The following is a 46,509-nucleotide window of genomic DNA, read 5'->3' as shown; positions in this document are numbered from 1 at the left end:
TGAGACGATTTGCTCGATGATTTTTTTGACAGTCTCCGAGTTGTTGTTGACGATAGTCTCAAAGTTTTGAGATACCGCTAGGGGAACATCGATGACGGTCTGCGTACCGTCTTCCGACAGGTAAGTGTATTTACCATCGGCGCTAGCTACTAAAGTAGTTACGGTTTCATTGGCTTTGACCAAACTTGATAAATCCACGCGTTGCTCCTGACCCTTAGAGTCTTTGTACACCAAGTCCGTGCCGTTGTACGTCACATTTCCCTCGGCTTCTGAGACGATTTGCTCGATGATTTTTTTGACAGTCTCCGAGTTGTTGTTGACGATAGTCTCAAAGTTTTGAGATACCGCTAGGGGAACATCGATGATGGTCTGCGTACTGTCTTCCGACAGGTAAGTGTATTTGCCATCGGCGCCAGCTACTAGAGTAGTTACGGTTTCATTGGCTTTAACTAGAGATCCTAAGTCTACTGTTTGTTCTACTCCTTTTGCGTCTTTGTATACTAGGTTTGTTCCGTTGTAAGTAACATTGCCTTCGACTTCTGAAGCAATTTGTTCTATGATTTTTTTAACGGCTTCTGAGTTGTTGTTGACAATAGTCTCAAAGTTTTGAGATACCGCTAGGGGAACATCGATGATGGTCTGCGTACCGTCTTCCGACAGGTAAGTGTATTTACCATCGGCGCCAGCTACTAAAGTGGTAATCGTTTCGTTGGCTTTAACTAGAGATCCTAACTCTACTGTTTGTTCTATTCCTTTTGCGTCTTTGTAAACTAGGTTTGTTCCGTTGTAAGTAACATTGCCTTCGACTTCTGAAGCAATTTGTTCGATGATTTTTTTGACAGTCTCCGAGTTGTTGTTGACGATAGTCTCAAAGTTTTGAGATACCGCTAGGGGAACATCGATGATGGTCTGCGTACCGTCTTCCGACAGGTAAGTGTATTTGCCATCGGCGCCAGCTACTAGAGTAGTTACGGTTTCATTGGCTTTAACTAGAGATCCTAAGTCTACTGTTTGTTCTACTCCTTTTGCGTCTTTGTATACTAGGTTTGTTCCGTTGTAAGTAACATTGCCTTCGACTTCTGAAGCAATTTGTTCTATGATTTTTTTAACGGCTTCTGAGTTGTTGTTGACAATAGTCTCAAAGTTTTGAGATACCGCTAGGGGAACATCGATGATGGTCTGCGTACCGTCTTCCGACAGGTAAGTGTATTTACCATCGGCGCCAGCTACTAAAGTTGTAACGGTTTCATTGGCTTTAACTAGAGATCCTAACTCTACTGTTTGTTCTATTCCTTTTGCGTCTTTGTAAACTAGGTTTGTTCCGTTGTAAGTAACATTGCCTTCGACTTCTGAAGCAATTTGTTCGATGATTTTTTTAACGGCTTCTGAGTTGTTGTTGACAATAGTCTCAAAGTTTTGAGATACTGCTAGGGGAACATCGATGATGGTCTGCGTACCGTCTTCCGATTGGTAAGTGTATTTACCATCGGCGCCAGCTACTAGAGTAGTTACGGTTTCATTGGCTTTGACCAAACTTGATAAATCCACGCGTTGTTCCTGACCCTTAGCGTCTTTGTACACCAAGTCCGTGCCGTTATACGTCACATTTCCCTCGGCTTCTGAAACGATTTGCTCAATGATTTTTTTGACAGTCTCCGAGTTGTTGTTGACGATAGTCTCAAAATTTTGAGATACCGCTAGAGGAACATCGATGATGGTCTCTGAACCATTTTCTGATTTGTAATTGTACTTGCCATTACCTATACTTACTAATGTAGTTATTGTTTCATAACTTTTAATTAAATCCGCAAAATTTAGTAATTGTCGCTGTCCAGATGGATTGATAAATTCAAATTTAACTCCATCATAAAAAACATTCCCACCATAACCTTCAAATAAATTTGATAAATGATTCTGGACTATTTGGTTATTAATGATTTCTTCAAAATTATTAATAACCAAAGCTGGTACATCAACATCAGCTACCACGCGTAGCCATTTACCATTACTCCAATAATAAAATCCAGGGACAATATCTCCTTGTTTTTTATTGGCATAAACCAAAAGGCTTTCTACATTTCCATTGACTATTGTAGAAGTATCCTTGGTGTCTTTTAAAGATAAATTAGGAATTAAAAATCCTTTATCTTTAGAAAACAAAGTCAGCTCAGCTGACTTACTCGGGGTCTGCGTACCAATCCCCACCTGTGCTTTAAGTGATGACACGAAGAGCAAAGCTCCAATGCATAATAATGTTCTTTTCATATCCGATAGTTTTTGTCTTACGAATATCATCACAACAAGAAAACTAGTAGTCCAAAAATGTTAACAAAAAATTCATATTAACAATTCAGAATTATAAAATAACATTAGAGCAATACAACATAACAAAATGGTATTTGGGTATAGGTAATTATTAACAAAATACGAGTTAATGGTTATTGCCATCTTATTTAATAAGATGATTCTCAATTTCCGAAAATGTGAATTTTCGGTCTATCGCAACCATTTATCTTAAGGATTATTTATTTTCACACATCGATGTGTACTAAATACATCTTTTAGAGAAGTAGCAACTTTATAAGTTTCCGCAGAGCTAAGCAAGAAAAGCGACAGAAGATTTATAAGTTTTCCTAGGCTTTCATAAATAATGAAATGTTAGGATAATAAGGCAAAAATTATTAAAATAATATTTAAAATAAATTTCAATGTTCATTCTATGCTTATTTTTATATTACAATCCATAAAAAAGACTGCTTTCATCAAAATAAAAGCAATCTAAATAGTTTATGTTGTCAATTCGTTTAGTTACTACCCCATAATTAAAAGCAAATTGTTGCCAAAACTGCTTTGACTGAATTTTATATTAATACTTAAATTAAGTAGCACATTTTTCTTTACTGTTTTAAATCTTACTATAAAACATAAAAATTTTTGAGCAAGCAAGTACTATCCTAAAGCTGTTTTGATGTTCGAATGATAAAATCAAGTTAGATAAGTCTGTAAATTAAAACCGAAGAGAAGATTATATATAAAAGATATCGCAGCATTAACTTCAAAATGAAATATTTATATTTGAACCTAATTTGTGTTACAAAATGGATAAAAAACTCAAACAATTCTTAATAAAGTCGGTTGCATTTTTAGCGTTAATTCATGTGGGATACTTTCTTTACGGTTTTTATAAATTTAAAGGTATTGACCAGGTTAATCTATTCACGGAATTTTACCGTTTTAAGTTTTATGACGATGTATCCATTTCCCACTTTTTTATCACGGGTTTATTTTTATTGATCTTTTTGATTTTACTTTTAAAAAATCATACGAAACAAAAGCAAACGTGGACTAACTTAATTAAAATCGGTAGTATACTGCTGCTTATGACCTTTTTGAGTTTTTCGTTTTTTATCAGTTACAGCTTTGGGATGTATGCCCAATTGAGATCGGAATTACCTCAAAACCAATTCCATAAAGACAAAAGACTGTTGAATGTCTTAAATCCTTTTTTATACAATACTGCCTCCTATGGATCAGAGGAATTATTTGATCCAGTAAACATCTTATATCCAAAACCCTATCCGGTTATAGAAGTAGTGGACAGTACCTTACTCATAGATTCTTATTATCAGGTTGAATATACCTATTACAGCATCGATACTTTGAAAGTGCTGACCAAAGACTTCAATCAAGCATCTACAGCAGCCAGCAAGCTTTTAGATCAAATCGGTTTTGATCCAAGTGATTTGATTGCTCGGATCATTAGAAAAGAGGTTATCAGAGACAGTACACAAATCATTTACAAGGGGCGTGAGGTCAGTCCGAGATACGACAAGGACATTTGTATATTTATCGAAAACAATACGTTGTTCAGTCCTGAAAAAGATATTCCTATCGAACAACAACAATACAAATCCGCCGTCAAGCGCTACCAATTACTGTATGACAAAAAGCCGGATTCCCTATTATCGCATTTTCAAAAGTTGGATCGCTTACTGATCCAATATGGAGTGGAATCTCATATAGTTCCTAAAGATTTAGTGGAGGATGTTTATTATTATAGAGATAGTCAGGGAATCCCAACAACCATCCGAAACCAATTTGATCGAAAAGCATTAGTCGAAAAATTCACGACTTTGGATCGGTTGTTTTACCAACCGAATTTCCTGCATCCTTCCATTACATCGTTGCTTTTTGGATTGGTACTCGGTATTTGGCTTATTGGTTTTACGATTTTTATGACAGTAAATTACACCAGAAATAAAAGGTAAAGAAGTTACTGATATATTTTCTTATTTAAAGCGGTAACAAGGCGTATTCAAAATATGATCCTATTTTAAGATAGAATAAACTGCTTGATCGATTTTACCATTTCAAAAGAATCCATTACTTCTCAATATAACAATAGAAACATTTCCTCATTTAAGATCTAGTACATATTAAGGTCACTGCTCTATAACAGGCTTTATCTGATTGTTTATGGCTAAACTATTTATGATTTCTTCAAACAGGGCTTTAATGTCGTTTAAAACGGAAAACGCAAGGTCATCTTTGTCGATGTAAGTAGCCAGCTCATAAATATTTTTACCAAGAGCGGTTCCCCAGATTCCGTCGTTGTTGTCAATGATTAATTCTACCACATTCAAGTCCAAGATTTTATTGGTAGTAACACGGTTTAATGCTGCTGGAGAAACTCCCCTATTTAAAAATACTTGGTATATACGATTAAAACGCGTATCCAATATTCTAAATCGACTGGTATTGAAAATGTTGAGCACACGATTTAAAAACGTCGCTTTGCAAATTTTGAGATACATTGGTTTACTCGATTCAAATTGACAATACACTCTCGTTACTGTAGATTCAAAACTTCGAATTCCCACACTACTGTGAAAGGTGTAATGATCGAAAATTATTCTATACCCTTTATAATCATATACAGCCTTTGACGAATGCCAATACGAGCGCTCCATATAATCGGATTGTATAAATTTACTGTAGTTTTTCCAATACATCTGTTTTTGTTTAGTCAATACGTACACCAGCCTATAAATAAAGCGAATTAATTCTACTAATATTCCTTACTTTCAAACTATACCTCAGTTACTAATATTTTATCTCTTAGCGCTTTTTAATTGAAACACGTTACCTTCCGGGTCCAATCCGTCGCACAACCAAAAATCATAATCCTCAAAAGTTTTTATATCACCCATTCGAATGTTTTTCGAAATCAACTTATTTCTCGCAATTTGAATATCCACGTCGATCTCAAACACCATTTTCGCGTTGTTTTGGGAGGACTGAACCGCGTTTGCTTTTCCCCTATATTCCAAGCCCATCGTATGCAATCCGATGCTTACCCCTCCAGCGTTTAACAACACCCAATTCAGGTCTTCTTCAATGATTTGCAATCCGAAATTTTCTGTGTAAAATTCCTTGAGGTTTTTTACATCCTGTACATATAGTATTAAAGTACTCAAACTAACATTCATTGAACTCAAAATATAAAATTAAAAAACGAACTCTTTTTAAAATATCAAATCAAACAGACCGCAAATTCCCGCTCCGAGTATAAAAGTCCAAGAAATCCAATCTTTAAATTGATTTTTCGCATGCTTTAAATACACCAGATGCGCGACGAGATGTATTAGTAGGAAAATATCAAAACCCGTTTTAAATATTTCGGGCGAATCAGAAGCTGTTAATTGCCAGATCATAAAGTAGCCTATCGGTATATGTGCCAACAAAAAGATTCGTTTTCCCCATAGATCATTAAGCTGGGAAAGCCCCGGAAAAATACGCCATTCCTTACAGCGAACGGCATCTATTTCATGTAAGACAAAAAAGGTGATTCCTAAAAAAAACAAAAACGATGCTGACATAAAATGGGAAAACTATTAAATAATGCTTTACTCAAACTCCGCATAACGGAACACAAAGATAACGAAGCATATTGTACTGCAAGAGTTCTAATACCAAATTTACAGACCGGGATTTTAATTTTTTAGCTCCCACTTACTTTAATTAATTTACAAAAAAAAAGTATAAAGAACAAACTAATTAACACAACAAACTGCAAATAAAACGTTTAAAATTATCCAAAACAGCACCTAATTTTAAATGAAAAAACACGGTATTATATGTAAATTAGTCCGCATCAATACAGCACTATGGCACATCGTATTTACATCTATAACATCGATTCGGTTTCCGGAGATTATTACCCCAATTATTTGGCAGAGTGGAAATACGATATTCCCCCATTAATACTGCCTCTATTCTCGGCAAATGGACGATCTAAACGATCTGACTTGTATTTTGACACCCAAGTTGGTATTGAATTTTTAAAGCAATTCTATCAGTTGCTTGAAGAGATTTATATGTTGCACGATCATTCCGATTATATAGAGGCAAAGACTGAAATGTTTCGATTTTTAGACAGTTTACCGTACGACCGTTTTCAAATAGACGGTAGCGATGTGTTTACGATGAACGACGAAAAACCTACTGCTCAAGCCAAGGAATGGGTCATTCAAATACAAGAACAAATAGAATTGTATCAATTGGCCGTTAAAACAAAAAGTTTAGAACCTTTAGAACCCCTATTAAAAACCTTTGGTTATCAGTCTTTTTTAGAAGTGCTCGAAAGCGATTGGATTCGTTACGGTCTCGGTTATTGGAATGAAGAAGCCTATCAGCACCCACTCAGCTCGATAACAGAGAAAAACGGACTAAAAGGCTTAAGCGATCTCAACGGCAACGCCATCACCCCTGCTGTCTACGACGAAATATATGATTTCACAGACGGCATAGCTGTTGTACAACGCAACGGTAAATTTGGTTACCTCAACAGTGCAGGAAAGGAAATCGTTCCAACGATTTACGACGCAGCACATGAGGTTTTCGACCTGCACTACGGTCCGATTGTAGAGCAGTGTTATACCGATCAGCTTATCGCCGGACTGGTGGAACAGCAAAATCGCTTCGGGTTGATCGATGTCGAAAAAAACGAGTTGCTGATTCCAACTTTATACAGTGAATTGGAGTTGCTTTTTGGCGCTTATTTCAACGCTAAAAAAGACGGCAAATACCAACTGATTCATATAGATAACCAACGTATCCTAGACTTTGACAGCCCTATACCCTTTGAATGGGAATATATCGACCTGTTCTTTTTGAGGATAAATGGCAGTTCGAAACGCCAATACTATACGGCCAATGGAATTTATTTGGGAGATTATGCTTCGGATATACTGTCGCCACTACCCAACGGTTATTATAGTGTAAAACCTCATCAGGGACAGTCCAAGAGCAGCATACTCGACCCGCAAGGACAAATACTAAACACCGAAATTGATCGGTTAATGGAACTGTCTGAGTATCGATCTTTTGCGTTTAAAAAACTGCAACAATGGTATCTTTACAGCAGTGTACAACACCGATTTCTACTGACAGATTTTAGGATTGACAAAATCGTTATCGACTATTTAGCCAATTATTTTGAGGACATCTATATATTGGAAACCGATCAAGGCAAGGGAATTTACGATGCTCAAAGCGACAGCTGGAAACTAACTCCCGATCCGAATTATATTAAAATTGAACACGCCTCCCAGCAGTTGTTACGCATAAAACTTCGAGACGGAATGCAATACTGGGATGCCGCATCCAATGCAGTCAGCCCGACTTACGACTATATCTCAGAGTCGATTTATCGCGAAGACCTGCTGCTGTTTTTATATCAAAAAGACCAACTGTTTTACCTCACTAAAAGCAAGCAAATTTGCGAAGCGACTGCCGCGGAAATCGGACAATTCCAACATAGAAAAGAAGAATTAAACCAAGCAGATCTGCGCTATTTCTCAAAATTCTATGAGCTGTGGAAAGCCAAAGTGGGAACGGATTATTACCGTCATTTTGACGACGACATACTCTACAAAATGGCTTTAGAACACTTTGAAAACGAAGAGTTCGACCTGGCCGTTGCCATTTGTGAAATCGGCGTAGATCGTCAACACCGCGAACTGATGTGTGAATTGGGGTATTTTTATGTCAATGCAGAGGATACGCAATACCAACGTCTTGACATAGCCTTGAAACTCTACCAAAAAGCGGCAGATTTAGGCGAAAAAAACGCTTGGAACAACCTCGGTTACCACTATCAAAACGGCATCGGTTGCGAACAAAATACCGAAAAAGCCATAGCCGCATATACCCACTCAGCAGCACTCGGCAACGGACTGGCTTGGTCTAATCTAGCCCATTTATACTACTACGGCGAACTCGTAACAAAAGACGACGATTTGGCTATCGAATACTATTTAAAAGCGCAAAAACTTAAACATTTTCATCATGATAAGTTAGCCGATATCTATTTTAGCAACGGCGACTATAAAAAGGTTTTACCGCTCTTAAAAAAGGATTATGAAGAAGAATTTTCGCCCATCTATTATGCCTTGATGTACGAATCGGGTTTGGGCGGACTAAAGACCAATATAAAAAAAGCGCTGGCTTATTACGAAAAAGCGTTAGACATCGCACTTTACCCTCATGCTGTAAACCGACTGCTTTACCACTACCGCGCTGCTTCTGAATTGGCCCATGCCGATCTATTTGCGCAGTGGTTGCACTATGCCGCAGAAAACAATATTGAAATAGATTATCAATTATTAGGTATTGAAGACCCAACAGAAAAACCAAAAAAGTCCTTTATAAAAAAGTTGTTTAAAAAATAAGTATTTCCCTTGCAAGTGGCGTTACTTGCAAGGGAATAGATTGACTTATGAAACTACATTTCTTAAAGTTAATGCATTCAGATACAGTCCAATTCCATAGATAGCATGAGCTTGTATGCTCCTTAACCTGGCTAAAGTGGGGTTCCCTGTTTTGGAAGCGGCAATGCCGAAACCAAAAGCAGGTTGCATAAGGAACCAGGGGGCGACGGTTGTTAAAATACCCACGCCTAAGGCTGGCAAAAAAGCTGGATGATATACCCATTCAAGGCCGCAAATTAATAAAAGTGTGAAAGCAAAAGAAAGTATGCAAACCTACTTCAGCAAAATATGGGTAGTGAAATGTAGAATGATTCATTGGAAACATTAATAACAAAACTATCCAAGTGATATCGTAACGGCAGTAGGTGAATACACTAGTCCAGCTGATCGTTGAACTTATTTCGGAAACTTTTTGGTGACATACCGCTTTGTCTTTTAAAATACCTGCAAAACAAACTCGTATCTCCGAAATGCAGTTCAAGGCTAATTTCTTTCACGGATAAATTGGAAGATCTCAACAGTGTTTTAGCGTGTATCATCGCCACATGGTCAATCCACTGCAAAATGGATTTTCCCGTTTCCTGCTTCAATACGGTTGTTAAATATTGTGGAGTTAAGTATAACTTTTCTGCATAGAATTTAACATGGCGTTGCTGGCTGGCATATTTAGAAATCAACACATAAAAATTATCGATTATTTCATGCTTACGGCTCTTGGGTAGGTTTTTTGTCTGCGCAAAACCAGCATAGGATTCTGAAAGAAACGTAATTATTGCAATAATTAGATATTGTAAGACTTCTGTCTTTCTAGTGCTTTGGATTTTAAGAAAAAACTTCTGCAATACAATAACTAATTCAAGTTGCAGTTGTTGCTCTTCCTCTTCTAACCTAATAATGGGTTGCCAGCGAATCTCATCATTAGTGATAAATTCTCGTATTATCGGAAACCTACTGAGAAAATCCATAGATAAGCCGATCGTAATCATTTTAGCATCCTGACTTGCCCTGATGGGTTCAATGATTAATTGTGGCAGAAGGATGACTACTTCATTTTTTTTTATTTCATACTCTGTAAAATGAATACGAGCATTCATGGTACCCTCTATCATAAAGCCTAGCAAAAGTCCATCAAACTGTTGCTTGTAATTTGACAAATGATCTTCTTCCAAAAAGATTTGATCTACGACTACAATACCTTCCGTTTTTAGAGAAGAATCGATTTCATAAACTTTATAAAAGTCATCCAAATTATAGAGCGAAGGCGTTGTTGGCATAATTACAAAATGAATATTAATATCAATTACAGTATTTCAAATGTACATAAATCTTACAAATTGAATGTAATGTGCGATAAAAAGAAAATATTATCACGGTGATATTCTATAATTTTGCAATCAGTATTTCTTTTAACGTTACGATTCTTTTAGAATAAAATGCTCCAGAGAGAAAGAGATGAATATACCAAAAGTTGCTGAAGACATTATTTCGATCATATCAAATTCAGCATCGGGATAAAATTTAAAATAATCGAATATGAATGTAGGATATACAAAGATAAATATAGACAGTTGGAAAAGAAAGGAGCACTTTACTGCTTATCGTGATTCGGTAAAATGTGGATTTAGTCTTACGGTTAAACTAGATATCTCAGAGGTTATAGCTTTTGTAAAAGAGCGAGGATATAAATTTTATCCGGTGATGATTTATTTGCTAACAAAAGCAGCGAACCAACATGCTGAATTCAAAATGGCAATGAAAGATGGTGAATTGATTGTTTGGGATTACATAGATCCAGTTTATACCGTCCTTCATACAGATACAGAAACTTTTTCCGCACTAACTTTATCGCATTCCGATAGCTTAATGGATTTTATAGACCGCTATAATGAGCTATTTCACAAAAATAAAAACAACAAAAGTTTCTTCCCCGATAAGGCACCCGATAATCATTTTAATATTTCGTCGCTTCCGTGGATTTATTTTGATAGCTTTAACCTGAACATTGCAGATTTCACCGACTACTTTGCCCCGAGTTTTACCATTGGAAAATATCAAATGGAAGGAAACAAAATACTGATGCCCTTGGCCATACAAGTACATCATGCAGTTTGCGACGGAATTCACGTCGCTAAATTGATCGACACTTTACAGGAGTATAGCAATACTGTTCAAATATTTTAATAAAAGTAAAAAATGCACTTACGTCAATTAACAACCCAAGATATTCCAAATTTATTAAATGCCATCAACGGTGCATTTGCCGATTACATCGAACCCTTTCAACTGAATGCAGCGCAATTGGAATTTAAGATGGCATCGGAAAACATACTACTTGAATGGTGCGTAGGGGTTTATAAAGCAGACCGACTGATTGCTTTTATTATGCACGGCGTTCGCACATCAGATGGCAAAACCGTAGTATACAATGCAGGAACAGGCGTGCTACCCGAATACCGAGGACAAGGGTTGGTAGGAAAAATGTACCATTACCTACAAACTTATTTCGAAGAAAATCAGGTACATCAACTCGTTTTGGAAGTTATTGAGAGTAACAAGTCTGCAATTCGTGCCTATGAAAAAGACGGGTTCGCTATCCGCCGCAAATTATTGTGTTTTTCCGGTAAACTACAATCAATCCCCCAATTAAGTACGGCAACGTCTATCAAACCTTTGCAAGATTTTTTATGGCAAGATTTTCAATCGTTTTGGGATATCACGCCCAGCTGGCAGAGTGCGATTCCAAGTATGGAAGTAGTAAACCCCACTGCCTTGGGAGCCTTTATTGATGGTGAAATGGTGGGCTATGTACTATTTAATGTCGAAAAGAAACGAATTTACCAATTAGCAGTAGCACCTTTATACCGACGAAAAGGCATCGCAACACAAGTTCTTGCAGAAGTACGGAAGCTATCATTCAACGAAAAAGTAGAGGTTAACAACCTGGATGAAAGCGCAGAAAACCTCAAACTATTTCTTGAAAAACAAGGCTTAAGAAACGATATCAACCAATATGAAATGGTGAAAAATTTATTATGATACGTCTAGCTAAGTTTGAAGATTACGAAGAATTAACAGCCATTTGGCTGGAAGCGTCTATTCATGCTCATGATTTTATTGACCCTACTTATTGGATCAATCAAACACATGAAATGAAAAATATTTATTTGCCTTCCAGTGAAACATGGATATTAGAAGATAAAAACCAAGTCGTCGGTTTTGTTTCTATGCTCGATGATCATATTGCAGCCTTGTTTTTAGCTACTGCATATCAGTCGAAAGGTATGGGCTCTCAACTGATACAATTTGTTAAAACAAAACATCATTTCCTAAGTTTAAATGTCTATGCTTTAAATCAACAAGCCGTTCATTTTTATAAAAAACAAGGTTTTAAAGTAGTTGAAGAAATGCTGGATAAAAATACAGCAGCAATGGACTACCGAATGGAATGGAAGCAAGAAGGTAATTGAAAACACTCTATTTACAGTCTTCCGGAATCAAAAGTCAATTAGATTATTGAAAAATCCCAATAAGTATTATTGGATTATCATTCGACCGGAGCTTTCGGAACATCGCAGATTTTTAAAAAATTTATCAGAGGGTAACAGTATCATGAAATCTTCCTAGACTATGTAGTTTTTATATCCAATCCAATTTGCGCTTGGTCAACTCGTTTTCGGTGTCGCCCGTGTTTATAGTGGTTGCAGGTTCAAAAAGTATTACCAATACTTCATTTTCAGCAACAGGTCTATGTTCTGTTCCTTTGGGGACAATTAGAAATTCGTCTTTGTTCACGGTAACCGTTTTCTCTCGAAATTCAATTTTCAAGGTACCTTCTACTACGAAGAACATTTCATCTTCATCTTCGTGTTTATGCCAGATAAATTCACCTTTGAATTTGGCTAGTTTTACATTTTGCCCATTGAGTTCACCTACTATTTTTGGAGACCAGTATTCTGAAAAAAGAGAAAACTTTTCTCCTAAATTTATTTTGTTTATCATGTTATCCTTATTAATTAAGTCATTGTACAACAGCGCTTTCGATCTAAAAAAAAAAAAACTAAAATCCCATGTGAGCAAGTGTATTGTTTTTTAGAAACTTTTTTAAAGTATTAAAAAATAACTCCTATTGATCTTAATACACTAAACTACCAACGAAAGAAGAAGACTAATCTAGAGGTTTATTTGTACTGATTGCAACTCTATTCCATGCATTAATGGTTATAATTGCCATTATAATTAGTCCTATATATTCTTCATCAAACAACCTAGCAGCATTCTCATAAGTTTTATCAGATAATCCTTTATTACTAATCAAAGTTATTTCTTCTGTCATGGCTAAAATAGTACGTTCTTCTTCTGAGTATAAATCAGTTTCTGGCCAAGCATTTAACAGGAAAATTCGCTGTGCACTTTCTCCTTGATCAATGGCATCGCGAGTATGTAAATTTAGACAATAAGCACATCCATTTATTTGGGAAGCTCTAATTTTTATAAGTTCCAGATGAGTTTTGTTTAATCCTGAATTTTGAACTGCACTATCTAATGCTATAATTCTTTTATAGGCACTTGAAGCTACACTCGCTAAATCAATACGTTTTTTCATTTTTTTTATTTTAAATTTATATAATTCATTTACCCCCTGCAAAACGCCATTTTTTAATGTACAAAACGTGTTATTTTAAATAAGCATGTAAATGCACAGCACTTAGTTCAAACCCATTCTTGAAATATAATTTTTGCGCAGTGTGATTATTAAAACCGGTATCCAGAACAACTGCGTCCATCTTTTTAGATGCTGCTATAGTTCTGACATATGATAATAATTTGCTACCAAGTCCTTTACCTCTATAACTATCTAAGGTACATAAATCATCGATATAGATAATATGACCGCTGTGTAATGTAGTCATAATGCGATATCCTACAAATGAAATAATGTTACCCTTATCATAAATTCCTCTAAGGGTATATTTTTCATTAGCTACCATTTCACGGATGGTACTAACCCAAACTTCTTTTTTCAAATGAGGTCTTAATACCAGGGCTACATTGAAGCATTTCTCAATTTCTACTTCAGATTCAATAGATTTAATTTCAAACGTGTTTTCCATGCTCTATTTTTTTTGTAAAATTAAAACACCTTTGAAAAATTAAAACACACCAGATTAGTAAAAACATACAGCCCAGAGTCAATTACCGTATCACTTTTTTTAAAATAGAAATGGCATCCGTCATTTCTTTTTCGTGCAAAGAGGCAAATCCCATTCTAATGCCATGGGTAGTAAATAATTCATTTTTATAAAACAAACCGTTGCCAATATCAAGTCCTTTTCTCGCGGCATTATCCGATAATTTTATTAAATCAATATCCGTATCAAAAACAGACCATACCGCCATTCCTCCCTCTGGAATTTTAAATTCCATTTCATCGGGAAAATTAACTTTTAGCAATTCGCAAAACATATCTCTACGTTGCTTATAAATCTTCAAAGCTTTTCTGTAATATCTATTCATCTCGCCCTGATTGAACAACGACGCAAAAGCTTCTTCCAAGATAGTGTCTCCCTGTCTGTCTATAAGTTCCCTTAAGGCAGTTGCGGCGTGAATAAAATTGGAAGGTCCAGTCATAAACCCTATTCTTAAAGCTGGAGCAAATGTTTTAGTGATTGATCCAATGTAAATCACATTTTCATGATGATCTATACTCGCTAAGGGCAAAAAAGGTTTATTAGCATAATGAAAATCAAAGTCATAGTCGTCTTCAATAATGGCAAACTTGTGCTCCTTAGCAAGCATAAGAAATTTCAATCTGCGTTCCATACTCAATGTAACTGTCGTTGGACAGTGATGATGAGGAATTAAGTAAACCGCCTTTATTTTCTTTTTTCGAAGTGCTTGTTCAAGATAGTCGACATCCATGCCATACTCATCGACAGGAACCCTTAGCAACTGCGCTCCTGTTTGTTTAAAAATCTCATCAGCAGTTGCATAGTTTGATACACCTACTGCAATATAATCGCCCTTTTCAAGCAGTAACTGAGCCGATAAATAGATTCCCATCTGACTACCTTTGGTAATAAGCATATCCTCAATCTCAACATTTAGTCCTCGAGTAGTTAAAAGGTATTTACACAATGCTTCCCGTAGATTTTCTGAACCCTTTGCATCACCGTATTTCAAAAAGTTACGACCGTAGAATTTTCTTGATATACTTCGGTATTCCCGCATCAGTTCATCTATCGGAGCAAGCCTTACATCGGGAAAACCGTCATCTATGGCTAATTGCGTTTTTTGCAAATTCTTGCTAAGAATTGCCTTACTGAACTTATTTGTCCATAAGAAGGCATCTTGTTTTTCCTTTATATTTTTTACATCAGACCTATTCTTTTGAGTGCGTATAGGCAGACTGGATAAGACATATACTCCTTTGCGTTCGATAGATTCAGTCCAACCTTGACTAATTAATTCTTCGTATGCTAATTTTATCGTATTGCGATCGACTCCAATTAATAGTGCTAGGTTACGAGTGCTAGGTAACATTTCCGACGGTTGCAAAGTACCGTTAGTAATCAATGAAATAAAGTAATTACATACCTGGATATATAGGGATACGGAAGAAGTTCTGTCAATTTGAATTAAAGATTTATAAGGTAGCATCTGGGCTGTATGTTTTATATTTTTTGGCATACAAATGTAAGTCAATTTCATACTATTTTTGTCAAAAAACAAGTATGGATTTACAAAACGAGAAACTAAAAAACGTATTAGTTATAAATTCAAGTGCAAGATATACAGGCTCTAAAAGTAGAACGTTGGCAGAAACTTTTATAAATCATTGGAGAATAAAAAATTTAAACTCCAAAATTCAACTTCGGGAATTAGGAAATAAAATCATACCTCATATAACAGAGGAATGGATAAGAGCGGCGTTCAAACCTTTAGACAATCGCACAGAAGAAGATTCAAATGCTTTAGAAGTAAGTGATGAGTATATTAAGGAATTAAAGGATGCTGATGTAATCGTCGTAGCATCGCCTATGTATAATTGGTCCATACCTAGTAGTTTAAAAGCTTATATCGATCAGGTAGTACGCGTTAACGAAACTTGGAGCTATAATCCTGAAAATTTTCAAAATCCCTATATAGGTTTATTGGAAAATAAGACAGTAGTTTTGTTACTGACAAGAGGGTCTCAAGGTTATGAAAAAGGTAGTTATAATGAAGATATTGATTTTCAAACTAATTATTTAAAAAGGGTTTTCAATGTCATTGGAATCACTGACATTCACGTAATAAATATCGATGGGGAGGCAAATAATCAAGAAGAGTACCGTTTAAATATAAGTATCGCACATCAAAAAACTATAGAACTTATTGAAACCAAACTCTCTTAAGATAACATAGCGCAAAACAAACTAGAATAGAGTAACTTTATATATCCCTATTGGAATTGAGTTTAATTTTGATCTCTCCTACTCTTTTCACCACCTTAATTGCGATTCTTTGGCTTACATTTATTGACCAGATTGCTAGTAACTGTATCCCATTCACTATCCTTCTATTAGTAAAAGCATAAAAGAGATTTAAAACCACAAACCAGTAAATTTGAGTAAAGAAAAGTATTTTTTATAATGGAAAGAAAACTTATTGTAATAACCGGTGGACCTGGTGTTGGAAAAACAACATTACTTGCTGCATTGAAAAAAGAAGGGTTAATTGTTGTTCCAGAAGAGGCTAGAAGAATCATTCAGGAGCAAATAGAAGTTGGCACTGATGCATTGCCGTGGAAGAATAAAGAACGTTATGCACAATTGATGTTTGAAGCATCAGTTGAGACTTATAAAAACGTAGTTAAGGAATTTTCTTTACAGCCCGCTTTTTTTGATAGGGGTATCTTGGATACAATCTGTTATATGAAAATGGAAAAAATACCGATATCTGTAGAAATGGATAGTCAGGCAAAATCGCTCACTTATGCTCAACAGGTTTTTATTCTTCCACCTTGGAGAGAAATATATAAAAAAGATAATGAAAGAAAGCAGACTTGGGAAGAAGCTGTTTATACCTTTGAAAAAATGAAGCAAACTTATTTAGAATATGGCTACGATGTAATTGAAGTTCCCACAGCTACAGTTGAATATCGGTGCGAATTTATCTTAAACTGCATCAAATAAGTCCGATAACACCTTTTTTAAACGCAAAATGTAGATTTCCTCTAAAAAAATCTACATTTTTTTACGAGAAATTTGAAGTATTATCCTTCAAATTCTCCACAATCGTTTTCCTTAAACAAAGGTAAAGCTTCCTTGGTCGTATAGTAATTAGAAGTTCTTTTATTTCTTAAATCAAATTTTTTACCGCTGATGCTCAACTTATAAACCGGTGCTTGATCTATTTGAGTGAGTGTAAAGATTCTGTCTGAGGTTGTGAAAATATATTTATTAGATTCTGCATCAAAAGTAAATCCGTCGATTACATAAGTGTCCTTTTCGTCGCAAACATTGGTCCATTTCATTTTATTCTCAGCAATGGATAAATTCGCTACATCGCAAGCGTAACAGTTGCCCAAAAATTCAATACCATATTTCTCGTAAACATCGGTGCTTTTACTGTTTAATACGACTATCGGAACCAATGCTGCAAAAGCTTTGGGAACGGCTGTTTTTTCACTATCTACCTGAGTTACTTCTTCCTTGGATAGACTATCTACACTAACTGTTTTAACTGGGGTTTCTACCGTTTCTTTTTTAGCAGTAGTAGTACACGAACTGAGCAATGCTATCGCGATTGCAAATGAAATCAAGGTCTTTTTCATAAGAATGGATGTATTCACTAAATTAATTTATCAACTGTAAAATTGGACAAAATCCGACGTCCATTATATCCCTGTTTCCAGCTATTTATCGGGCAAATGAAGGCGGTTTATTGGTGGTTTATCCGAATCCTGATATCTTCGTCAAAAAAAGCAAATGAAAATCGCATATCCCTTTTTTATAGCAGCTGTGGTTACCCTCTTTATAGGATGCCAGTCGCAAACTAAAAATACAGAAAGCATTCAGGAAGTAACGCAAATTACTAAAAAAAATGCAACATTTACCGATTTTAAGAAGGTGAAAGGAGTGAATAATGTACTAGAGGTACCCTTTGAATTGACAACCCAATTGGATTCGATCCGTTTTTTTACAGCGCCAAATATGGATGCCGCTCAACTGAAAATAGCCTACAACAAATTCGATAATTATTACGGCTTTGAGGAATTTGACAACTTTTATTCCATACATTACAGCATTAACAACAACATTTCAAACAGTATTGAAGCTTTTGTTTTAAAGTCCGAATTCACCGCAGCCTTTGATATGACCTTAGAAGGCGTTGATTTATACCAGATCAGAAGCAGTATGTACAAAGCGATTTCCGATGTTAAAACCAAATCGTTCGAAAAATATGGAAGCATAACCGAGGTTTCTGAAGCCGAATTTAAAGCATCATCAAAAAACCGAAGCAATGAACTCTTGGTAAAAAACCCGTTGATCCAACTAAAAGACGGCAACTGGGTGTATAGTGAAAACACAAGGGAAGTCATAGTTACCCAACATGAAAACATATCGACAGAAGACGGCTACCTATCCAATGAATATATCGGTCAATCGCCTTACTTGCACTTGGAAATTTTTAAAGAGTACAGTGCTGAAGTTACCGATACTTACTACTCTTTTTATCAAGTAAAAAACGATGCCGAATTCAAACTGTTTACCGCGGGTTATCCACAGATACTACCTGCACTTAAATGGATTTCATATATATCTTCAAACGACGATGTAGGCAGTAATTTTGAAGTGGGTAAATTCTCAGAAAAAACGTATAACCAAGAAAGTCTGCTGTATGTCAACTTTACCAACTTTAAAATTGCCAACGAGACCACAGCTTTTTGGGCGGACAACAACCGTTTTTACGCCGAAGTTTTTCCAGTAAATTCAAAAGCCTCTAAGGGTAAAAAGCAAAAGTCTGCTTTTATAAAAATACAATTGAAAACCGATTTATTCTAACCGTATAAAGTCGTCTGAGCCTCTAGCATTAAAAGCCTTAGCGCACAATTATAAAGTAGAAAAGTCCAAAAATACCTGAAATCAACTAGTAATTATCGGTACAAAACCCGCTAATTTTGAACTTCAATACTAAAGATAAAAAATGAAAAGAATCTACTTAATCTTATTGTTTTCCCTATTCCATTTGATGGTATTTGCACAATCGTTACAAGTCACTATCAAACAAGATGGAAAGCCTATTCAAGCGGTAAATGGTATTTACCAACTGAAAAAAGCTCCATTCGTATTTGAAATTAAAGCTTCCAATCTCGAGGGATTTTTAATTGGTGCTACCCCAGACGAGCAAGTCTACCGATCAGCTGTAGGCCCATTTAATCCAGAAGTTTCTTGGTTTCAAAATACCGGTCTCGCAGAAGAGGAGTACAACATAAGCAAAGAGCTTTATTTGATGGATCTCGCACCATCGTATTGGTACTACACCGACGCAAAGGATCACAGATTTGACAAAAATCCCGTTGGAGACTTGGATAACTGGACGGCTAAACGCAGTGTCAACTCCTTTTTTGATGTCATGATCAATCAAAGCATCGACATCAAAGATTTTGACGGCAGCGTTTATCTACTGATGTATGCACCCGAATACGACGAATATTACGATCTGATAGACAAGCAGAATTTATTTAATGCCACCCTTCAATTCACAGAATAAACAGCAAAACTATAATAGACAAGGGCCCGACTGTTTTCAGTCGGGCCCTTGTTTTTGGTACTAATAATTCTATTCTATAATCAAACCATATTCTATGGCCAATTTGATTGCAGAACTCAGATTGGCACTTTGGAATTTCTCGATGAGATTTTTTCGGTGACTTTCCACGGTATGCGGGCTTATAAAAAGTTTTTCCGCTATTTGATTGGTCGTTAATCCCTTTGAAGCTTCGGCCAACACCTCTTTTTCTCTGCGCGTTAATTTGGGTACCTGACTCAGCCCATCGGAAGTTTTTTTATCTAAAACTGACTGGGTTTGTGGGCACAAAAAACAATGACCTCCGTTTACGGTTTTTATACCCTCAATGATTTCGGAAACCGAAGCGTTCTTTTGAATATACCCCATAGCCCCTTCAGCCAAACAACTGTTTATAACTGGCAGTTCGTTGTGAACGCTTAACATAACGATTTGTAGGTGCTCGTACTTTTTCTTAAGTGGCTTGATCAATTCAATACTGTTGATGTCGACCAAATTGATATCGAGCAAAAGAATATCGACCGCTTGCTTGGCCAAACCTGTATTCATTTCTAAAGCGTTTTTAAAACAAGCGACAACTTCGATTTGATCGCTGTTTCCCAAAATATTTTTAAGCCCCTCTAATAAGAGTGGGTGATCGTCTGTTATGGCTACTTTTATCATATTTACTCGATGGGTATTTGTAGTTCTATACTGGTTCCAATATTCCTTTCAGATCGGATGTGCATCACGCCTTTTAAAAAATGGACTCTGGATTCTATATTGTGAAAACCCGCTGTTTTTGTAAGATCTAAGTCTTTAGAGTCAAAACCGATACCATCATCCTCTATGGTGACATTTAATAGTGCCTGATCTTCACTGAGCTGAATGATGATTTCGGAAGCAGCAGCGTGTTTGATTGCATTGTTAACCAATTCTTGGATGATTCTATAAACGAGCAATTGTTTTTCTTTAGGTAGGGAATTGTTATAATTAATGCATTCGGTGTGAATTTGTAACGCGTTGTGCGACATACGATGCGCAAATTCTCGGACTGCAGCTTCCAAACCGTATTTGAACAGTAAATCGGGCATTAAATTATGCGCCACCCTTCTCAGTTCTTCTACAGCGGCATCAATTTGGTCGATGGATTTTGAAATTCCCTGCTGTACGGTATCCGGTGGTTGAGCCTCTAAATGAGACAATTGATGTTTGGTACCAGAAAGCAAACCGCCCAATCCATCGTGTAAATCGCGAGCCAAACGACTGCGCTCCTTTTCCTGACCTTCGAGCAAGGCGGTAAGCGTTGCTATTTTAGAATGTTGCTTTTCCTTTTCCATGGCCAAGAGGTGTAATTCATCTTGCTGTTGTAGCGATTTCACCCGTTGTTCGTAGGCATACAACAACAAAAGAATCAACAAGATGAAAATGACGATAAAAATGATGTAATAGGTATTAATTTTCTCTTTAAAAGCCAACAGTTTTTTGTAGGTATCGAGATCACTGTTCTTTTGCTCCGCTTCTAACTTGGCCAATCGAAGCTGTTGCTCTTTTTTCTCCGATTCCAACTCTGTGAATTTGAGGCGCTCGCGCTGATTTTCCTCTACCAATTTTAAATTGTTGTACAGCTGTTCGCGCTGTGCCCGAATCATCTGCATCAACCTGATTTCTTGTGCATTTTTATCACTGACCAACTGCAACTTAAGATATTTTTGCTCTTGGCGTTCGTTCTCAAACTGCGATTCCAATCGTTTGGTAATTTCGAGTTTCTCGTGATCATATAGACTTTGGTATTTGTCTATATAACGCTTATAATACGTTAGTGCTTCTTGGTAGTTGCCCTGTGCCTCGCTGATCTCAGAAAGAGATTCAAGTAGGGCTAACTCGATATTATCATCGTTAACCGAACTTTTTTCTATTTCTATCACAGCTTGTAGAAAGTAAGATTTGGCCAATTCATAATCTTTATTTTGTAGGGCCAATTCCGCCAAAATCCCAAAGGACGAAGCGATGTGAATCGCATTGGCGGTTTCAATACTTACCTTATTGGCTAATTGGGCATATAACATCGCTTTTTCACGGTCAAAACCCGTATATAAATTGGCTAGATTAATCGCTGCATACGAGAGATTACTCTTGTTAATCATGCTGCTTTCATTTTTTCGGAAAGTTGCAATTGCCTGTAAATAATACTGTTCAACCCTTTTTCTCAAATCGACATTTGAAGGATCTTGTACATATTTTTGTTCGTATACATACCCCATCCGCATATAAGCATCGAAAGTCAAATTGGGATCATGCTGTTTGGATGCCAAAACCAAAAATTGCTTGCTGTATTTCTCTTCGAGTTGGTACTCATTGAGATCGGCATAAATAGCTGCCAACTCCTTAACTACATTTGCAAATCTGCCGTATGAGGTAGCAGTCGTTGGTGTGTTTTCGAAATAGTCTATGGCTTTTAGGTATGCTTGTACAGCCTCAGTGGTTTTCTTATCTCGTGCGAAAACCCAACCTTTGGCATATTGCACATAACCCTTGGCCTCGTTGTTATTGGTTTTTAAGCTGTATGCAACTGCCTTTTCCAAGCTTTTGATAGATTCTACTTTTTTATTATCTAAGCGGTAATTCATCGCTTGAACGGCATATAAAATCGCCGCATACTTCCCATCGGTTTGTCGGGTAGCTATGGATAGGTTGGTCTCTAAAACCTGATACGATTTGGGTTTAAAATTGTTTAAAAATAGAGCTGTCGCGTACTTGGGAGCATTATTTAACTGGGCGCTAATATCGTTGGAAGCTTTGGTATATTCGTTTTCTAAATCACTCAACGCCGTCTGTGCGTGAATGTAAAACGGACAAACAAACAATATAAAAATCCATAAAAACCTGTACATCAAAAATTTATACCTATCCATTTTTAAATATCAAAGACTGTAAATATAACGAAAATACCCGCTCCTCAAAATGACGTTGATCGACAAATCATGCACTAAAAAGCACAGCATTTATGCTATAAACCAATAGACTCCATCGAGAAAAATACAGTTTGGATTTTCCATAACGTCATAAAATCCAGTTTATAGGTCGTAAAAAAATGATTAGGTCCATCGAGTTATTGCCTAGTCAATTTCAACTGTGTTTTTTCTTTTGAAATATCAAAAACCACCTTTTTTGAAGGCTTAAAAATCTGGGTAGGCGATTGACAAGTTCCCGATTGACCAATGCTGTCCACTTGCATTTCCACTTGGTCGACGCCGGTAAAAATATAACGCCCATATACCGTTGTAAAACAATCGTTGCCACATTCCCAGCTGTCGTAAGACGTGAAATTTTCGTCATCCAAAAAATCCATTGCCTGAAAATTAAAACGCGTCGCGGAATCCGTTCGCCGAGACAACAAATAAACTTCTTCCCCGTCTGAGTGAAGCAAAACTTCACTTTCAACAAACCATTGGGTGTTTTTTAAATAATTTGGAAAATTTGATTTTTTAATTTGATCGTCTTTACAACTGAACAACTGCATCAAAACAAAAATTATCAAGGCGATAGACAAGAACTTATTGATCATAATTTTATTTTTTGACTTACCTCATCCCGATTTCCTCATTAAATAAAGACGGTATTTGATCTTACAAACGTATACTTGATTTACTAATTGAATTTATCTAGAGTGCAGTAACGGTTGTTCTAATCCAAGCTTTGGCCAGAACCGTTTTCTCACTATATTTTATATCCTTACTATTTTTACTTAAAAATCAAAGGTTTTCACGGCAATGCATTTAGATTTTGTAGCGGCGCTAAGATTTAGGTGATCCTCATACAGTTCGATTTTCAATCTTTTCACCCCTTTTGGAATACGATAGCTCATATCTTTAGTGTAATTATATCCTTTGATCAAAGCCCCTTCTTTACCGGGTTTATTTTTGATCTCTACATAATACTTTAACGTGATTTCCTTATCGTTTTGCTCGCCTTTTTCATATCGAATCCCGCTTACATTTCGCACTTGGTGTCCACTGGAACTAATATTGCCCTGTATGCGGAAATGTAGTTTTGACTTGTTTGTACTAAGCATCAAAACTTCGGGTTCCAGCCTCGGTGTAACTTCTCTAAGGGTTGTAGAAGAATATGTACGGTCCGTTTCTGGAATCTCTCGTGTTACCCGTTGTGCTGTTGCGTAAATCGTAGTTACCGTCAGTTTCTGCGCTTGGGTTTTAAATCCTAACAACAGCATCAACGAAGTTAAAATCCAATAATTTTTCAATGCTTTTTATTTATTCCACTTTGATCGAAAGATAGGGATAGTCCTTAATTCAAACCATCCCTGATACCGGTGGTTTTTTGACATGCCTATTGCAAACCAATACTGATTTCACTATTCCAAAAATTGGGTTTTACAATAATCAATCTTATACTTTCCATTTTCAGTAATGACTGTTATTTCATTAAGCGTTTTACTACCACCTCCATAATCGATATATACCTCGTAAATGCCCTCTTTCAATTTACTGATTTTTAAGTCCTTTAATTCCCCTATATCGCCATTTCCCCTTCCAAACAACCACATCTCCCGCTCTTCTATGGGATAAATTTTAGACCATTTGAGTTTATACGCGCGCTCAGCGGCATCATATTCAGCATCTGTAATATTGGAAGGCCCATAAATTTCCGCAGTATCCGTTATAAATTCGTAAAAACGCTTACTGCAACATGCTTGTTCGACATTATAATCCGGGAAATAACGATCCGAACTCTCGGTTTTAAAAATACTTCTGACCCACGCCTCTGCTGCATCATTCACAGCAACGTTTCCACTCTGATTGCTCAAAGAATCAATCCCCCCTACTTGTGCTACTTGTTTGACTTCGTTTTTTTGATTGCAAGAAACTATCAAAAAAAGGCTTAAAACAAGAGTAAAATAACTGTTTTTCATCTCTTAATTTTTTTAATCTAGACACCCTGTTTAGGGGAATCGCAGTTTGTCTATAAGTTTTTATGTTCTCTATACTCCCTCCCAGAGTATATATCTATATAAAAGTACAAAATATCTCCAGAATCTTCTACTAATCGCACCAAACCATCTGAATTAATCGACGAATAGGCCTGAAATCCAATGCGCTTTTTGTCTTTATGATCATAGAGTATATAAGTATTCTCTGCCGTATTCTGAAGGGCATAAATTTGTTTTTTCGCATCTAAAACCGAAATATCTCGGTATACCGGTGGCAGCTCCCAAATCATTTGATTGCTGTTCCACAGCCCAATGCTGCGCTGTTGTTTTCCATTCTCAATACGAATCAGATACCACCCATCCATTTCACGATAGGTGTTTACTTTTCCAAACTTCCACCCCTCACCGACAAATTCATCGGGAATAATCATCTTTCGATCGGGCCAGACCATATTACCCAGTTGATCCAGAACCTTAAAATTATAAGTGTCAACGCGATCTATTAGGTTTCCATCAGTATCGATATACAGCCAATCATAAGCCCAAACATCGTGATCGTAATTAAATATACCGAGTAAAAAATAGGGAGAGTCGGCAATGGAATAAATCAGGCTAGTCTTTTTTAGAAAATCGATCTGCGCAGCTGTTGCCGACTTGATTTCCCTCGGAAAAACCTTATCATATTGCGGAAAAACATATACATCACCCTTATCGCTATCAACCAAAAGTTTGGGTAGCTCGGGTGCAAAACGTTCTTTATTGATGTCGTTTAAAGAAATCTCCTCCTTGCCAAATTCGATAGTCAATGTTTCGGTTCCAAGCAATGCCTTGTGAATCGGCTTTTTTGAATTGGTATTATATATCGAAAAACCCGTTTTGTCCATTTTGACAAAACGTTGGTCTTCCAACACCTCTACTATATGATGCGCTACTTTCTTTAATCGCTTGTTATTGATTTCATAAAGACTTGCATTCCAAAAAACCCGCTGCCGATCAACGGCAATAAAGTTTAAGTAATAGGAGTCCTCCAAGTACGGAATTTCCTGGTTGACTAAAGTTTGTTTGCTTTCCAAAACACCTATCTCTATACTGTGATAGGTTTGCTCCTTTTGAATTCCACCACCTAAAATGTTCCACTCCCACCTCCAAAAAGGCATTTTCTTTTGGTATTCCCTTTCCCTTTTATAAAAAGTGATTCCGTTAACCACATTTAAATCAATTTCGCCAGTGGAAAAATCCAAAACCGTTTTTCCCAATTGGTCTATGACTGCATACCTATCACTCGCATTTTCTACAACGGCAAAACCGGTAACAGTAAACACAGAGGCCATTTTATAACGCGCTGCAGAAATTGGTTTTAAATGCGCTTTATCCACATAAATAAAATCACCTTGCTCAGTCAAAAAAGGAACGGTATTGATGGTTTTCATATCTGTGGGGATTTTTACAACAGCCTCATTGTTTTCCTGGGCACAAGATGTCGTAACCGTCAACATAAAAAAGCTGCTCCAGAACATTGTTTTCATATATCGCAATTGTAATGATCTCATTGGTCAATATTACAGCAATCGCGCGCTGTACACAATCCCTTTTATCGGCTATATTACAGGCTGCATTTTCATTGATTTTACAATCAACTTACAGTTAATGGGAGTTTTTTTGATGCTCGATTCACTGCAAACAACACCATTCCGAAAACAATCCAATCGATCAATGCGCTAGCTATATAGATACTGCTAACACCATAAAACTGGGGAACGATTAACATGACGGGAATAAAAAACACCAACTGCCTTAAAATACTGATTATCGAAGCCGGTTTTGCATTTTCGATCGACGGAAACCAAACCATCGCCATGAATACAAAAGGCAGAACGAGCAATACACTCATATAGACGCGGAAGTCTATCATTTGTGTTGCTGAAAAGGTCATATTGGGTATCATTAGCGACATGACGCCTGCAGGATACAGCATGACAAACAACCAAAAAGGCAATAGTATAATCAAACCGGTAAACGAAAATAATTTATAAGAACGGATACAGCGGTCGTATAATTTTGCTCCGTAATTCATTCCTGAAACCGGTTGCAATGCCCTCATTAGTCCCCATAGAGGTGTATTTAACAAAATATAAAACCTGTTTACTGCCGTGAAAAAAGTGATATCAAGCGGTGTACCGTATTTGACCAGTGCATTGAAAACCACAATATTCTGAACAACAATCATGATCATCATCACAAAACCAGGCATGCCTAAAGAAAGGGTCTCTTTGATAATGGCTTTATCCGCTTTAACGGACCAGAATTTAGTTTTAAAAGAGGATTTCCCACTGCCATAATACCAAACCCCTAATAGGGAATAAATGATCATTGAAAAATTGGTAGCCCAAGCAGCACCTGCTACTCCCCAACCAAAGGTATCAATAAATATAGGCTTAAGTATTACATCAACCACCAAGCCAATCGCGATCATCCATGCAGCTGTTTTCATTCTTCCTTCTGCGCGAACAATCATATTCAGTGCCAAACCATGTATCCAAAAGAAACTCCCTAAAATAGTAACCCTAAAATATTCTACGGCAAAAACTTGAATTTCATCTCTACCTCCCATCATATATATCAGCTCCTCTGCAAAAATATAACAGGGAATCGTAATCAGCGCGGAGAATAAAAACGTCAGAAAATTTGCGGTACCAAACGCTTTTTCGAGTTTATCTTTTTTATCCGCACCAATCCATATACTTATCGCCGATCCTAAACCCGTACCTATTAAAGTTCCAAATCCTTGTGCAAATTGCGCAAGCGGATAAGCCACACCAACGGCTGCTAATGCGGTGTTACTGATCAGATGACCTACGAAAATACCATCTAGAAAATTATTCATTCCATATAATACCATAGCAATAATAGCCGGCCAAGAAAGCTGCCACATCACCTTAGGTAGTTTCCCATTTAAGATAAGCTGTTTTTGTTTTTCCATTTTTTTGGTTTAAAGTTTTTATTTTATTGTTTTGATAACATCAACTGTTGATTGCGATTCGCGCTATGCCTCTGATCAAGGTATCATTGATATCGCTGAAAGATTGTTTTTACAACTCTTTCATTTACTAGCTATGCATAAACAAATAGACCGCAGTCGGTATTTGAATCTTTCAACTTAAGCCCTAATAGAGAACGATCGAATCCATTTATACCTACTTCACAAACGAAGATCTTAGCCGTATTACAACAATTTGCTTTCCCTGTTAGCTTTTTACAAACCACCTTATTAAGAACAATTCTAAATAATTCAGTATCTTTGTGCAAATATAAAACCTTCGGTTATACCGATAGGTCTGTTAAAAGGAGTAAAAACTCCGCGTAAAGGAACAATTGAACCAACCCTGATACTGATGACATTACGATTATACGACAGCGATATTAGCTCCTTATTTTTAGAAAGAGATTATGCAGTTGCTTCCGCCTCATCAGAAGGAGGTATACAAGAATATACCACTCGAATAGGCAATCCTATAGGCGAAGGATATTATCACGAAATTTATTTTGAAGGTGTACATATAGGATTTGGCAATGCGCTATTATCCAATAAGGTATTGTTGTATTTTGAAAGTGATTTTGAGACTGTGGAAATGCATTTCGCATTGAAGGGATCCAGTACTGCTACATCTGACCAATTTCAAAGGCAAATTGGTTTTCATGCGCATCAGCAAAACATGATATACGCCAACAAATTGCGCGGAAAAATGCAATGGGAAAACGAAGCCATTCAGCTTTTTGAAATCAATCTGTCACCGGTATTTTTTAAACGATTCCTGCCTGATGATTCCAAACTATTCAGCGACTTCCGCAAAATAATCGATTGTGGAAATGCAGGTTGTCTAAACACGAACAACAAACTGATTACCCATCAAATGTATCAAATCATCGATGACATCATGAATTGTCAAAGAAAAGGATTTTTTAAAAGAATGTATCTCGAAGCAAAAGTCATCGAACTTTTACTACTACAGTTGGAGCAGTCAAATGACCGCAACAGTGCTCCTGTATCTTTGAGTAAAGAAAATATAGATAAGATATATGCAGTAAGAGATTTTATTTTAGATAATATCAATACCGCTTCCTCACTGATCGAACTGGCACATCGAGCCGGTACTAATGAGTTTACCTTAAAGAAGGGGTTTAAAGAATTGTTTGGCACAACGGTTTTTGGTTTTTGGAGCGATACCAAAATGGAACAAGCCAAGGTAATGTTGACTGAGCAGGATATGAATATCACCGAAGTATCTAAGGGTTTAGGTTATAAAAATCCTCGTCATTTCTCTGCCGCTTTTAAAAGAAAACACGGGTTTTTACCGAGTCAGTTAAAAAAATAAATCCAATATTACATCAACTCCACTGGTCAGCTAGAGCCCTATTTTAAAAAACCAACCCTCAAAAGACCTTGAAATAATTGTTCCTATTTAAAATCAGCATAAGTCGTGAAGAAGTTGATTTTATACGATGCTATTTTGCATTGCTCCCCCACAGGAGAACATGGAGTGGTTTTATTTTAATTCAATCTTTTTGATTTAAAAATAAATTATTAGACCACATATATAAAGGGATTTTGAACTACATGAGCTCCTTCTATCGATTTAAAAAAATAAGGGCTGTCTTTTTGAGACAGCCCTTGATTATTCTTGCTTACTAGTTTATTTCTTGATCGGTGTTCCTTGGAACTTTGCTTTAAAGCGTGCGTTTTTGATATCTAATTTAACCATATCAATGATGATTTTATACGCTCCATTTTCCTTGGTGATTTTGATATCTCCGTAGTCAATATCCGATACTAACTGTCCCGTTTTAAGGTTCTTTACGGTAAAATTATCTGCAACACGTAAAGGACCTGGTTTACCTTGGTCTCTGCTAGAGCTTAGTACGTAATCGCCCACAGCGATTTCGTTAGCATTGGTACTTAAAGCGCCAATTTCGAATTGGGCTTGCCAGTCCGCATTTTTAAATGTGAGGTTGTAGTATGCCAATTTTTGACCAGCTTTCTCCTCTAACTCCGAGGTGAATTCAACGGAAGTCATGTTGACTACTCCATCTTCTTCTGTTTCATCAGCTTTTTTTGTTTTGACTTTTGCCGTACGCAACACCTTAGCATCAGTATGAGACACTGCTGCTACATATATAGTGTATTCCGTATCCGCCTGAAATCCTTTAGGTTTTAATGTCGACGCAGTTTTTACATTCATCACATTACTACCATTAGTCAATACGTCATCGACACTTAACGTTTCTGTCGAAGGAACTACTTTATATTTGATTGTCTTCGCTCCTTCTGGTGTAATGGTAAAAATAACTCTTTCGTTAGTGGAATCAAGATCACTTAGGGTGATGGATACATCTAATTTCTTTTGAGTAGTCGCAATTAGCGGTTGCTCTAATACAGTAATTACACCTGCGCTATTTTTTGCTGCGGCATAAATATAGTAGGTCGTTTCCGGCAATAAATTCGCCACTTCAACGGTTTTCGACCACTCTTTTACCGTGATCCCTTTTGAAAAGATATCTTCTGGAGTAACTGCGGGTGGTGTGGATGCTATGGAGCCTGGTAATACTAAGTAAGTCACCGTTTCGACATGAGTAGCTTCAATACTAAAACCTATTGATGTTTCTAAAGTTTCTGCCAATGTAATGGCTAAAGTACCTTTTTTGATAATTATTTCCGGTTCTGTATCAGGATTATCAATTGTTTTTTCAGTAAGGATGGGTTCATCAGGAACACAACTTGTCGTAGTAAGCATTACTGTTCCCATACATAGGGCAACAAATAAATTGGTTTTGTTTTTTAACATGGGATTTTGAGTTACTTTCTTTAATAAAAACCCGCAATATAGGATATATTCTAGGTTGTTCAAATCATTGCAGAAATAAATTTTAAAAATCAACACCACTCTAATCATCACCATTTCAACACATTTTGTGAAATTTTTTATAGAATGCCACTTATAATATTTTACAAGGAGAACTAATCAATATTTAAATGCTTAATTGGTGTCGATATGCATTATAATAAAAACAAGATAATTGTAAAATATAACTTATAAAAATCGTTATTTCCTTCCGCGACTCGGTTAACAGTAAAAAAAAATGAAATTATTTACCTCTCTAAATGAGTCAAAACATAGGCGCCCATTAAACTCTTTTTTATTCCCATATTTATACTATCACAATTACGAATTAAATCATTACTCGACCTAAAAGCAAAATGCACCAATCGTTTGGGACTGGTGCATTTGAAACTTCTTTTAAAAAAAGGATTTATGGTAAAGCATTAATTGCAGCTTCTACTTGATTATAAGATGTCGTTGTGATTAAACTTCCTGCAGGAATAGTATATATTGCATTATTCCCAACCGTTGTAGATAAAATACTATACACATAATTACCGTTTACTTCAGCTACGAAAATTACATGAATCTTTAAACCAATGGGCACTAGACCAGTATGCTCTTCAAAAGTATTGGTACCTGAATTAAATACGTCAAATTGAGCTAACATATTATCTTCTCCTTGAACAGCTAAATATACTGATGAATTGGTATGATTGAATCCAGCTGGAGGTATTACCCCAATTTTAGTTTTAGTCCCAGGAAAATTAATCAATCGGTCTATATTACACCATCCAAAATTACTGGAATTATTAACCAAAACATCATACATATCTGAACCTTCTCTACCACCAAAGATGGTACCATCGTTTTCAAAAATTAAATCCGTTGGTTGAGCAGGTATCCAAGTCAAATTTTCATCTGAATTGATATCGCCATTCCATAAAACCATTCCTGTTGGATCGGCTTTAGAATTGAATGTGCTGATGTTGACTTTAATTGGATTAACGATGACTACCTGTTCTCCGTTATGTCTGATATCCAAATAGAATTCTCCTCCAGTCACCAACAGTCCTTTTTGCCCTCCTATTAGACCCATAGTGGGTTTGTTAGCAACGGCCATTTTACTTTTATTGAAAATCTCGATATAATCGATTACAATAGCTCCATCCACATCTTTACCGTCTTTAGTCTGAATCGAATGTGGAGGAATCACAATGTTTGTTTTTGACTTGGTGTAAAAAACAACGCCCTCCTTAGGGGTGTAATTCACTTTACCTCCGTAGTTCATGTCGGATAACACCTTATCACGAATAGATTGAAGTCCTTGAGTAATTCCCGAAGTAGCTTTTGAAGATGCTTCTCTTTGATTGGACTCAACGGTATTAACGGAGTCTGAACTGCATGATGCCATTGTTAAGGACAAAGTCAATAACATAAATAAAACTTTTTTCATAATTTAAATTTAAAATCGGTTGTTAATAATTTTTTAAGACCTCATTGTACTGAAAATCTCGATTCAAAATAAATTAATGCTTCTAATAAAAGTATTCCGGACTAAGATTACAAAAGACATATTTACATTATAAAAATAATAATTATAATTAAATTTTAACATAAAAATTTAATTAAAAAATAAAATATTTTAAAATAACCTAAAACAACAACACCAAAAATCAATAAAACACAAATAAAAACCTATATTTTTAAGGGTTTTTCAGCAATAATTGATACATGAAACAAATTTAACTAAATGCCATATTTATTTTTATAAAAGGTATTCAAAACGGATATAGCACTATACTGCTTACAATAAAATAATTATACTTGAAGTAAAAACCAACCCTGCAGTTTTCTAAAAAGCATTTGATGAAATCTCCGCAGATACTAAATTGTAAAAAAACCGTGCAACTAATTAAAAAAAAATACCCCGCTATTTTTGACTTATAAAATTTATGAAACCTTGACCTTTTTGCGTTGCCATAAATACATATCCAACACCTCAATATTCTCAACAGTGCTGTTTTATTCCCATAAATAACGTGATTGTTTTAAATGGAGGAAGCTGTCCTTTTGAGACAGCCTCCTTCAAGCAATTCACACAATCTTCTAGGCAGTTTCCTTGTTCTGACTATTTGAATAAAGCTGCTCCAAAACAGTTTTGACAGCGCCTTACACCATATAATGAATCATTATTTTGCAGCCCAGATTTCAATTTCTAAATGAATCTCCGGTAATCCCAATGCAGCAATGTAAGCAACAGTCATGGACGGGTTATTATTATTAAAAAGATCAGTCCATATAGAATCAAAATATTGCCATTCTATTTCCTTTGTTGCCCAAATATTCACTTTAATAATGTTTTCACTAGATAAGTCTTGACTCGTTAAAATGTGTCCGATATTTTCAAATGTATTGTACACTTGTTCATTAAAATCACTTGGCATTATGCCGTTCTTGTCATTTCCTATCTGTCCAGAAAAAACATATATGTTTGCGTCTTTCGGAACGATAGTAACATGTGAATACTTTCCAACAGGAGGTGCTAATGTTTTCGGATTTAGCCTAGTAACTCTTTGAATGTCCATCATAATAATTAATTTTTAAATTTGTAGGTTTGATCGTATCTAGATTCAATAGTGCTGGAATTGAAAACTAAATATCAGTTATATTAACTGCAAAACTACTTATCAGGTAATCTACAGCATTGTATAAAACCGACATTTTTAAAAATTAAATGGGATGCTTTACTAATATAAGGGCGATTCACTTAAACAACTAATCAACATTATTTTTCCATTTGGGAAAATTGATTAATTGTTCTTCTGCTTTTGCTAAAAAGTCAGTTGGCTTACTACCTGTCAAGTCTCTAAAATCTCGTATAAAATGTGACTGATCGAAATAATCGTTTTCATATGAAATTTCTGTAAGACTTTTGAAATCTAAATTGCGTATTATTTTTAAGCTTGATTGAAAACGATTAATACGAGAAAACGACTTCGGTGACATACCTATATGTTGCTTAATCAGTCTTTCCAATGTTCTTTCAGACAAGTTCATTTCTGATTGTACCTGTTTTACTGTTGCACCGTTTTGTAACGATTTAGAGGCAAATTCAGCTTTTGTATTTATGTAATCTGCTATGTTTAATTTTAATAATAAAAAATCAGAAAGGATGTCAATCTTATCTTTTACAGTATAGGCATTAACAAGTTGCTCAAGAATGGACTCGCGAGCGATATCGTTTAAGGAGATATTTTGATTACTGAATTCAGAAGCATCTATTTTAAAAATAGATTTTAACGCGGTTGGCTCTAAATATGCACCAATAATTCTAAAGGGCTCTGTTACTCTTTGATTGGTGAATTTTGTAAACTGTCCATAGATATATAATTGTGGCGTTATGATATTATCCTCCCCGTAAAATAGCGATGGTCTATCCTGAAATATTAAGGCAGGTAATCCATCAGGAATAATTTTATAATTGTGTACTTCAGAATTTATTGTAAAATCTTCCAACACCCAAAAAAAACGGACGTATTCCCTTAATGATTCAATTGGAGCGATTTCTTGATAATGCATAATGCCTAATTGTTTACAAAATATAAATATCAGTAGTACAAAATTAACTGTTTTTTTTAAATTCGCTGTTTTTAAACCATAAGGCACTTCACTTAAAGTAGATTATAGGACTCCAACCTCTAATAAACAGCTAGTTTGTTAAGGGACTACAATTCAGTATAAATGCAGCTATCACTAGCCATAATACGTACAGTTTTCAATTGCAAAAAACGAACTAGTGGATGTCCGCAAAGCCCTACACAGCGTAATATAATTAGTCGCTACTTTTTCGGAGATCTAGAGGCGTCCTATAGTTAAATTTTTAACATATAAAAACTTAATTTATCCCTTTAAAGCTTTAATATTGCAATCTTGAATTTTTTGCATAAACGACAAATGATCAAAAAAAAAATCAATATATCATCCATTATCAATAAAATTTAACTAACAATCTCAATTTATATGTGCACTTTTTTAAAAAAACTAGGCTTTAGTTTGTTATTTATGGCTACTGCTTCTACAGCTTTTGGACAAGACACCCCTACTCCAAGTTACAATGACCCCAATAAAGTCTTTATGGGACTAGGATTTGGACTAGACTATGGCGGAATTGGTGCGAAAATCGAATATCTACCTATTAAAAATATTGGTGTTTTTGCAGGACTGGGTTACAATTTATCTGAACTGGGCTGGAATGTCGGCGCTTCGTATAAAATAAAAGCCACAGAACGGTTGTCAGTAAACCCAATGATACTTTATGGGTACAACGCAGTTATTAAGGTAGATGGAGCTCCTCAATATGATATGGTTTCTTATGGAATGACCTATGGCGTTAATTTAGACATCTATGTCGGTAAAAAAGGCAATAAAATCAGTGCTGGACTATTTGTTCCCGTTCGCTCTGAAAAATTCAACGATAATTACGATGCCGTTAAGAACGATCGATACGTGAAAATGGATTCGGAATTGTTCCCTATTACCGTTGGTGTAGGTTATAACTGGAGACTTAATTAATAGAAATACAGTCACCGTTTTAGAGATATAAAAAAAGCATTGTAGTCACTTACAATGCTTTTTTTGTCTTAATTTGTACTTCGATATACAATATGGCAGCCCTTTTATATATAAGGGTTTAGATGGATGATCTGCTATAGATATAGTGAAAATTAATACAATTTTTTACTTCTTTATCCACGAAAGAATTTAGACCTAGATTAAATTCTTCAGCAAATCCAGGTCTAATCAGAATTATTTATCGAATTTAGGGGTTTTCCAAGAAGAAAATTCTAAATAGGACTTAGATAATTATGAAAACACCTAAGAGTATTTATATTATATGTTTAATAATCGCTGTTTTAGCGGTTGTACTTTATTTAGCTCAACAAAGTAGAAGTGACACGTCATCTATTAATCAAACCAATAAGCAATTAAATGACCAACGCGAATTAGATTCTCTGATTAAATGGAACTCCCCAATTGTACAGTATAAAATCAAAAAACTACTACAAAACGCCAATGAAAACCACGACACGCTAGCATTAGCCTATACGAATTATTACAAATGTGTAGTGTTTCGAAAAAGAAATGAACCAGACAGTATTCCCGCGTTATTTAATAAAGTCGACTTCGATTTAAAATCCTTTCCATACAACCAGCTAAAAGCACAATTAGATTACGAAAAAGGACTGTTTTACTTAGGCGGTGAACAAGCCGATTTCGTAAAAAGCATGGAGCACTTATCCAAAGCGCAATCGTATTTTGAAAAAAATAAAGATCAAAACCAACTCGCATATTCCTATAATGCATTAAGTACGATATACAACAAATTAGGTGACGCTACTAAAGCAGGTTATTTTCTAAATGAGGCTTATACGCTTTTTTCACAACAAAAAGACAGCTTAGGGCTTGCGGTAATTCTCGCTAATAAAAGCAAAATGAATTTGGATAATTACGAAGCCTCTAGGGTTAAAGAAGATTTACATCAAGCACTACATACTTTTAAAAAATATAACGACGATTTAAATACTATAAAAACCTTACTTTTTTTAGCAGATGTAGAGCTCGCAAATAACGACATTTCAAAGTCTATAGAGTATCTGGGATTAGGATACAAAAAAGCCCTTTATATAGGAAACGAAAAACTTCAAGCCCATATTGTTTTGCATTATGGCAACGTATATATCGGAACTCAAGAATACGATAAAGCGATTAGGTCTTTTCAACAAGGTCATTACATTTTAGGAAACTCAAATATAGATTTACTCGTTTTAAAGCAGTTGTCAGAAGCTTATTTTAAAACCAATAATTTTAAACAAGGATATCTGTACTTAGATCGATTTCACCATTTAAAAGATAGCATAAAGAGCCAGGAAGTCAAGTCTGAAATCGAAGAAATCCAATGGAATAACAAATTAAAAAAAGAACAATCCGAAAAACAATTGCTCCAAAACAAGATTGAAATTCAAAAACATAAAAACGACAATTTAAAAAGCATTTATTCCATTTTCACCCTGCTTTCCATATCGGTTATGATCTTTATTTACCTGCTTTACAAAAACAAAGTTAAATCCATAAAACTGGTTGAAGCTGAAAAAAACAGCCTCTCTGATAGAATAAAATCAGACACCCAATTAAGTTTGCTACAACACCAACAATATGAACGCGATTTAGAAGTTAAAAACAGAGAATTAACCTCAATCGGGGTGCAACTCGTTTCTAAGGGTGTGTTTTTAAAAGAAATTGAAAGTATTGTCAGTAGCAATGAAAACCATAAAGATATTTCCAAAACGATACACGATTTAAAAGATACCATTCGCAAACTCAATAATCAAGATAAAGACTGGGAGCTATTTAAGAATGTTTTTCAGAATATTCACCCTACTTTTTTTGAAACGATCGAAACCAAATATCCCTTGCTGTCAAAAACAGAGGTTCGCATTTGCGCTTACATCAGAATAAATATGAGTAATCATGAAATAGCCGCTGTATTAAATATAGGAAACCGAAGCCTAATCACTATAAGAAGCCGAATACGAAAAAAACTATCCCTAGATACCAACGACATTCTAGACGACTTTATAAAGCTTTTGTAAATAGTACTCCGAACAGTGGCTGAATTGCTCCTAAATTTTCTATTAAACACATCCTTGAAAAAGCATTTGAATAAAGTACCTTCCTAGTCCGAAAAAGAGCTTAAAAAAGAAATATTTTCAATAATCAACTCCGTGGAGTAATACAGCATGCTTAGCCCACAAGCCGCGGACTAAACTAAACGACATATTCAACTTAGGGACTGCATATTAAACCACCTAAAAGATGTCCAGTAAAACCATGTCTTTCGGTGATCATACTCATACCAGAATAAAAAAATATAAGTAATAAGTCCCTTCTTTATTTAAGTGCTTACGTCCTTTTTGTTATTGTTATGTGAAGAGACATGCTTTTAATTTGTCCGCTTCCCTTTTCTATAAAAAATAAATATTTTCAATATATTTTACTTATTTACCCTCACAAAAACAACAATTAACTGATTATAAAACAATTAAGTTTTAACAAAACCATTCTTGTTTACCTTTTGTTGACCCCTAAAAAGCGCATTATCATTCGAAAAAAGATATATTGCACGTTAAATTTAAGTTAACAATGTGCTGGCTATAAAAATATTATATCATTTTAAATTTTAGATATTATGAGTAACAAGAAGTATTTTATCCTAGTGATCTTATGTATTGGATTAGGAGCTTATGGATTTCAAAAATGGAATTCTACTAAAGATTTTATGGTAGAAGTATTCTATAAGGCTGCAGAAAATCCCTGTAAAGGACCTGATCTCGCTAACATATCCTTTACAGATTTAGAGAAGGACAAGGTTACTTTTGACTGGAATGATACCAAAAATTCAAAATGGGAAATTAAAGTACAATTGGTTGGAAATCCCAAACCGGTTGCTAGTGGTACATTAATAACCACAAAACCCATAACAATAACGACTTCAACAGGTATAGGCGCAGGTGTCTTACAACCGAATATGGAATATGAATTCTGGATTAAAAGTGTCTGTGCTGAGTCCGCGAATAATGAATGGATCGGCCCGATCCGTTTTAAAACTCTATGCGATACAAAGCCCTTGCCTTTTTGGGAAGGCTTTAATTCAGATTCTCAAACATTAGAATGCTGGACAGTTTTAGATAAGAACAATAAATCCATGGCTCCCTCTACGACCAGTAAAATTTGGCGTATAAATTCTACTTTTGACCCAACTCCATTTGAAGGGAATCAGTTTTTAATTTTTATCGGATCAGTGACAGCTGCTCCTTTTAATGACTTTTTGATATCCCCTTCTTTTTTACTCGATGATACAAAGTATTATAGATTAAAGTACAACTATACTACTGGTGTCGCTTTTAAGAGCAGTTTTGATGTTGTATTGTCCGATAAAGGAATTAAACCCTCTAGTTTTACAAAAGTATTGTTGTCTAAGAAGGATCACCTCAATAAAGGCACCTATGGATCTACCTGGAATGATGAAAAAATTATAATAGGCAACACTAAAGGTTTGGTTAATATTGGATGGCATATCAAGTCCCCCGCATCTGCCGTATCTTTGGGTATAGACAATGTTTCACTCGAAGAAATTGCTTGTCCAGAACCCATTCAACTAGACGTAAAAGACGTAAAGGGAGAAAGTGTTACGCTTTTATGGGGTGATGATTTTGGTAAAAACTGGGAATATGCTGTTCAAAAATCAGGTGGAATACCGCCTAATTCTGGTATTGCAACAAATAAAAAAGAAGCTTCAATTACAAAAGAAAATAATGGGCAAAGCTTGCAGTCTAATACAGCCTATGAATTCTATGTTCGCACTAATTGTGATCAAGGACTCCACGGAGGATGGTCTGGGCCTTTTCTATTTCGCACTGCATGCGCTGTTTTAAAGATGCCTTTTTGGGAAGGTTTTAATCCAGACTCAAAAACATTCGACTGTTGGAGTATTATCGACGGAAATGGTGATTCCGTTAGCCCAGCAGGCAACAATATATGGAGAACCCACAGTATCGCTTATGAAGGTATTAGCGGTATGTGGTTCAACGGTACTGCACAAGTGGGCAGTTCACACAACGATTGGTTAATTTCTCCAACGATGAGTTTTGAAAAAAACAAAGTATATCGACTAAAGTATCATTACAAAACAGGTTCAGTTGCTTCCTATGACTATGAATTTGAAGTATTACTTTCAAAAGAAGGTACGGATCTAAGTAAATTTTCACAGCTTGTAGTCCCTAAAGCCAAGTATAAATTTGGCAGTGAATGGATCGAGAAAATCATTTTTATAAAAGCAACGGAAGGTGCTATAAATATTGCATGGCATATTACAAGTTCGACCGCCACTCAAATTATGATTGATAATGTATTTATTGAAGAGGTTTTGTCTTGTACTGAGTCCATACTCTTAGATGTAAAAGACCTTAAAAAAGACACTGCTACCATTTTTTGGGATAATGATTTTGGAGCCAGTGAATGGGAGTATTACTTGCAAAGAGAAGGTCTCGGATCTCCCGCTACATCAGGCGTAGTGACGGATAAAAACGAAAATACCATTTCGAAAGAAATCAATGGCAAACCATTAGAACCCAACACGGATTACGAGTTCTATGTTCGTACAACTTGTGACACTGGAAAGCACAGCATCTGGCAAGGACCGTTTAAATTTACGACTAGTTGCACTGTTTACAACATACCGTTTACAGAAAACTTTGAAGAGACCGATAAAACGTATAGATGTTGGACTATAATGGATAAAAATGGTGACTCAACAGCTCCAACGGGAAGCTACATTTGGCGTTTATTCAATAGTCCTTCTGGTATAAAAACAGGGGAACAATGTATGTACTTCTTCGGTGCATCTGGGAAAAAGAACGACGATTGGCTGATTTCACCTACATTTAAGATGAGCTCGGGAAAGTATGTCTTAAAATATTTTTACAAGACTAGCAACGTAGCAACTTACAACAGTTCTTTTGAAATTCTATTGTCTTCCAACGGCACTAATCCAGTAAATTTTACAACAGAGATTTTAGCGAGTAAAGTTTATAAAGAAGCCAATTGGAAAGAGGCGGTATTGTTTTTCGATGGAGTACCCGGAGACATCAATCTAGCGTGGCATGCAGATGCTACGGGTTCGGCTTATGTATATATAGACAACATCACTTTAAAGAAAGTGGAAAACTGCCCTGAACCCTATTATGTGACAGTAACCTCAGTTACGAACAACAGTATAGATTTAGATTGGGAACAAACGGGGGGTGTAAGTGAATGGGAGGTAATCGTTGTCAATTTTGGAGATAACGAGAATGCTACCCCAGTAAAACAACTCGTTGTCAGCGGTGATTCCAAAACGACCTTAACAGGACTTGACGAGGGAACGCCATATACTATTTATGTCAGAGCAAAATGTTCGGACAACGGAACTAAGAGCGATTGGTCTAGCTCCTTACAAGCTTCTACTAAAGTTAAGCAAAATGACGATTGTGCCGGTGCCATTAACATCCCTATCAACAACACTTTGGAATGTATTAAAACTGTTTCTGCAACAATTAATGGCGCTACAAATACGCTAAGCCCCAAATCCAGCTGCAATAGTGGAAATGCTGGCAAAATGGATGTGTGGTTTGAGTTTACAGCCATTTCAACTACTCATAAATTAGAGGTTCTCGACTTAATGAGTATATCGAATAGTTCAACACCTAATTTATATGCTGAAATCTACAATCAACCGTGTGCTGCCATGTCTACTCCATTGGAATGCTTTGGAAGTTTTTCATTAACGACAACGAATTATTGGATACTTCGCAATTTGACCGTTGGTACAAAATACTATATTCGTTTAGGTAGTTCAACGGCTTTCGCTGATTATGTATTCAAATTATGCCTCACCACGGCTTCCGATAATCTAGCGTTAATCGTAAGCCCAAACAACGATAAATACAACGAGGAAGAACTGGTAAAATCCGTTTTAGTTAACTCGGAATGTAACTTGGTCAGCAATGTGCAATATCAAGTTGGAGATGGATCACCCATCACCAAAAACATAAATACTCTAGGATATTTCAATAAGGGAAAATCAACATTCCCTTTTGACGAAGGCGTTGTATTGTCTACGAATGAAGTCGAATATGTTTCTGGTCCGTTTAGAGGGCAGTTTTCAGCACGAGGCAATAACAACTATCGCTGGCGTGGTGATAAAGATTTGATCGATATCATTAACGCTACTGGCGGGCACCCCATGGCTTATGCACCTAGTGCGGATATGAGGGTGACTCAACTGGAATTTGATTTTATACCCTTAAAAGATTCCATTCAATTTGAATATTTGTTTGCATCAAATAGTTATGCCTCTAAATGTTCTTATTCATGTACCAACGCTGCCCTATTTGCTGCTTGGTTGGTAGATACCAAAACAGGTAGAGCGCAGAATTTGGCGAATATAGAAAATACCGATATTGCCATATCGGTGAACACCATTCGAGACTCCGAGAAATCAGGTATTACATGCAGCAGTAAAAACAAGGAATACTACTGGAAACACTATGATTATGGAGTCGATAACCCCTTAGAATCACCTATTGATTTCATCGGATATACCAAGGCTATGAAATCCAAAAAAGTGGTCATTGTTCCCGGAAGAAAATACCATATAAAACTAGCTGTAATGGACTTTTGTCCCGTAGTCTCCCACTCCTCTGCAGTATTTTTTAAAGAAGGTAGTTTTGATATGGGCCATTTAAATTTAGGCCCAGACTTATTAATAGCTACCAATAATGCACTTTGCGAAGGAAGTGATTTCGTGATTGAATCAGGCATTAAACTATCTGAAGAATTAGATACCGAAATTGCATGGTATAAGGACGATATACTCATCAAAGATGCTCATGAGGAAAACTTAACCGTTAGTGAGCCTGGCAAATACAAAGTAGTTTTAAAGTTTAAGGAATTAGAATGTGAAACCTCTGGGGAAATTTCTGTAGAGATCTATCCTGCTATATCGAGCTATATCGATGCAGCCGAGCCGATTGAAATATGTAGAAAGTCACTACAGAATACAATTATTGACTTAACAATAGTCGAAACGAAGATGTTTAAAGCGGTATCTAAAGATAACTTTTCAATTGCGTATTTCGAAAGCGAAAGCGATGCCCTAACTATCCAAAATCATATTGCAGATCCTACTGCATATGATTTAGGTACAAAATACGAATCAAAGAATCTAATTATACGAATAGAAAACAAGAAAACAGGATGTTTCGAATTATTCAAACTACCAATTCGATTAATTCAAGGTGTAGTCCCAACAAAAGTATCTGATCTTAAAGTTTGCTCAACATATGTTCTTCCAAGTTTACTCGAAAATCAATACTACTATACAGAATCAAAAGGTGGCGGTATAGCTTATAAAGCAAACGACATTTTATCAACACCAGGAGAACACACTATTTATATCCTTCAAAAAAATGGTAATCAAGGATGCTTTGAAGAAATTTCGTATAAAGTTACCATCACAGCTCCTGTAAAAGCAGATGTTTTTGAAGATGTCATAGAAAATTGCGACGTATATCACCTTAAAGAGCTCTCTCCGTTCAACAGTTATTATATGTTAGAAAATGGAATAAAGATAACTTTGCCAGCAGCTACTCCTATTTTATCCGACACTACTATTTACATTTATGCTGAATCTGAGGATGGTTTGTGTACAGACGAAAGCAGCTTTAAAATCAAATATGAAGAATGCCCGATCCAAAAAGGTATTTCACCTAATGGAGACGGTGTGAATGACTACTTGGATCTCAGCAGTCATGGCGTTAGCAGCTTAAAGATTTACAACCGTTACGGAGCTGAAGTGTATTCTCATGGAAGGGGATATACCAAAGAATGGGTAGGACAAAATAAAGCCGACAAACAACTACCAGATGGAACATATTACTATGTGGTGATCTCTCATACTAAAACCAGAACTGGTTGGATACAGATCAACCGCTAAAAAAGGTTAAAATATATTTTGCATTTTTGTGCCACGCTGTACCACTTAAATAAAATCGGGTGGTACAACGCTGGTTACTCATTTATCACAATATATAAAAACTAAGACACAGATAGCTCACCGAAGCCTTACAATATGAACAAAAACGGCCTAATGATATGAATCAATAGGCCGTTTCTATTATAGTTAAAAGTGATATTACTTCCCGATACAAAAATTAGCAAATATATTCCCCAGCAACTCATCATTGGTAACTTGACCGGTGATTTCGCCAAAGTAATACAAGGCTTGACGGATGTCAATCGCCATTAAGTCGGCAGGGAGGTTGGTTTCCAATCCCCATTTGACTTTTTGTATCTCTTCCAAGGCTTTTAGTAAAGCGTCGTAATGACGGCTGTTGGTGACTATGGTTTCGTTGTTGCGCAAGGCACCTGTATTGACAAACGACAACAAACGTTCTTTGAGTTCGTCTATACCGATTTTCTGTTTGGCCGAGATTAAAAGAATATTTGGGATTTCGTACTCCAAAGTAGCACGCGTATCTGCCTGGATCATATCCGATTTGTTCCCGATAACCAATAACGGTTTTAACGGGTACTGCTCTTCGATACGTCTCAGTTCGTTTTTGATTTCAGCTATACCGATGTCGGTTAATTTGCTGTTATCCACCAAATAAACCACCACCTGAGCCTGCTCCATTTTCTCAAAGGTCTTTTTGATCCCGATAGACTCCACTACATCGACCGTTTCACGAATACCTGCGGTATCGATAAATCGAAACCCGATTCCATCAATAACCAACTCATCTTCGATAGTATCTCGTGTTGTTCCCGCTATATCCGAAACAATAGCGCGTTCTTCATTTAATAAAGCATTGAGCAAAGTCGATTTACCTACGTTGGGTTCCCCAACTATCGCTACAGGAATACCGTTTTTGATAACATTACCCACTGCAAAGGAATCGATCAGTCTTTTCAATACTAAATCAATGCGTTGTATCAACTCATTAAACTGGGTACGATCGGCAAATTCAACATCTTCTTCCGAAAAATCCAATTCCAATTCAATCAACGAGGCAAAATTTAATAATTCCTCACGCAATTTCGCGATTTCATTGGAAAATCCACCTCGCATTTGTTGCATGGCAATCTGGTGACTCGCCTCATTATCCGACGCGATTAAATCGGCTACCGCTTCTGCCTGAGACAAGTCCAACTTACCGTTTAAGAAAGCACGAAGGGTAAACTCACCCGGCTGTGCCATTTTAGCGCCTTTGCGCAACACCAATTGAATGATCTGCTGCTGTATAAATGTAGAGCCGTGACAAGAGATTTCTACTGTGTTTTCGCCTGTATACGAGTTGGGGCCTTTAAAGACCGAAACCAACACCTGATCGTAAACCTTATCCCCATCGACCAAATGACCTAAGTGGAGCGTATGTGTCTTCTGGCGGTTTAAGTCTTTACCACTTACCGATTGGAAAATATCTGCTGCCAAAGTAATCGCATCCTCACCCGAAACACGGATCACTGCAATCGCTCCAGCACCAGACGGCGTAGCCAAGGCCACAATAGTATCTTGTAATATCATTTTGTCGTTTTGTTTACTACTACAAAGATAACCTTTTATCGGCAGTCGAAAAAAGCATATTCAAAGCGAAACACACTTTTCTTAACACATTTTCCATTTATATTACTTTGCTTTTTTGTATCTTTATGAAAACGCAATAACACAAGCTATGAAAAAGATTTTATTTCCTACCGATTTCTCTGACACAGCAAACAATGCTTTGGTCTACGCCCTTAAAATGGCCGAAAATAGAAATGCCACCTTATATGTGATCCACGCCTATGAAATGCCGGTTATATCGGCTACAGCGAATCCTATGATGATACAGGATGTGTATAAAACCATCGAATTAGGGCGCTTTGAGAATTTTAAAGATCAGGTACCTGCTATTCGAAAAATTGCAGAAGACAACAATCTAGGCCATATTCCGATGCATTTTATACTCGAAGAGGGGTATTTAAACACTATTTTAAAGAAAATTGTCAAAGATGAAAATATCGATATGGTTGTGATGGGAACCAGTGGTTTATCGGGATTTGAAAAAAAGATCCTAGGCTCCAATACTGCTAGTGCTATCTCGTCTTTAACTGTACCTGTACTCAGTATTCCTCATGATGCGGTTTACAAACCGATAAAGTCCATCGCATTTACCACGGTATTCGATCATCAAGACGATGCGGCACTAACGAAATTACTACCTATTGCCGTACGCAACAATGCTGTTATCAACTGTTTACACATCAGCAACGACGGAATAGATGAAGCATCCGAAGTGGTACAAACCTGGAAGCAAAAGTATGCCGGAGAACCGGTTGAATTCCATTTTGTCTCAAGTAAAGAAACAGAGAAATCCATTTTTGAATTTATTGACCGCGAACACATTGATCTTATTGCTAGTGTCACTCGTAATAGAAACTTTTTTGAGAAAATATTTACTACGAGTTTAACCAAAAAACTAGCCTATCACACCAAAATTCCAGTGTTGGCATATCATGAGCATTAAATAACTACCAATAAAAGGAAATCCTAAAAGCAAACAAAAACACACCATTTAATATAAATGGTGTGTTTTTTTTACATCTTGACCGATCCATAATTATGTCACCCCTATGGGGTTATACGAAATGACACATCATCGTCTACAATCCTGTCACCCCTACGGGGTTCTAGGGAAACGATATCATTTTCAAATAATGCATTAACAAAACCATTTTGGTTTATCACAAACCCTGTAACATATAATCGCTATAAAAAGACAAACACGTTAAAAACTCGTGAGTCGTTGTTCGAAAATCGGGATTCGACTTACGACTATCGAATCACGAACACCCCCATAGGGGCGACCTGGTTCTAAGGCGTATTACAATCCTGTCACCCCTACGGGGTTCTAGGGAAACGATATCATTTTCAAATAATGCATTAACAAAACCATTTTGGTTTATCACAAACCCTGTAACATATAATCGCTATAAAAAGACAAACACGTTAAAAACTCGTGAGTTGTTGTTCGAAAATCGGGATTCGACTTACGACTATCGAATCACGAAAACCCCGTAGGGGTGACATAATTTTAAAGCAGATACGCAAATACGCACATTCGCTTATAGGCAAAAAGTCCCTGATCAATAAAGATTGGGGACTTTTGGTTCGTGAGTCATTGTTCGTAAGTCGATGTTCGTAAGTCGATGTTCGTAAGTCGATGTTCGAAAATCGACTATCGAATCACGAAAACCCCGTAGGGGTGACATGATTCTAAAGCAGATATGCAAATACGCACATTAGCTTATAGGCATAGAAAACCCCGTAGGGGTGACATGATTATAACAAAAAACCCTCACCAAATAAATGATGAGGGTTCTTAAAAGAAAGGCGACGAACCGATGCCAAAGGCCGAACACGTCGCTCCGTTGTAAAACAAAAAACCCCTAGTCTGTGAAGACTAGGGGTTCTCTAAAGAAAGGCGACGACATACTCTCC

Annotated in this window: 37 protein-coding genes; 14 read left to right on the top strand and 23 right to left on the bottom strand. The window is 36.2% G+C overall.

Features of this window, described 5'->3' with window-relative positions; all coding sequences use genetic code 11:
- On the bottom strand, positions 1 to 2,265 hold a 2,265-nt coding region (locus L1275_RS15400), incomplete at its 3' end, for a hypothetical protein (protein WP_253475443.1).
- A gap of 833 nt (positions 2,266 to 3,098) precedes the next feature.
- On the opposite strand from L1275_RS15400, the gene L1275_RS15395 reads away from it, so the two are divergent.
- Entirely contained in the window at positions 3,099 to 4,268 is a 1,170-nt protein-coding gene (locus L1275_RS15395) for a hypothetical protein (RefSeq protein ID WP_253475440.1), read from the top strand.
- Positions 4,269 to 4,442: 174 nt separating this feature from the next.
- Here the strand turns inward: L1275_RS15395 and L1275_RS15390 are convergent, their stop codons facing one another.
- The 3 genes from L1275_RS15390 to L1275_RS15380 all read right to left on the bottom strand — a co-directional run bounded on the left by L1275_RS15390 (position 4,443) and on the right by L1275_RS15380 (position 5,879).
- The gene (locus L1275_RS15390; RefSeq protein WP_253475436.1) at positions 4,443 to 5,012 is read right to left on the bottom strand and encodes a hypothetical protein; all 570 of its coding nucleotides are present in this window, start codon (positions 5,010 to 5,012) and stop codon (positions 4,443 to 4,445) included.
- 99 nt (positions 5,013 to 5,111) lie between these two features.
- Positions 5,112 to 5,498, bottom strand: a complete 387-nt coding sequence (locus L1275_RS15385) for a VOC family protein (RefSeq protein WP_253475433.1) — start codon at positions 5,496 to 5,498, stop codon at positions 5,112 to 5,114.
- A gap of 27 nt (positions 5,499 to 5,525) precedes the next feature.
- Complete coding sequence (locus L1275_RS15380) at positions 5,526 to 5,879, bottom strand: DUF6713 family protein (protein ID WP_253475430.1); 354 nt, start codon at positions 5,877 to 5,879, stop codon at positions 5,526 to 5,528.
- 288 nt (positions 5,880 to 6,167) lie between these two features.
- Here L1275_RS15380 and L1275_RS15375 point away from each other — a divergent pair, with 288 nt between their 5' ends.
- Complete coding sequence (locus tag L1275_RS15375) at positions 6,168 to 8,732, top strand: SEL1-like repeat protein (RefSeq protein ID WP_253475427.1); 2,565 nt, start codon at positions 6,168 to 6,170, stop codon at positions 8,730 to 8,732.
- 45 nt (positions 8,733 to 8,777) lie between these two features.
- Here the strand turns inward: L1275_RS15375 and L1275_RS15370 are convergent, their stop codons facing one another.
- The gene (locus L1275_RS15370; protein ID WP_371923502.1) at positions 8,778 to 9,038 is read right to left on the bottom strand and encodes a DUF2938 family protein; all 261 of its coding nucleotides are present in this window, start codon (positions 9,036 to 9,038) and stop codon (positions 8,778 to 8,780) included.
- A 107-nt stretch (positions 9,039 to 9,145) separates the two neighbouring features.
- Positions 9,146 to 10,045, bottom strand: a complete 900-nt coding sequence (locus tag L1275_RS15365; RefSeq protein ID WP_253475421.1) for a helix-turn-helix transcriptional regulator — start codon at positions 10,043 to 10,045, stop codon at positions 9,146 to 9,148.
- Between the two features lie 259 nt (positions 10,046 to 10,304).
- Between L1275_RS15365 and L1275_RS15360 the strand changes: the two genes are divergently transcribed.
- The 3 genes from L1275_RS15360 to L1275_RS15350 are packed head-to-tail and all read left to right on the top strand — an operon-like array spanning position 10,305 to position 12,238.
- Positions 10,305 to 10,952 (top strand): CatA-like O-acetyltransferase, encoded by a 648-nt coding sequence (locus L1275_RS15360; protein WP_253475418.1) that lies wholly within the window; start codon positions 10,305 to 10,307, stop codon positions 10,950 to 10,952.
- Positions 10,953 to 10,964: 12 nt separating this feature from the next.
- A complete protein-coding gene (locus L1275_RS15355; protein ID WP_253475415.1) occupies positions 10,965 to 11,807 on the top strand; it encodes a GNAT family N-acetyltransferase in 843 nt (280 codons plus the stop codon).
- Positions 11,804 to 12,238, top strand: coding sequence for an N-acetyltransferase (locus tag L1275_RS15350; RefSeq protein ID WP_253475412.1), 435 nt, complete (start codon positions 11,804 to 11,806; stop codon positions 12,236 to 12,238). Before L1275_RS15355 ends, L1275_RS15350 begins: the two co-directional genes overlap by 4 nt.
- Positions 12,239 to 12,407: 169 nt before the next feature.
- On the opposite strand, the gene L1275_RS15345 is transcribed toward L1275_RS15350, so the two are convergent.
- The 4 genes from L1275_RS15345 to L1275_RS15330 form a co-directional block, all read right to left on the bottom strand.
- Entirely contained in the window at positions 12,408 to 12,770 is a 363-nt protein-coding gene (locus L1275_RS15345) for a cupin domain-containing protein (RefSeq protein WP_253475409.1), read from the bottom strand.
- A 166-nt stretch (positions 12,771 to 12,936) separates the two neighbouring features.
- A complete protein-coding gene (locus L1275_RS15340; protein WP_253475405.1) occupies positions 12,937 to 13,374 on the bottom strand; it encodes a carboxymuconolactone decarboxylase family protein in 438 nt (145 codons plus the stop codon).
- Positions 13,375 to 13,444: 70 nt separating this feature from the next.
- Positions 13,445 to 13,882 carry an N-acetyltransferase gene (locus L1275_RS15335; protein WP_253475402.1) on the bottom strand — a complete coding sequence of 146 codons (438 nt, stop codon included), beginning with the start codon at positions 13,880 to 13,882 and terminating at the stop codon, positions 13,445 to 13,447.
- Between the two features lie 82 nt (positions 13,883 to 13,964).
- Entirely contained in the window at positions 13,965 to 15,428 is a 1,464-nt protein-coding gene (locus L1275_RS15330; protein WP_253475400.1) for a PLP-dependent aminotransferase family protein, read from the bottom strand.
- A 74-nt stretch (positions 15,429 to 15,502) separates the two neighbouring features.
- On the opposite strand from L1275_RS15330, the gene L1275_RS15325 reads away from it, so the two are divergent.
- Both L1275_RS15325 and L1275_RS15320 read left to right on the top strand, forming a co-directional pair.
- Positions 15,503 to 16,165 carry an FMN-dependent NADH-azoreductase gene (locus L1275_RS15325; RefSeq protein WP_253475397.1) on the top strand — a complete coding sequence of 221 codons (663 nt, stop codon included), beginning with the start codon at positions 15,503 to 15,505 and terminating at the stop codon, positions 16,163 to 16,165.
- 237 nt (positions 16,166 to 16,402) lie between these two features.
- Positions 16,403 to 16,945, top strand: a complete 543-nt coding sequence (locus L1275_RS15320) for an AAA family ATPase (protein WP_253475394.1) — start codon at positions 16,403 to 16,405, stop codon at positions 16,943 to 16,945.
- An 80-nt stretch (positions 16,946 to 17,025) separates the two neighbouring features.
- On the opposite strand, the gene L1275_RS15315 is transcribed toward L1275_RS15320, so the two are convergent.
- A complete protein-coding gene (locus L1275_RS15315; RefSeq protein WP_253475391.1) occupies positions 17,026 to 17,586 on the bottom strand; it encodes a hypothetical protein in 561 nt (186 codons plus the stop codon).
- A 154-nt stretch (positions 17,587 to 17,740) separates the two neighbouring features.
- Here L1275_RS15315 and L1275_RS15310 point away from each other — a divergent pair, with 154 nt between their 5' ends.
- Complete coding sequence (locus tag L1275_RS15310; protein ID WP_253475387.1) at positions 17,741 to 18,817, top strand: resolvase; 1,077 nt, start codon at positions 17,741 to 17,743, stop codon at positions 18,815 to 18,817.
- A 142-nt stretch (positions 18,818 to 18,959) separates the two neighbouring features.
- A complete protein-coding gene (locus tag L1275_RS15305) occupies positions 18,960 to 19,526 on the top strand; it encodes a hypothetical protein (protein ID WP_253475384.1) in 567 nt (188 codons plus the stop codon).
- Between the two features lie 69 nt (positions 19,527 to 19,595).
- Here L1275_RS15305 and L1275_RS15300 read toward each other — a convergent pair whose 3' ends face one another.
- The 7 genes from L1275_RS15300 to L1275_RS15270 form a co-directional block, all read right to left on the bottom strand.
- Positions 19,596 to 20,225 (bottom strand): response regulator transcription factor, encoded by a 630-nt coding sequence (locus L1275_RS15300; protein WP_253475381.1) that lies wholly within the window; start codon positions 20,223 to 20,225, stop codon positions 19,596 to 19,598.
- Between the two features lie 2 nt (positions 20,226 to 20,227).
- Positions 20,228 to 22,456 carry a histidine kinase gene (locus tag L1275_RS15295; RefSeq protein WP_253475378.1) on the bottom strand — a complete coding sequence of 743 codons (2,229 nt, stop codon included), beginning with the start codon at positions 22,454 to 22,456 and terminating at the stop codon, positions 20,228 to 20,230.
- A 197-nt stretch (positions 22,457 to 22,653) separates the two neighbouring features.
- Positions 22,654 to 23,109, bottom strand: a complete 456-nt coding sequence (locus tag L1275_RS15290; RefSeq protein ID WP_253475375.1) for a hypothetical protein — start codon at positions 23,107 to 23,109, stop codon at positions 22,654 to 22,656.
- Positions 23,110 to 23,289: 180 nt separating this feature from the next.
- A complete protein-coding gene (locus L1275_RS15285) occupies positions 23,290 to 23,805 on the bottom strand; it encodes a hypothetical protein (RefSeq protein WP_253475372.1) in 516 nt (171 codons plus the stop codon).
- A 111-nt stretch (positions 23,806 to 23,916) separates the two neighbouring features.
- Positions 23,917 to 24,474, bottom strand: coding sequence for a hypothetical protein (locus L1275_RS15280; protein ID WP_253475369.1), 558 nt, complete (start codon positions 24,472 to 24,474; stop codon positions 23,917 to 23,919).
- 50 nt (positions 24,475 to 24,524) lie between these two features.
- Positions 24,525 to 26,018, bottom strand: coding sequence for a hypothetical protein (locus tag L1275_RS15275; protein WP_253475366.1), 1,494 nt, complete (start codon positions 26,016 to 26,018; stop codon positions 24,525 to 24,527).
- Between the two features lie 107 nt (positions 26,019 to 26,125).
- Complete coding sequence (locus tag L1275_RS15270; protein ID WP_253475363.1) at positions 26,126 to 27,472, bottom strand: MATE family efflux transporter; 1,347 nt, start codon at positions 27,470 to 27,472, stop codon at positions 26,126 to 26,128.
- Between the two features lie 412 nt (positions 27,473 to 27,884).
- Here L1275_RS15270 and L1275_RS15265 point away from each other — a divergent pair, with 412 nt between their 5' ends.
- On the top strand, positions 27,885 to 28,865 hold the full coding sequence (locus tag L1275_RS15265; RefSeq protein WP_253475360.1) for an AraC family transcriptional regulator: 981 nt from the start codon (positions 27,885 to 27,887) through the stop codon (positions 28,863 to 28,865).
- 318 nt (positions 28,866 to 29,183) lie between these two features.
- Here the strand turns inward: L1275_RS15265 and L1275_RS15260 are convergent, their stop codons facing one another.
- The 4 genes from L1275_RS15260 to L1275_RS15245 form a co-directional block, all read right to left on the bottom strand.
- A complete protein-coding gene (locus tag L1275_RS15260) occupies positions 29,184 to 30,332 on the bottom strand; it encodes a hypothetical protein (protein ID WP_253475357.1) in 1,149 nt (382 codons plus the stop codon).
- Between the two features lie 466 nt (positions 30,333 to 30,798).
- Positions 30,799 to 31,824 (bottom strand): hypothetical protein, encoded by a 1,026-nt coding sequence (locus L1275_RS15255; protein WP_253475354.1) that lies wholly within the window; start codon positions 31,822 to 31,824, stop codon positions 30,799 to 30,801.
- A 736-nt stretch (positions 31,825 to 32,560) separates the two neighbouring features.
- Positions 32,561 to 32,959 carry a RidA family protein gene (locus tag L1275_RS15250; RefSeq protein WP_253475351.1) on the bottom strand — a complete coding sequence of 133 codons (399 nt, stop codon included), beginning with the start codon at positions 32,957 to 32,959 and terminating at the stop codon, positions 32,561 to 32,563.
- Between the two features lie 187 nt (positions 32,960 to 33,146).
- Positions 33,147 to 33,950 carry a helix-turn-helix domain-containing protein gene (locus tag L1275_RS15245; RefSeq protein ID WP_253475348.1) on the bottom strand — a complete coding sequence of 268 codons (804 nt, stop codon included), beginning with the start codon at positions 33,948 to 33,950 and terminating at the stop codon, positions 33,147 to 33,149.
- Between the two features lie 441 nt (positions 33,951 to 34,391).
- Here L1275_RS15245 and L1275_RS15240 point away from each other — a divergent pair, with 441 nt between their 5' ends.
- The 3 genes from L1275_RS15240 to L1275_RS15230 all read left to right on the top strand — a co-directional run bounded on the left by L1275_RS15240 (position 34,392) and on the right by L1275_RS15230 (position 42,963).
- Positions 34,392 to 34,943: a hypothetical protein gene (locus L1275_RS15240; protein ID WP_253475346.1), complete on the top strand. Its 552-nt coding sequence runs from the start codon at positions 34,392 to 34,394 to the stop codon at positions 34,941 to 34,943.
- Between the two features lie 293 nt (positions 34,944 to 35,236).
- Positions 35,237 to 37,021: a hypothetical protein gene (locus tag L1275_RS15235; protein WP_253475344.1), complete on the top strand. Its 1,785-nt coding sequence runs from the start codon at positions 35,237 to 35,239 to the stop codon at positions 37,019 to 37,021.
- A 596-nt stretch (positions 37,022 to 37,617) separates the two neighbouring features.
- Complete coding sequence (locus tag L1275_RS15230) at positions 37,618 to 42,963, top strand: choice-of-anchor J domain-containing protein (RefSeq protein WP_253475342.1); 5,346 nt, start codon at positions 37,618 to 37,620, stop codon at positions 42,961 to 42,963.
- A gap of 198 nt (positions 42,964 to 43,161) precedes the next feature.
- Here L1275_RS15230 and mnmE read toward each other — a convergent pair whose 3' ends face one another.
- On the bottom strand, positions 43,162 to 44,553 hold the full coding sequence (gene mnmE / locus L1275_RS15225; protein WP_253475340.1) for a tRNA uridine-5-carboxymethylaminomethyl(34) synthesis GTPase MnmE: 1,392 nt from the start codon (positions 44,551 to 44,553) through the stop codon (positions 43,162 to 43,164).
- A 148-nt stretch (positions 44,554 to 44,701) separates the two neighbouring features.
- On the opposite strand from mnmE, the gene L1275_RS15220 reads away from it, so the two are divergent.
- Positions 44,702 to 45,535, top strand: a complete 834-nt coding sequence (locus L1275_RS15220) for a universal stress protein (protein ID WP_253475338.1) — start codon at positions 44,702 to 44,704, stop codon at positions 45,533 to 45,535.
- The last annotated feature ends 974 nt before the right edge of the window (positions 45,536 to 46,509 follow it).

The sequence above is a fragment of the Flavobacterium sp. HSC-61S13 genome (assembly GCF_024171535.1).
Classification (GTDB): Bacteria; Bacteroidota; Bacteroidia; order Flavobacteriales; family Flavobacteriaceae; genus Flavobacterium.
Note: the sequence above shows the minus strand (reverse complement) of the source record. Positions and strands in the feature narration are given on the sequence as shown.

Bases quoted from the DNA above. Each gene is read 5' to 3' on its own strand.
- L1275_RS15315 (WP_253475391.1), bottom strand. From the start codon at position 17,586: ATGAAAAAGACCTTGATTTCATTTGCAATCGCGATAGCATTGCTCAGT.
- L1275_RS15380 (WP_253475430.1), bottom strand. From the start codon at position 5,879: ATGTCAGCATCGTTTTTGTTTTTTTTAGGAATCACCTTTTTTGTCTTA.
- L1275_RS15325 (WP_253475397.1), top strand. From the start codon at position 15,503: ATGGATTTACAAAACGAGAAACTAAAAAACGTATTAGTTATAAATTCA.
- L1275_RS15270 (WP_253475363.1), bottom strand. From the start codon at position 27,472: ATGGAAAAACAAAAACAGCTTATCTTAAATGGGAAACTACCTAAGGTG.
- L1275_RS15240 (WP_253475346.1), top strand. From the start codon at position 34,392: ATGTGCACTTTTTTAAAAAAACTAGGCTTTAGTTTGTTATTTATGGCT.
- L1275_RS15220 (WP_253475338.1), top strand. From the start codon at position 44,702: ATGAAAAAGATTTTATTTCCTACCGATTTCTCTGACACAGCAAACAAT.
- L1275_RS15265 (WP_253475360.1), top strand. From the start codon at position 27,885: ATGACATTACGATTATACGACAGCGATATTAGCTCCTTATTTTTAGAA.
- L1275_RS15360 (WP_253475418.1), top strand. From the start codon at position 10,305: ATGAATGTAGGATATACAAAGATAAATATAGACAGTTGGAAAAGAAAG.
- L1275_RS15390 (WP_253475436.1), bottom strand. From the start codon at position 5,012: ATGTATTGGAAAAACTACAGTAAATTTATACAATCCGATTATATGGAG.
- L1275_RS15260 (WP_253475357.1), bottom strand. From the start codon at position 30,332: ATGTTAAAAAACAAAACCAATTTATTTGTTGCCCTATGTATGGGAACA.
- mnmE (WP_253475340.1), bottom strand. From the start codon at position 44,553: ATGATATTACAAGATACTATTGTGGCCTTGGCTACGCCGTCTGGTGCT.
- L1275_RS15300 (WP_253475381.1), bottom strand. From the start codon at position 20,225: ATGATAAAAGTAGCCATAACAGACGATCACCCACTCTTATTAGAGGGG.
- L1275_RS15245 (WP_253475348.1), bottom strand. From the start codon at position 33,950: ATGCATTATCAAGAAATCGCTCCAATTGAATCATTAAGGGAATACGTC.
- L1275_RS15230 (WP_253475342.1), top strand. From the start codon at position 37,618: ATGAGTAACAAGAAGTATTTTATCCTAGTGATCTTATGTATTGGATTA.
- L1275_RS15350 (WP_253475412.1), top strand. From the start codon at position 11,804: ATGATACGTCTAGCTAAGTTTGAAGATTACGAAGAATTAACAGCCATT.
- L1275_RS15255 (WP_253475354.1), bottom strand. From the start codon at position 31,824: ATGAAAAAAGTTTTATTTATGTTATTGACTTTGTCCTTAACAATGGCA.
- L1275_RS15335 (WP_253475402.1), bottom strand. From the start codon at position 13,882: ATGGAAAACACGTTTGAAATTAAATCTATTGAATCTGAAGTAGAAATT.
- L1275_RS15295 (WP_253475378.1), bottom strand. From the start codon at position 22,456: ATGGATAGGTATAAATTTTTGATGTACAGGTTTTTATGGATTTTTATA.
- L1275_RS15290 (WP_253475375.1), bottom strand. From the start codon at position 23,109: ATGATCAATAAGTTCTTGTCTATCGCCTTGATAATTTTTGTTTTGATG.
- L1275_RS15330 (WP_253475400.1), bottom strand. From the start codon at position 15,428: ATGCTACCTTATAAATCTTTAATTCAAATTGACAGAACTTCTTCCGTA.
- L1275_RS15235 (WP_253475344.1), top strand. From the start codon at position 35,237: ATGAAAACACCTAAGAGTATTTATATTATATGTTTAATAATCGCTGTT.
- L1275_RS15340 (WP_253475405.1), bottom strand. From the start codon at position 13,374: ATGAAAAAACGTATTGATTTAGCGAGTGTAGCTTCAAGTGCCTATAAA.
- L1275_RS15310 (WP_253475387.1), top strand. From the start codon at position 17,741: ATGAAAATCGCATATCCCTTTTTTATAGCAGCTGTGGTTACCCTCTTT.
- L1275_RS15395 (WP_253475440.1), top strand. From the start codon at position 3,099: ATGGATAAAAAACTCAAACAATTCTTAATAAAGTCGGTTGCATTTTTA.
- L1275_RS15280 (WP_253475369.1), bottom strand. From the start codon at position 24,474: ATGAAAAACAGTTATTTTACTCTTGTTTTAAGCCTTTTTTTGATAGTT.
- L1275_RS15355 (WP_253475415.1), top strand. From the start codon at position 10,965: ATGCACTTACGTCAATTAACAACCCAAGATATTCCAAATTTATTAAAT.
- L1275_RS15320 (WP_253475394.1), top strand. From the start codon at position 16,403: ATGGAAAGAAAACTTATTGTAATAACCGGTGGACCTGGTGTTGGAAAA.
- L1275_RS15345 (WP_253475409.1), bottom strand. From the start codon at position 12,770: ATGATAAACAAAATAAATTTAGGAGAAAAGTTTTCTCTTTTTTCAGAA.
- L1275_RS15275 (WP_253475366.1), bottom strand. From the start codon at position 26,018: ATGAAAACAATGTTCTGGAGCAGCTTTTTTATGTTGACGGTTACGACA.
- L1275_RS15250 (WP_253475351.1), bottom strand. From the start codon at position 32,959: ATGATGGACATTCAAAGAGTTACTAGGCTAAATCCGAAAACATTAGCA.
- L1275_RS15375 (WP_253475427.1), top strand. From the start codon at position 6,168: ATGGCACATCGTATTTACATCTATAACATCGATTCGGTTTCCGGAGAT.
- L1275_RS15305 (WP_253475384.1), top strand. From the start codon at position 18,960: ATGAAAAGAATCTACTTAATCTTATTGTTTTCCCTATTCCATTTGATG.
- L1275_RS15365 (WP_253475421.1), bottom strand. From the start codon at position 10,045: ATGCCAACAACGCCTTCGCTCTATAATTTGGATGACTTTTATAAAGTT.